We start from the raw sequence: 57,671 nt of genomic DNA, 5'->3' as shown, positions 1-57,671 counted from the left end.
CGAACTTCGATTGGACGGATAGCGAGTGGATGACGCAGCGTCACGGCCGACAGTCGACCAGCTCGCCAATGTCGATCTACGAAGTCCATATGGGATCGTGGCAGCGGTGCGGGCCATCGGTCAACTGGCGTGATTGCGGCCCGCGCCTGATCAGGCATGCCAGTAGCCTGGGGTTCACGCATATTGAGCTGTTGCCAGTCATGGAGCATCCCTTTGGCGGATCGTGGGGCTATCAGACCTTAGGCCTGTTTGCTCCATCGGCTCGCTGGGGAACTCCCGATGATTTCGCATGGTTTGTGAACGCGTGTCATGGTGCCGGTTTGGGTGTCATCCTGGACTGGGTGCCGGCCCATTTCCCTTCGGACCCTCATGGCCTGACGATGTTTGATGGCACGGCACTTTATGAACATGCGGACCCAAGACAAGGACGCCATCCCGACTGGGACACCCTGATCTACAACTACGGCCGCAACGAAGTGCGTAATTTTTTGATCGCCAGTGCTCTGGAGTGGCTGCGTCGCTATCACATTGATGGCTTACGTGTGGATGCGGTGGCTTCGATGCTTTACCTGGACTACAGTCGTGGCCCCGGTGAGTGGCTGCCCAACCATTTGGGCGGGCGCGAGAACCTGGAGGCGATTGAGTTTTTGCGAGTTCTCAACGACACCGTCAAGCGGTTGTTTCCCGATGCGGTCATGGTGGCCGAAGAGTCTACGGCATGGCCGGGTGTGACCAGGCCGACTGGCGAGAGTGGACTGGGGTTCCATTACAAATGGAATATGGGCTGGATGCACGACACGCTCAGCTATATGGGCCGTGAACCCGTCCACCGCAAGTACCATCACGATGACATGACCTTCAGCACCGTCTACGCGTGGTCTGAGCGATTCGTATTGCCGCTGTCTCATGATGAAGTGGTTCATGGAAAAGGCTCGCTGGTGGGAAAGATGCCGGGTGACCATTGGCAACGCTTGGCCAATTTGCGAGCCTACTATGCCTTTATGTGGGCACATCCCGGTCGCAAGCTGCTATTCATGGGCGGCGAGCTGGCCCAGCATGGTGAGTGGAATCACGATGACTTTCTGCAGTGGGATGTGCTGGACAATCCCTCGCATACGGGTGTGATGCATCTGGTGCGCGACCTCAACTCCGTGTATGCACGCACCCCAGCCCTGCATGCATCCGATGATGATCCCGAGGGGTTCGCCTGGGTGGTCGGAGACGACCGCAGCAACAGCGTTTTTGCATTCGAGCGGCGTGCCGGATCAGATCGCGTGCTTGTCGTTTGCAACATGACTCCCGTACCTCGGCACAACTATCACGTCGGGGCATCAAAGGCCGGCCCTTGGCGTGAAATTCTGAATACGGATGCGGCCATTTATGGCGGCAGCAATGTGGGAAATGCCGGAGAAGCGCGTACGAGTGATCAGCCTGCCCACGGGTATCCGCAGAGTCTTTCCCTGGTCCTGCCACCGTTAGGTGCAGTGTTTTTCGTGCCTGAGGAATCAAGCGATGAGTGAACTGAATATAGACAGGTTGCAGCCGGGACTGCCGTATCCGCTGGGCGCCACAAGTGACGGCCTTGGCGTGAATTTTGCCGTGTTCTCGGCCAATGCGACGCGAATGGATTTGTGTGTTTTCGACGAACGTGGACGCAAGGAAATCAAGCGCTTTCCATTGCCGGAATGCACAGACGAAGTCTGGCATGGCTATTTGCCGGATGCCCAGCCGGGCCTTGTCTACGGTTATCGTGCCCATGGTCCCTACGATCCGGCCCGTGGCCATAGGTTCAATCCTCAAAAGCTGCTGCTGGATCCTTATGCGAAGCAACTATCGGGAGCATTGCGCTGGTCTGACTCGCTGTTTGGTTACCGCGTCGGACATTCCCGCATGGATCTTAGCCAGGACCGTCGTGACAGCGCTGCCTGGGTGCCAAAGGCTGTCGTAACAGAGGACAATTTCAACTGGGGCGACGATGAGCCCCCGGCCATACCGTGGGAAGACTCCCTTATTTATGAGGCTCACATACGAGGGCTGTCGATGATGCGCGAAGACATTCGCGTCAATTGGCGAGGTACAGTCGACGCCCTGGCACATCCAGCGTTTATCGATCATTTGTTGAAGGTGGGAGTTACAAGCCTGGAGCTGCTGCCGGTACACGCGGCTCTGGACGATCATTTTCTTGTTGAGCGAGGGCTTCGGAACTATTGGGGCTACAACACGCTCGCCTATTTTGCTCCCGAGCCGCGTTATCTGACGGTGCGTGGGGCCAACGCGTTGCGCATGGCGATACGGAGGCTGCACTCTGCGGGCATAGAAGTGATTCTGGATGTTGTCTATAACCACACCGCTGAAGGCAACGAGCTGGGCCCGACCCTGTCGTGGAGAGGGCTGGACAACGCCAGCTACTATCGGTTGATACCGGGCGAAGAACGTTACTACATCAATGACACAGGCTGTGGCAACACGGTCAACTTGTCCCATCCACGGGTTCTGCAGATGGTCATGGACTCTCTGAGGCACTGGGCCCAAAGTTATCGGGTTGACGGCTTTCGCTTCGATCTGGGCGTTACTTTGGGCCGTGAAGGGACGGGTTTCGATCCGGGTTCGGGATTTTTCGATGCCATCCTTCAAGACCCGGTGCTGGCGCGCAAGAAGTTGATCTCCGAACCTTGGGATATAGGGCCTGACGGGTATCAGCTAGGCAATCACCCGCCCGGCTTTGCCGAATGGAATGACCGTTATCGCGACACCGTCAGGCGTTTCTGGCGCGGCGACGCAGAGCAGCGGGGTGAAATGGCCTCGGCGCTAAGCGGTACGCCGGCTCTGTTCGACAACCGGCACCGGCGGCGGTGGGCCTCCGTGAATTTCGTGGCGTCTCATGACGGTTTCACTGCAGCTGATGTCGTGAGCTACAACGACAAGCATAACGAAGCCAACGGCGACGAAAATGGCGACGGGCACGGAGAGAACTACAGTTCAAACTGGGGTGTCGAGGGCCCTACGCCGGACAAGGCCATCAATAAATTGCGAGAGACGGTCTTGAGATCCATGCTGGCAACAGTGCTGGTATCTGACGGTACGCCTATGCTGCTGGCCGGAGACGAGTTCGCGAACAGCCAGAAAGGCAATAACAACGCGTACTGTCAGGACAATGAGATCGCGTGGCTTGACTGGAAACAGGCGTCTGAAAAGCATGGTCAGGCGTTGATCAACTGGGTCGCCCGTGTGAGGGCATTGCGTCGCGCACATCCATCGTTGCGTCGTAGCCGGTTCGGCGACGACTCGATCGAACTGGTTCCCGGCATCAAGCGCGCCGCGTGGTACGACATCGACGGTAGTGAGATGAGCGATGAAGCTTGGGCGTTTTCCGAGGGCAGGGTGTTGGGATTTCAGCGCGCGGTAATGGCAGGCGAACAACTGGACGTGACGCTCTTGCTTTTTAATGGGGCGAATGAAGACATCAGCTTCGAGCTGCCTGCTTTGCCCTGTCGCTGGTTCCGCCGCCTCGATTCGGTTTTAGACGGTCGCATCAGCGGTGAAGTCGACACGGGGCAAGTCAAGGTGGGCGCCCACGGCATTGTGCTTCTTGCGAACTCCGAGGGGTTGCGATCATGAATCGGCTGGGCGCAGCCCGCGCTTCACAGAGCCCTTACAGCTTCGGGGCACAGCCTGACTCACACAGCGTTACGCGCTTTCGATTCTGGGCACCCAGTGTAGACGCAGTGAACCTCGTTCTCGAAGGTTCGACGCCGCAGCGCATGCAAAAGCTTGACGATGGCTTTCACGAACTGGTGTGCCCAGCGCCTGCAGGGACCCGCTACCGTTTTGCACTGCCCGATGGCATGTTGGTGCCCGACCCGGCTTCCCGACTGCAGGACGGCGATGTACACGATTCCAGCGTGGTATGCGACCTGCACCAATACGGCTGGAAACACGCACCCTGGAAGGGACGTCCGTGGTCAGAAACTGTCCTGTACGAATTGCATTGCGGCCTGTATGGCGGGTTCAAAGGCGTAGAACAGCGACTGCCTGATCTGCAAAAACTTGGAATCACGGCTATCGAGTTGATGCCGGTCGCTGATTTTCCAGGGCCCAGGAACTGGGGATACGACGGCGTGCTGCCGTATGCGCCGGATGCTGCCTACGGTACGCCAGACGAGTTGCGATCACTTATTGATACGGCGCACGGCCTGGGGCTAATGGTATTTTTGGACGTGGTGTACAACCATTTTGGGCCCGATGGAAATTACTTGCCCAGCTATGCTCCCGAGTTCTTTCGGAATGATCTTGACACCCCATGGGGACCGGCCATCGATTTTCGTCGCAACGCGGTGCGACGTTTCTTTGCCGAGAATGCACTGTTCTGGTTGCGAGAATACCGTTTTGACGGCTTGCGACTTGATGCCGTGCATGCAATCCACGACCAGACCTGGTTGCCGGAAATGGCAGGCTTTGTTCGTAGCCGGCTTGGGTCGGAACGGCATGTTCATCTTGTTTTGGAGAACGATGACAATGCGGCTGGATTATTACGCCAGGGGTTCGACGCCCAATGGAATGACGACGCTCATCATGTCGTTCACCATCTTTTGACGCGCGAAGACTCCGGCTACTACGCATCGTATGCAAACAATGCCACCCAGATGCTGGCTCGTGCGCTATCTGAAGGCTTTGTATTTCAGGGCCAGGAAGACCCCGTCAAGCCAGGGCGAATTCGTGGCGAACCCAGTGCCGACCTTCCCTCTGAACGATTCATCTTCTTTCTTCAGAATCATGATCAGATTGGCAATCGGGCAATGGGTGAGCGCTTGTCGAGTCTTGGTGTTGCTACCAATGCCCTGAAGACGGCGGTCGCACTTCAGCTGCTGACTCCACAGATTCCGCTTGTGTTCATGGGCGAGGAGGAGGGCGCGACGTCACCATTTCTGTATTTCACGAGTCATATGCAGCCAGAGCTTGCCAAGGCCGTGCGCGAGGGGCGTCGAAAGGAGTTTGCCGGATTCCCGGCTTTTGCCGACCCGGAAGCGCGGTCCCGCATTCCGGACCCGAACGAGGAAAGCACCTGGGAGCTGTCCCGAGTGCCCGAAAAGCGAAATCAAACTGCCAACGAGTGGCGACAGTGGTACCGGAAGTTGTTGGCGCTACGATACCAGTACATCGTTCCACGTCTTCAGGGTGCGCGCAGCATGGGCGCTCGTGTGCTGGGGGAAGGCGCTGTATCGGCAATCTGGCAAATGGGCGACGGAGCCCGGCTGTCCTTGTATTGCAATCTTGGCCCCGATCCCTGCCCGTTTACCTTGGCACCTCACATTGATCGGGACACCGTATTTTTTATGGGTCCCGCTGACGTGCCGGGAATGTCCATTGGCGCACTAACGACTTTGCCGGGCCATTGCGTGATCGCGACGCTGGAGTCGCATGGGGAGCATGAACATGCCTGACGCTTTCTGCGGGTCACCATTGCACCGGCTGGCAGACGCTGTCGGGCTGGCTGCAAGCTGGCAGGATGTGCATGGACGCACCAGAGAAGTGCCTGACGAAACGCTTCTGGCGTTGATTGATGCGATGGGTTTTGAATGCAGCAGTGCCGCTCAACTGGAATGCAGTTTGCGACGCCTGCGTGAAGAGAACTCGCATCTTGGTGGCAAGATGATTGTGGTAGATGCTGGTGAGCCCATCGTTTTTACAGGTGATGTCCAGACGCGTTATCACCTTGAGTTTGAATCGGGCCAGGGCGGACGTGACGGGCAAACGCAAGTGGTCGGGAAGGGCACTGTAAGCATTGCTCCAGTGGATGAAGTCGGATATCACCGGCTCAAGGTGGGCAGATCTGAAATTGTCCTGGCTGTCGCGCCGCCGCGATGCTATCGACTGCCATCGGGTGCCTACTGGGGAGTTGCTGCACAGGTTTACAGTTTGCGTCGAGGTCATCGTGCCGATTCTAATCCGGTTGTCGCTGCCGCCCAGGGGGCCGGTGACTATGGAGCGTTGGCGACGCTGGCGGCGGAGGCGGGCCGCCATGGCGCAGCAGCTCTGGCGATCAGTCCGGTGCATGCTTTATACGCTGCCGATCCGATGCGCTATAGCCCTTATGCGCCATCCAGCCGACTTTTTTTTAATGTTGCTTACGTAGACGTGCAGGCGCTTGGTGAAAATGCTCTTGTGTCTGCCCTGAAAACGTTGCCGGAAAACGAGCGCGATCATGCAATCCGTCAGTTGCACACCCAGGTACGTGGCTCCGATCTTGTCGACTGGCCCGGAGTGCAGACAGCGCGTTTGCGCATCGCCAAAGCGTTGTTCCAGCAATTCGATGTGCATGCGCCCGAGATAGCCAGGCGCTCCTTTGAGGCTTTTCGGGTGGCCGGCGGGGACGCCTTGCAAAGCCATTGTCTGTACGAAGCGCTACACGGACACTACGCAAGTTCGCTTGGTCCTGCCCATGGCTGGCAGGATTGGCCAGCACCCATGCAGGAGCCCGATTCTGCGGCGGCTGTTGCGTTTGCGCGTCAATCGGCCTCTGAGCTGCATTTTCATGCTTTTTTGCAATGGCTGGCCAACGAAGGCATGCGTAAGGCGCAAGAAGCCGCCCTTGGGGCGGGGATGACCGTAGGACTGATATCCGATATGGCCATTGGTACCGACCCGCGCGGCAGTCAGGCCTGGTCCGCTCCTCAAGATATATTGACCGGAGCCACCGTGGGGGCCGCCCCTGATCTGTATCATCCGGAGGGACAAGAGTGGGGTCTGACGGCCTTTTCTCCGCGGGCCTTGCAAGAAAAGGGTTTCCAGCCATTTCTGACACTGCTGCGTCGAGCGCTTCTGCATGCCGGAGGAGTGCGTATTGACCATGTTCTGGGTCTGGCGCGAATGTGGTTGGTGCCAAAGGGAGCGCCGGCATCGCAAGGTGCCTTTCTGCATTATCCGCTTGAGGTCATGCTCCGTCTCGTGGCGTTGGAATCGTATCGTCACCAGGCCATTGTGATGGGCGAGAACCTGGGCACCGTCCCGTCGGGGTTCAACGAGCTGCTCAGTGCCAAAGGCTTGCTCGGCACCAGCGTCCTGTGGTTTGAACGAGAGGCACAAAGACCAGGCCGGTTCATCCCTCCTTCTCGCTGGTCGGCAGAGTCGGTTGCGACGACAACCACTCACGATTTGCCTACCGTGGCGGGCTGGTGGACGGGCACCGATCTGCAGTGGAGACATAAGCTGGGCATGCTTGATGATCAGGCCTTGAAGGCTGCGTGGACAGATCGCGGTAACGACAAGCGGTTGCTGGTACAGGCCATGACGCAATCATCGGCATTGATTCCCGAGGAAGGCGCAGCTCCCGTGCAACAGGTAATGGAATGGGTGTCGAAGTCTCCGGCGCCCCTCTGCGTTTTTCCGCTTGAAGACTTGTTGACTTTGCCAGATCAACCCAATATGCCTGGCACGGACCTCGTGGATGGTCATCCAAATTGGTTGCGGCGCTTGCCACTGGATGTTTGCAGCGTTTTCGATGACGAGACCGTCACAAAATCCATCCGGGCGATTCGCCTCGGCAGGGGGCGCTCATGAAGGCGCGTGCGACAGTACGTTTGCAATTGCACTCCGGCTTTACACTGGAGCAGGCCAGGGAATGCATTCCGTACTTCTGTTCGCTGGGCATCACCCACCTCTATCTGTCTCCGATTTCATCTGCCGTACCGGGCTCAACGCACGGGTACGACGTCATTGATCCCGCCCGAGTCAATCCCGAGCTTGGAGGCGAAGCGGCGTTCGAAAGGCTGGCGGCCGCATTGCGAGACCGGCATATGGGAATACTGCTGGATATCGTGCCCAATCATATGGCAACCCATGCGCAGAACAAATGGTGGTGGGATGTCCTGACCCACGGGCTGAAAAGCCGCTACGCAAGATGGTTTGACATTGACTGGCTGCCGGCAGACGTCAGTCTGCATGGTAAGGTACTCGCCCCGTTCCTTGGCACCGATCTGGAAACCGCTTTGGGCAGTGCCAGGCTGTGCCTGAGTCCCGATGAGCCGGCCGGCCGCTTTCTTATCGAGGTCGGGGGTGCCGCATATCCGATTGCCCCGGGAACGCTCATGGACAAGCAGGCGGATCCGGCGGCCGTGGTGGCTCTGCATGATCCCCGGTCGCCTGAAGGCCGTCAACGCCTGAAAGAGTTGCTGCTCAAGCAAAATTATTGCTTGTGTCACTGGAACAACGCTGCAACCCGTATCAACTGGCGTCGCTTTTTTGAGATTTCGGGTTTGATTGGTGTACGTGTCGAAGATTCCGAAGTCTTTGATGCCGTGCACCAGTTGCCAATGCGTTTGTATCAAGAGGGTCTGGTTGACGGTTTGCGCATTGACCATGTAGACGGTTTGGCACAGCCATTGCAGTACTCCGAAAGATTGCGCGAAGCCATGCGATTGAGACGTCCGGATATTGACGAGCCCTGGATTGTCATCGAGAAGATCCTTGCCCCCAATGAAATACTGGACGAACGCTTCCGGGTGTCCGGCACCACGGGTTACGACTTCATGGATCAGCTTGCTGCGGTTCTGCATAGCGCAAAAGGGGGAAGGCAACTGACTGCCCTGTGGAAAGAGGTGTCGGAGTGTCCTGACGGGCCCGAAGCGTATGTACATGAAGCCAGGCTATTGATGTTGCGCCGACATTTCGTGGCGGAGCGCAAGGTGCTGGCGCGTCGCCTCTGCGAGGCCCTTCAGGCGAACGGGGCAGGCGACCAGAGTCTGGAGTCTGTGGACCGTGTATTGGAGGGGTTTCTTGCCGAGTTCCCGGTGTATCGCAGCTATCTGGAAGGGGGAGTCGCTACGCGCCGGGACGAGTCTGTCATTCGAGAGGCCCAGGCGCGTGCACGTTCGCATATCAAAGATTCGAAGAGTGATCAGGATCTGCTCGACCGGATTGCCGATTGGCTGCTTGCAGGAAACACGGAAAGTGGCCAACCCCCGGACAAACCAGCGCGCACACCAGAGCAAACCCTCGCCCGACGTCTCGCAGTCCGTCGATTTGAGCAACTGACGCCGCCCTTGGCTGCGAAATCGCTGGAAGATACTGTGTTCTATCGGTACGGAGCGCTGCTGTCGCGGAACGAAGTGGGATCCGAGCCGTCGTATTTTGCGCAGACGGCGGCGGAGTTTCATGAGCACAATGCACGACGCAACGAACGGTTTCGCGAAGGGCTGCTTGCCACGGCCAGTCACGACCATAAGCGAGGAGAGGACACTCGTGCGAGACTTGCGGTGTTGAGCGAACAAGTTGACAGGTGGCGACATGCTTGTGCCGAATGGGAGGAATGGACGAATGCAGAATTTGCCCATGCCTTGCCACGAACTGAGCGTTATATGGTGTGGCAGGCCTTGATCGGGGCGTGGCCACTTGATCTTGTCAGACAGGACGCCGTTGCGTTGGCAGAGTTCGGCACCAGGGTTGCACAGTGGCAACGCAAGGCCTTGCGGGAAGCCAAGCTCAGTTCCAGTTGGTTCGAGCCCAACATCCAGCATGAACTGCTTAGCGCACAGTACCTATTTCAGCTGTTGGGATGGCCCCGCAGCGCCGCCGGTATCCTGGCCGAAAAAACGGATAAGCCTGCGGACTCTACCGCTGTCGCGAAGCATGACCCTGATTCGGGTGCGGTGGCATCGCTTCAGGATTTCGTGCTGGGTGTGGCGCCGTCAGGAGCAGTAAACAGCCTGGTGCAGCTCGTTCTGCGTCTGACTGTTCCGGGCATTCCCGACCTGTATCAGGGGACAGAGTGGTGGGATTTCAGTCTGGTCGATCCGGATAACCGGCGAGCCGTCGATTATCCTGCGCGCGAACTGTCCCTGCGAGCGTTCGACACCCGATCAGATCTTGCTGCATTGCTACCCCATTGGCGCGACGGTCGCATCAAGCAGGCAGTTTTGCACCGCCTGCTCAAGCTCCGTGATGCGTACCCGGGAGTATTTGCAGAGGGCGCGTATGAACCCATGGAGTCTGTCGGCCACTTACGCGACCACCTCATCGCCTTTTGCAGGCAGCAGGCCGGACACCGTATCCTGGTTGTGGTTCCCAGGCTTTGCGCACAATGGGTATCGGCTTCCCATGAGGCCATACCGAACATTAATATGACTTGTTGGAAAGACACCGGTATTATGGTGTCTGCCGATTGTGGCGGTATGTACCGGGACGTATTCTCGGGCAGGCACCATCACCTGAAGGCGGGCACGACTCTAAAAGCAGAGCAGCTTTTAGCCGAAATGCCTTGTGCTGTGCTGACCGCAGCCTGAGTACGTTGTCAACCACCCGGAATGATAGGATACGTTTTCATGGCTCAATTTTTTGTCGTTCACCCGCAGAATCCCCAGTCCCGCCTGTTGAAACAAGCAGCTCAATTGCTTGCCGATGGCGGCCTCGTCGCAGTTCCGACCGATTCCAGCTATGCGGTCGTCGCCCGGCTCGACGATAAAAGTGCTGCCGATGCCTTGCGTCGTCTGCGTGGGCTGGACGAACGTCACCATCTCACTCTTTTGTGTCGTGATCTGGCCGAGATCGGTCATTTTGCCAAGGTCGATAACCGGCAATATCGCTTTCTGAAATTGGCCACTCCGGGCCCCTGGACCTTCATCCTCGAAGCCACGCGAGAGGTGCCCAGGCGTGTCTCGCATCCTTCGCGCAAAACCATCGGCATTCGCGTGCCAAACCACAAGGTCACTCTCGATCTGCTTGAAGCGGCGGCTTCTCCGCTTATATCCACGACGCTCATCCCCGAGGGAGAAGATGACCCGCTCAATGACGCTCAGCAGATTTTTGATCGTTATGGTCATCAGTTGGCAGCGGTCATCGATGGCGGTGCTTGCCCCCTTACCCCAACGACGGTCATTGATCTGAGCGGAACCGAACCCGAAGTTGTCCGGCGAGGCGGGGGCGACCCGGCCGAACTCGGGCTCGACTGACCCCCGCCGGGTCTCCGGTCGTACAATCACCTCTTCACTTCTTACATCCGTGCCGGGTAAAGTAGCCCGGCACTCTTCTGCTTATCCATGGATTCACTGATTCAAACCATTGCGGTCTACGCCTTGCCTGTCTTGTTCGGCATTACCTTGCACGAGGCCGCGCACGGCTATGTGGCCCGCATGTTCGGCGACCCTACCGCTTATGAGGCCGGGCGCATCAGCCTGAATCCGGTCAGGCACATTGACCCCGTCGGGACAATTGCCGTGCCCTTGTTCCTGCTGTTTAGCACGAAGTTGCTGGGCGGCGCCGGCTTGCTGTTCGGCTGGGCAAAGCCTGTGCCGGTCGATTGGGGGCGCCTGCGCCACCCCAAGAAAGACATGTTGTGGGTGGCTCTTGCCGGGCCTGCGTCCAACCTGGTCATGGCAATTTTGTGGGCAGTCTCGTTGCGCCTGCTAATTGTCAACGGCGCAGCGCCTGATGATTTTTGGGTTCTGATGGCCTTCGCCGGCATTCAGATCAACCTTGTACTGATGGCGCTAAACCTGTTTCCATTGCCGCCTCTGGATGGAGGCCGTATTGTGTTCAGCCTGCTCCCGTCACATCTGGCGTGGAAATACGCCAAGCTCGAGCCGTATGGTCTGATGATCCTGATTGTCCTGATGCTGACGGGAGTCTTGTGGATGCTGCTCAAACCCCTGTTGGCATTCGGGCAGGCTGTTGTCACTTGGTTCTTGTAAAAAACCGCATTGCGGGGCAATATGCCGGGGCGGATTATCCGGTAAACTTGCACGTTATAGTTTATTCAGACGGTTCGCTCCCCAGGTTGTCCCGGAGCTTTTTCTATCATGGCCAGCACAGATAACGCTACACCTACGTTTCAGGGCAGTATGGTCGCCCTGATCACTCCCATGCATCCGGACGGAAGTCTGGACTTCGACGCGTATCGAAAGTTGATTGACTGGCACGTCAAGGAAGGCACGGACGGCTTGGTTGTAGTGGGAACAACGGGCGAATCGCCCACAGTCAGCATGGAAGAGCATGCCGAACTGATTCGGGTGGCAGTCGAGCATTCAGCAGGGCGTATTCCCGTCATTGCAGGCATCGGGGGCAACTCCACCGACGAGGCCATCGAGCTTTCGCAATATGCCAAGAACGTTGGCGCGCAGGCCGGATTGTCGGTCGTGCCGTACTATAACAAGCCCACCCAAGAGGGCATGTATCAGCACTTCAAGGTGTCGGCCGAAGCCGTGGATCTGCCCGTCGTGCTGTACAACGTGCCCGGCCGAACGGTGGCCAACCTGTCCAACGAAACCATCCTGCGTTTGGCGCAGGTGCCAGGCATTATCGGGCTCAAGGATGCTACCGGTGACATCGGCCGTCTGGGCAGCCTGCTGCATCAGAAGCCGGCGTCGTTTCAGGTCTTCAGTGGCGATGATCCCACTGCCGCCGCCCTGATTCTGTTGGGTGGCAGCGGGAATATTTCGGTGACGGCCAACGTGGCGCCGCGCCTGATGCACGAACTATGCGCCGCCGCCCTCAACGGCGATGTGCACAAGGTGCGCGAACTGAATGGTCGCCTGTCCGAGCTCAACAAGACATTATTTGTTGAATCCAACCCGATTCCCGTCAAGTGGGCAGTTGCCGAAATGGGGCTGTCTTCGCTGGGTTATCGCTTACCCTTAACCCCCCTGGACGAGCAGTATCACGATCTGGTGCGTCGCTCGTTGAAAAACGTGGGCTTAATCTAAACATGTTGAATATGCATAGAAATAAATGCTATGCCGCCCTGGCCGCAGGCCTGGGTTTGGTGCTGCTGTCGGGTTGTTCTACCTGGAATCAACTCACCGGCAAAGAAGAATCAGTCGATTATCGCAGCACAGCCCCAAGTGCCGGCAACCCGCTGGCCATACCGCCCGACCTCACCCAGGCCGGAAGCAATGCCCATTATCGTGCGCCCGAAGGCACCACCACCTTCAGTCAGTATGCGCAGAACATGCAGCAGCAACAGGCAGCGGGTGCGTCGAGCAATGTCCTGCCCACCAGCGATCACGTTCGTGTGATGCGTGACGGCAACCTTCGGTGGCTTGTAGTTGATCAGCCGGCCGAAGATGTCTACCCGCGTGTTCTGGATTTCTGGGGCGAGCAGGGCTTTACCATCTACTCGCAAAACCCACGTGCCGGCCTGATCGAAACCGACTGGGCCGAGAATCGGGCCAAGGTGCCAGAGGGCTGGATCAAGAGCGCGCTGGGCAGTATTCTTGACTCCGTATTCGACAGCGGCGAGCGCGAACGCTTCCGCACGCGTCTTGAGCGTGTCAACGGCCGTACCGAAATCTACATCAGTCACGATCAGATGATCGAAACGCCCACGGCCGACAACACCGGCTTCAGGTGGATCGAGGGCAAGGAAGATCCTGGCCTGAACGCGGCCATGTTGGCGCGTCTGATGGTGTTCCTGGGTACCGATATCGAGCGTGCGCGTCAGATGGTGACCCAGGCCGAGGCCGATCCCAATCGGGTTCAGGTTCAGCGTCCTGCCGAAGATCAGGCGTCTCTGACCCTCAATGAATCGTTTGATCGCGCTTGGCGCCGTGTCGGCGTCGCCATCGATAGCGCCGGTTTCTCGGTCGATGATCGCGATCGGTCCGCCGGTGACTATTTCGTACGTTACCTTGATACCGACACGGGTCGCAAGATCGAACAGCCCAACTTCTTTGGACGCCTCTTTGGCAGCAAGGGTACGGCCGAAGCCCAGGTGTACAGGATTCACGTAGCCGAACAGGGTGGAAGCTCGGTGGTCAGCGTACTGGATCAGGCGGGGCAGCTTGACCAGTCCGACACTGCCAAGCGCATCATCAACGTGCTGGCCGAAAACATGTAGTTGGCACTTTGTGTATCAGAACCTGCTACGGGTCCTGGGCAATATGAAAACGGCGCTTCTGTATCGAGGCGCCGTTTTTTTTAAGCGCTGATTGCCCGTTTGTTCCAGGGCATCTTCAGCAGTACCCGGGCGAGGCCGCAGAAACCCGACACCCCGGCGAATACCAGGCCTAGTCCGACGAAACCGGACAGCAGCAGCCACCACGGAGAAATCAGCACTCCGAGTGCCGTACCCAGGACGATCATGAGGCCGGCAACGATTTGTACCTGACGTTGTAGTTCGAGCGGTTGCGATCGATCGGCGATCACGGGCAGGTCAGCCTTTTTCCAGGCGTCCAGGCCGCCCTCGAGCACGTAAGCGTCGCATTTGACACTGGCTTGAAGTGCCTGCGCCAGCATTCGTGTACGGTTGCCCGAACGGCAATGAAAAATCACCGCCCGGGCATTCCTGATTCCCGGGTGGTGAGGAAGCTGTTCAATCTGGATGTTGACCGCCTGCGCGATGTGTTCACGAGCGTACTCGTCGGAGGGCCGGATATCCACCATCACTGCGCCCGATTCCAGTTGCTGGCGGGCCGTTTCGGGGTTAAGGGTTTTCATGTTCATGGTCAAGGCTCCCATTCAGTTCAGGGACAATAGATCTCCTTGAGCGTAGCTACAAGCTTGGCAACATCCGGATTGTCGATCCGATAGTGCAGGGTCTGGGCTTCGCGCCGATATGTCACCAGTCCTTCTTCTCGCATCTTTGCCAGATGCTGAGATAGCGCGGATTGGCTTAGGCCCACATGCGCTTGCAACGCACTGACGGACAGCTCCTGGTGCTGGATCAACAGGCAAAGCAATAAGAGCCGGTTGGGATTGCCGACAGCTCGCAACATCGCAGCCGCCTTGGCGGCACCTTCTTGAAAGAAAAGGAGATCTTTGTCGTTCATAATGCTCAACCCATTATATTAGATATTACTAAATTAGTAAATGCTAATATAAAGTCTGTTGGTCCGGAACGGGTCGATGGGGAGACAGTTGGACAGAAATCAGGCCACGCCGGAAGCATGGTAGCTTTTGATCTGCCACTGACCAGTGGAGTTTTGAGCAGTGATGGAAAGACACACAGGCCGTTGCCGTCGATCAGCCTCGATGAAGGTAACCTGGGCATGGCCCGATACAATCTCGGGTGTCAGGGAAATGGCTTCAATGTTCGAGATGAGTACGGTGGTGCCCGGCGGAACGTTGCGGTAATAGTCAAGTACCGCATCGCGCCCGGATCGCAAGGGAGGGGTCAGCCCCTGAAACAGGACATCAGGGGCGAAAAGGGCGGCAATGGCCTCGGCGTCGTGGTTGTCGAATGCGGCTTGCCATAGGCCCAGCAACGCTCTCAATATGTCACTGCCCGGATCAGGCGTGGGCGATGTTCGCTGTTCGGTCTTGGGGGCGTCGGAACTGGTTGTCATGTTCGGAAGACTCAAGATGGTTGATATGCATACCATACCAGCTCAATTTGGTTCCGAGTGCGGCCACTTCTCCAATCACCAATAAAGATGGTGCGACAAAGCTGTGGTACGTGGCCAGACTTGCCAGCTCGGACAACCGGCCTGTCAGTACACGTTGCTGTGAGCGTGTTCCATTTTCAATTAATGCGAATGGCGTGTCAGGTGCTCGACCGCGTTTCAGCAACTGTGACTGCAGGTCTACAATCTGGCTCACCCCCATATAAAAGACCAGTGTCTGTCCTGGCTGGGCAAGCGATTTCCAATCCAGATCAGGGCGATTGGCACTATGGGCCGTAAGAAAGCGCACAGAGTGGGCGTGCTCGCGATGCGTCAGTGGTATGCCCGCATAGGCCGTGCATGCCAGACCGGCGGTCAGGCCCGGCACGACCTGGAAAGGAATGTCGTGCGCTGTCAGGTGTTCGAGTTCTTCACCCCCGCGACCAAATACGAAAGCGTCTCCGCCCTTGAGGCGCACGACACGTTGCCCTTTTCTGGCATGGCGCACCATCAGGTCATGAATGCGCATCTGGGTGGCGTGGTGATTCTCTCCGGGTGTTTTCCCCACGAAAATGCGCTCCGCGTCGCGTCGCGCCAATTCCAGAACTTCGTCACTGACCAGTCTGTCGTACAAGATCACGTCGGCTTCGTTGAGGGCACGCAATGCCTTCAGCGTCAGCAGGCCCGGATCGCCAGGGCCGGCGCCAACCAGCAGGACCTCACCTATGGGAGCCTTCTCGGGCCTGGACAGTTCCTGGAGTATTGCTCGCTCAGCATCAGCCGATCGATTGGCTCTCAACTTCGAGGCGACCGGGCCGTCCAACAGCCAATCGTAGAATTGACGTCGACGCTGCAAGCCGGGTCGCAGGCTGCGAATGGCGCTACGATGACGGGCTGCGAGCTGGGCCAGCGCTCCCCAGGAGTGGTCAAAAAGAGACTCGATACGTTCGCGCACCCGTCGTGCCAATACGGGTGCGGTACCGGAGGAGGAGATGGCTATGACCAACGGCGATCGGTCGACGATCGAAGGAACCTGGAATGAAGACAGTTCCGGGTCATCAACGACGTTGATGAAAAGACGCTTTTCTTCGGCCAACTGCGCGATGCTCCGGTTCAGTTCGCGACTATCGGTCGCTGCGACGACCAGCCACACCGAGTCCAGCCACTCTGGGTTGAATTCTTCTTGAAGAAGTTCGACGCGTGCTTCGGCGGCTAAAGACAAGAAGCCGCGACTGAACGCAGGTGCGCCCGCCAATACCTCGGCACCGGCTGCAAGGAGACTTCGGGCCTTGCGTTCGGCTACGGCACCTCCACCAACGACCAGAATCCGGCGTCCCTTCAAGCTCGTAAAAATGGGGAATAGATCCATGTCCCGTCCTAGGCCTGGGCCGCTTCGAGCACGATAGGAATCAAGCGCTGATCAGGTAGGGGGATCACCTGGCTACGTATCAGAAAATCGCCAAAATGCTCACCCGGCAGGCCTTCGGTCGCATACGCGGCAAATAGCGCGTCGAGGGCGGACAGGATCTCCGGTTCGGTAATATTCTCGCGGTACAGGGTGTTGAGTCGTTGGCCGGTGAAGTCAGCGCCCAGACGCAAATCGTAGCGGCCGGGTGCCCGGCCAACGAGGGCGATTTCGCCGAGGTAAGGGCGGGAGCATCCGTTCGGGCAACCGGAAAGCCTCAATAGGATGGGGGCGTCCCTGAGTCCGTGCTGTTCGAGCAGGGCCTCGAGTTTGGGCAGCAGTACGGGTGCATAACGCTCACTTTCTGCCATGGCCAGCCCGCAGGTTGGCAATGCCACGCAAGCAATGCTGTGTCGTCGTATGCCGCTCTGGTTGCGGTATCCGTCCAGTCCGTGCTTATTGACGAGCTGGTCGATCCGAGCCTTGTCCTTCTCGTTCACGTTGACAATGACCAGGTTCTGGTTGCAGGTAAGGTGGAATGTGCCCGTGTGAACCCGGGCAATTTCACGCATGCCCGTAAGCAGCTGCAACCCGTTTTCATCCCACAGACGTCCCGACTCGATGTACAGGCCAAGATGCCATTTGCCATCTTCGCCCTGAATCCATCCGTAATGGTCGCCATTGTTGTCAAAATGGTATGGGCGTGCAGGTTCCAGGTGGAATCCGATACGAGCTTCAAGTTCTGACCTGAACCAGTCCAGACCCAGATGATCGAGCGTGTATTTAAGGCGCGCATGCTGGCGCTCGATCCGGTTGCCGTGATCTCGCTGAAGCGTCACGACACCTTCGGCCGTGGCGATAAGCCTGTCGGGCGTCACGAATCCAATGACACTGCCCAGGCGCGGATAGGTACTTGCATCTCCGTGGGTTGCGCCCATGCCGCCGCCAATTGCAACGTTGAAACCCTGAAGCTCTCCGTTTTCCACGATGGCAATGAGCCCAAGATCCTGGGCGAAAACGTCGACGTCGTTCAGCGGGGGAATGGTGACGCCCATCTTGAACTTGCGCGGCAAATAGGTGGTTCCGTACAGAGGCTCTTCGTCTTGATCGGCGGTGATTTTTTCGCCGTCCAGCCAGATCTCATGGTATGCCCCGGTACGGGGAAGAAAATGGTCCGACAATTTTTGAGCCCACTCGTGAACAAGCCGATGCTGACTGGAAAGATGGGGATTGACCGCGCCGACTACCTGGCGATTCACGTCTCCGCAGGCAGCCAATGTTGTTGTCATCGCGGAATTTATCGCCTGCATGGTGGCCTTGAGATTCCGCTTGACGACTCCATGCCACTGGAAAGTCTGCCGCGTCGTTATGCGAAGCCCCCTGGTCGCCCATGTGGTTGCGATCCGGTCCAGCTGCAGCCATTGTTCGGGGGTCACGACGCCGCCAGGCAGGCGGGCGCGGATCATGAACGAATAAGCAGGCTCAAGTTTGCGCTTGCGCCGTTCGTCGCGAACGTCGCGGTCGTCCTGCTGATAGCTGCCGTGAAATTTCAAGAGTTTGTTGTCATCGTCGCTGATGGCGCCGGTAATCGGGTCGTCAAGGCCTTCCTCGATAGTGCCGCGAAGGTAGCGGCTATTTACCTTGATTTGTTCCAGATGCGAAAGCGGGGTGGTCATGCTGTTCCTGATTTTCAATACACGTCGCGGGCGTAGCGACCCTGGGTGGCAAGCTCGTCCAGCCAATGCTTGGACTGGGCGGGGTCAAGGCGTCCTTCCTGTTGCGCAATGCGCAGCAAGGTGGCGTGAACGTCTTTGGCCATTCGGTTCGCGTCGCCGCATACATACACGTAAGCGCCGGCCTGGATCCATTCGAACAGATCCGACGCGTGTTCGAGCATGCGATCCTGAACGTAAAGTTTTTGCTCCTGGTCGCGAGAAAACGCCAGGTCGAGCCGATCCAGCTGGCCATCGCGCAGGGCTGCCTGCCACTCGGTCTGGTACAGAAAGTCAGAGTCGAAATGCGGGTTGCCAAAGAAAAGCCAGTTACGTCCTTTACCGCCTTGGTTGGCGCGTTCCTGGACAAAGGCGCGAAACGGCGCGACTCCCGTACCGGGTCCGATCATGATTACGTCTCGACTGGTATCAACGGGCAGGCGGAAGCGGGAATTTTCTTCAACGAATATGCGCACGCGTTCGCCTTCAGCAGTGCGGCTCAGAAAGCCAGACGCTGCACCGCTACGACTATGTCCCTCGAATTCGTAGTCGATGTTGGCGACCGTAAGGTGCACTTCGTCTTCCACTACCGATTGGCTTGATGCGATGGAATAAAGCCTGGGGGCCAGCGGGCGCAAGCCCTGAATCAGTTCTTCCGCGCTCCAGGCTGCTGGGTACTTGCGCAATACGTCCGCAAGTTGATGCGTCGATACAAACTTTCGGAATGAGTCCGACTGGTCAGGTTGCAGCAATTGGGAAAGCTCTGCGCTTTTGGCGCGCTCGGCGTGAGCCTGCAAGAAGGGGCGCGTCAATTGCGTAAGCTCCCGATGCGATCCAAGCCACACCTTGAGGGGGTGTTCAATGTCGTTGACACTGACAGGCTTTTCGCCGTCAAGTGCAAGAAGTTCCAGCACTTCAGCGACTAGAGCGTCAGACTGAACAGGCCAGATCCCCAGCGCGTCGCCCGGTTGGTAGGTGAGCTGGCTGCCGTCAAGAGAAAGCTCGATATGGCGAATATCCTTGTCGCTGCCGGGTGCAGTGATAGGCTGATTCAGCAGTAGTTCTGCTTCGAAGGGAGCTTCGCGTGTGAAGCGTCCGGTCTTGGGATGCAAAGGGGTGATGCTTGCGCTGGGCTGCTGGGGATCGTTCTGTTGAAGTACCGCTCGTGCCTGCTCCAGAGCCTTCTGGCTCCAGGGTTTGGCAATGGTGTCAATATCCAGATCGGCTGTGCCAAGATCGTGAATGCGTGTGGCACCCAGTTCGGCCAGGCGCTCGTCAATCCGACGGGCAATTCCGCAAAAGTCCGGATAACTTGAATCGCCCAGACCCAGCACGGCATAGTTAAGCGACGGAAGTTTGGGAGCGCGGCGGCTATGCAGAAACTCGACAAGACCGATAGCGTCGTCAGGAGCTTCTCCGTCCCCTTGCGTGCTGATCACGACATAAAGCAGTTGTTCGTCCTTGAGCTCGCGCGTGGTGTAACGATCGGCGCGAACGATACGGGCCGCAAGTCCGGTAGAGCGGAGCTGTTCGTATAGCGCCTCGGCGACACGTTTGGCGTTTCCCGTCTGGCTACCGTACAGCACGGTCAGGGGGCGGGGCGCAGCTGCGACGGCCGGCGCAACGGACGCAATTTTCTGGGCGGTTTGCCCGGTGGGCGCGCGGCTTGCCAAACCGGCGAAATAGCCGGACAACCAGCTCAGGGATTGCGTATCTAGATCTTCGGTGAGCTGCTTCAGCAGCACCTGCTTGGATTCGGGAATTTGTGACAGAGCCAACATGACGGACTTCATGAATAAGTAAGCACCCATTCTATGAAGCCGTGCACGTTAAACGAACGACAAGATTCTTATTACCTTATGCGTTATTAGATTATGCGCTTTATGTCATTGAGACCTGTAGTGAAGCCAGCCTTCGGCATGCCAGTCGTTCAGCGTGTCAAGCTCTGCCTGGTTCAGTGTTCGGGCCAGCCTTCCGCGGCAATCCAGCCGGCGGTCATTTGCCAGCGCCCGCAGCGCGGCGCCAGGCCCTATGTCTGCCAATTCTCCATTGATGTAGAGTTCTTTGCCCCGATACATCATTCGTGTACACCGGTCCAGGATCAGGAAGCCCTGTTTCGGCAGCCCGGCATGAAAATCAGGCGCGTTTTCTTGCGGCTCGAACCACGCCGCGGGCGAAGGTTCGGTCAGCCATTGCCCCAGAAATCGCGCCGCCAGCCCTTCGGTCAAGGTTACTCGTTGTGCGGCGTCGAGGGCAGCGTTGATCAATGCGTCGGGGAGAAGGGAGGGGGTCTCTGTGGCGGGTGCACCACGATCCCGATATCGCGCGTCCAGTCTGGGACCCGGGCCGGGTCTTTCACCATATAGGCCTGGGTCTTCTCCGATTCGCGCCATGAGTTGGTCACCGGCAGCTTCGAGCACGCCACGAGCCAGGACGGCAAGAGTGGGAGCCCGAAAGCCAATAGAGATAGTCATGCAGTCGCCCATGGCGATGCCGTCATGCGCCACATGCGGAGGTAAATACAGCATGTCGCCGGGCTCCAGGATGTACTCTTCTTCGGCCTGAAAATTGCGCAGGATGCGAAGCGGCAGGTTGTCGTGCAGGGATAGATCCTTCTGTGTACTGATTCGCCAGTGTCGCTGCCCATGGGCTTGCAGCAGAAAGACGTCATAGCTGTCGAAGTGCGGCCCCACGCCGCCTTGGTCGGACGCTACGCTTATCATCGCGTCGTCCAGCCGAGCATCGGCAATGAAGCGGAAGCGATGAAGCAGTTCTGCCATGCCGTCGTGATGGGCATCCGTGTTTTGGGCCAAGACCGTCCAGTTCGGCTTCTTCATCGCCGGTAGGCGAGAAAACGGCCCGCGCTTCATATTCCACCCTGAACCGTCTTGCCAGATCAGTCGTGACTCGACCTCTTCGCGGCGCACCAGCTGGCGAACGTCCGATACGGAAAGTGGCGGACGAAATCCGGGAATGGCTTGTCGTACCAGAAGGGGCTTACGCTGCCAGTATTTCTTCATGAACGTCTGCGGCGTCAGCCCGCCAAGCAGAGTAAGGGGGGCATCGGTATTCATAAGTGCTCGTCCCGAAGGCGGTAGAGGGCGTCAAGGGCCTCACGAGGCGTCATTTGGTCCGGGTTCAGGGCTGCCAGCGCCTCCAGTAGCGACCGTGCCGCGTTAATGTCCTTGTCCATGGTTGAGGCATGGTTGCGATCAGTACTGTCCGGCGCAAGCTCGTCGGGGAAATCGTCCGTGCTTGCCGCTTCGGCGAACAGATCCAGTTGCGGGGTTGGTGCGCCAAGCGCTTCGAGCCGTGACAATTCGCGGCTGGCATGGCGGATGACCGCTGGAGGAATGCCGGCCCGTTGAGCGACCTGGATACCGTAGCTGCGGCTTGCCGGTCCTGGCCGCACTTCATGCAGAAAAACAATGCCTGACGCGGAATCGGCAGCTGCCAGATGTACATTGGCGGCATGCGAGGCCTCGGCAGGGAGCCGCGTCATTTCGAAATAATGTGTGGCGAATAATGTGAGCGCCCCGTTATGTTCCAGCAATCGATGAGCGATGGCCCAGGCCAGTGCCAGACCGTCGTAGGTCGAGGTGCCCCGTCCGATTTCATCCAGCAGTACCAGACTTTGAGCGGTGCTGGCTGCCAGTATGGCGGCAGCTTCAGTCATCTCGACCATGAAGGTGGAGCGTCCGCCAGCCAGATCATCTGCCGCGCCGATTCGGGTGAAGATCCGGTCGATCTGCCCGATGCGCGCGCTGCGCGCCGGTACGAAACTGCCCATACGCGCCAGGAGGGTGATCAAGGCTACCTGCCGCATGTATGTCGATTTCCCTCCCATATTGGGTCCGGTAATCAGTAGCATGCGGCGGGCGGGGTTGAGTTCGCAGTCGTTTGGAGTGAAGCGCTCGATGCTGTGCTCCACGACCGGGTGCCGGCCTGCTTCGATGACTACCTCGGTCCCGGTAGTCAGTTCAGGGGCAACCCAATCGTTGTCCCGGGCATGTTGAGCCAAAGCGGCCAGTGCGTCGATCTCGGCCAGGGCGGCGGCGCATGAAGAAAGAAGTGCAGAATGCGGTGCCAGCCGATCGAGCACCTGTTCAAACAACCATTTCTCGCGCGCCAGGCTGCGGTCCTTGGCCGAAAGGACTTTATCTTCCCAGGCCTTGAGCTCTGGCGTGATGAAGCGTTCGGCGTTCTTCAGGGTCTGGCGGCGCCGATAGTCAGCGGGCACCTTGTCGGCCTGTCCTCGCGTGACTTCGATGAAAAATCCATGGACGCGGTTGTATTCAACACGCAAGTTGGCTATGCCGGTACGTTCCCGCTCACGGCTTTCGAGTTCCACCAGGAATTCACCGCTGTCGCTCGCCAGCCGTCTCAGTTCGTCAAGTTGGGCGTCGTAACCGCTTGCTATCACTCCTCCGTCCCGGATCATCAGTGCGGGTTCGGCATCGATTGCCGCATGCAATAGTTCGAGCAGCTCGTCCGGCAGTTGCATTCGCTGCAGATAGTCGTTGAGCTCAGGGGTCGGGTTGAACGCCGTCGTGATGTGTTCGCGCAGTGCGGGCAATAAGGAAAGCGCGTCGCGAAGGCTCGCCAGTTCACGAGGGCGTACCGATCGCAGCGCAATGCGGGTTGAAATGCGTTCAATGTCGGGATAGCGCTGCAGAGTTTTCTGCAAGGTTTCCAGACCGAAGTTGCCGTCCAGTCCGTCCGTCCCGCGGCCTGCAAGAAAGACACTGATCACGCGCATGCGGGCCTGCGCCGGAGCGTTGTCGCGCAAGGGATGATGAATCCAGCGTCTTAGCAGACGGCTGCCCATGGGCGTGCAGCAGTGGTCCAGCGTCGAGAACAGCGTGGGCCCGTCATCACTGCCTAATGATTCGCTTAACTCAAGATTCCTGCGAGTGACAGGGTCAAGTACAACATAAGCACCGGGCCGTTCGACGCGGATAGACTGGATATGGCTCAGCGTCTGGGACTGGGTCTGGCTGACGTAATGCAGCAAGGCGCCGGCAGCGCATATCGCGGCAGGGACGTCATGCAGATCGAAACTTGCCAGCGAATCCACAGCAAAATGCGCTTGCAGTACGTGCCGCGCGTTATCGGTTTCGAAGTGCCAGTCGGGAATCGTGCTGACCGCCACGGAGCCGTCCAGCCGAAGACGCTTGCTCTCGGCGCAAAGTACTTCTGCGGGCGCGATACGGTGCAGCTCGGTGTCGATCATTTCCGGTGAGCATTCGGTCACGCAAAAATCGCCGTTTGCCAGATTCATCCAGGCCAGGCCGGTACGTTCCGCCCGATTGACACGAGTGGTCCAAAGTGCCGCGATCTGTCTGTCCGCCTTGGCGGGCAGCAGGGCATCATCAGTAAGGGTTCCGGGGGTGACGATCCGGACAATCTTGCGCTCGACGGGCCCCTTGCTGGCAGCCGGGTCGCCGATCTGCTCACAGATGGCGACTGATATACCCAGCGCAACCAGGCGCGCCAGATACCCTTCCATTGCATGAAAGGGTACCCCTGCCATGGGAATGGGTGCTCCGTTGGAGGTGCCACGCTTTGTGAGGGTGAGGTTAAGCAGGCGCGCCGCCCGCTCGGCGTCTTCGTAGAACATTTCGTAGAAGTCGCCCATGCGGTAAAACAGCAGGTGCTCGCCAGCTTCTTTTTTTAGCGCCAGGTATTGGCGCATCATCGGAGTGTGTTTGGAATCAGTCACTTACAACAACAAAAGGTACACGGGTGGGGCGGGTCTGAGTACGTAACCGGTCGCGACGGCGGCTGGCATTCAGCAATCGCCGCGCGACAACTGGAGTGCTGTAAGTCTAACCCGCCGGACTGAATATGGTACCTGTTGACGCACGCTTTTATCGTGCGCAGTAACTTTTACCAGGCCTTCGGATTTACCAGGCACTCGACGCCAGTCGGAACGGATTCCAGTTCAGGCGTCGGTTGCGAGCTTGGGGGCGAGGGGTGATGTCACGTTCGGCCTGGTTTTCAAATTGTGCACCGACGGCAACGCGAAACACCGACACAGCTTCCGCAAGCTCGGCTGCCTGATCTTGCAGCGATTGCGATGCGGCGGCCGCTTCCTGCACCAGTGCTGCATTTTGCTGTGTGACCTGATCCATCTGGTTGATCGCCTCGTGGACCTGTTCGATACCGCCGGTCTGTTCGATGCTGGCGGTGCTGATCTCGCTGATGATGGCTGTGACGCTTTCGATTCCCTCGACGATGTTCTTCATCGATTCACCAGCGACCTGCGCCTGTTTGCCTCCGGCCTGGATGATGCCGGCAGAGTTCTCGATGAGGTGCTTGATTTCTTTGGCGGCCGAGGCCGAGCGCTGGGCCAATGCGCGTACCTCGGAGGCGACAACCGCGAATCCACGCCCTTGATCGCCCGCTCGCGCCGCTTCCACGGCAGCGTTCAGCGCAAGGATATTGGTTTGAAAGGCAATGCCGTCAATGACGGCAATGATGTCCACGATCTTGTCGGACGATTGATGGATCGCCTGCATCGACTCGACAACCTGACCCACGACGTTGCCGCCTTCGGTCGCGATGGTGTTGGCATCAAGAGCCAGCGTGTGCACGCGTTGCGCGTTGTCGGCATTTTGCCTGACAGTGGATGTGAGCTGTTCCATCGAGGCTGCGGTTTCTGTCAGGGAAGAAGCCTGTTCCTCGGTGCGGGCAGACAGGTCTTCATTGCCGGCAGCGATCTGCCGGGACGCCAGCGCGATGGATTCTGCACCGGCTCGCACCCGGCCGACTATTCCAACCAGGCTGTCGTTCATGTTCTTGAGTGCTGCCAGTAATTCTCCGGTTTCGTCGGTGCTGCGAACCTGGATCCTGCTGGTCAGGTCGCCTGCGGCAACGGTACGGGCAACGGCCACCGCTTGACGGACCGGCCCTGTAATTGAGCGTGTAATCAGATACGCCAGCAATGCGCCCAGGATCAAGGCGGCAAGGCTCAGGCAGGCAACCATCAGGCCGGAGCGCTTGATGAAGCTTGCCAGGGAATCGCTCGATTCTTTTGCGGCGCGTGTCTGCAGGTATTCGATTTCCTCGATGTTATGGAGCATCATGCCCAGCGCCGGCAGCGTGACGTCTCGAAGTGTGCGTCGAGCCTGACTTTCGCGATGGCCGGCGATGTGTTCCTGAATGTCGTCGAATGAATTGAAATAGCCGGTTTTGCTGCGGTTGAACTGACCGATCAGCGCCTTGCCTTCGTTGGCAGTGACAATAAGGGTGTCGAGCAGTTCTATCGAGTCATTGATGATGTTCTTGTTGGCCTGGATTTGGGCCAGCAGGTTGGGCCGTTCGTCTTCGTCGGCGAAGAACAGCGCCATGTTGTTGACGGCACTCGCGCGTAAAGCCGTGTTGATCTTGTTGGTGGTTTGTACCTTGACCCAGCTGTCGTTGATGATGCCGTCGCTGATCTTGCCAAGATGTGCGAGGCTGTACATGGCAACTGCGGCGATGGCGATCATCAATACCAGTATCAGGGAAAATGCAGCGCCCAGACGGAAGCCGATACGCATGTTTCTAATTTTCATTGTTATACCTGTGTGAATGCAGCGCCTGGAACGACGCGTTGTTGCAGTTGGTGGTGTAAAAAACAGGTGGGTATTCAGGAGTTGAAGCTGCGAATCTGATCGATAAGCCTTCTGTCGCGTTTGGTCGGCCGACCATGCGCCAACTGGCGTGCTGGCTCGGGGGCAAGCCGGCGCATCTCGTCGGCTTTCTCACGTGCGGCGATACTTTCAGGCGTTTCAGTGTAAAGCTGCTGCGCGACAGGGGCGGGGCCGCGCACGTGACTCAGCGCCTTCACGACCACTGTAACCGGGGTGTCTCGGCGCTTTATCCAGAGGGTGTCTCCGGGTTTGATATCGCGTGCCGGCTTGACCATTTGCTGATTGACCTGCACGCGGCCTTTGGTGATTTCTTGCGACGCCAGGCTGCGGGTCTTAAAGAACCTCGCGGCCCAAAGCCACTTATCCAGACGCATCGAATCAGACATATAGCCTCGGAAATTCTGTGTCGGCCCAACCGAAAGAACCTTGTTGATACAGCCTGAATGTACACGATGAAATCGCCCGCCAATCATGGGGTTTGCACCAATTGGAACGTCTACTAGGGTTAACCCCGTTTTGTCTGAAATCGACAAGTGCGAGACGGTTTTCGGTATTCCGTTTTCTGTGATCGACTGATTAAATGGCAGCGTAGCAGTCTTCATCATCCATCAAATCAGGAGAAGAAGTTATGCGCAACGGGAGGAGAAAATTCTTGGGCCAGAGTCTGGGCGGAATGGCCGGACTCGCAATGGGCGGCATGGCATTGCCCAGTGTCAGCCTGGCAGCCGATGTCATCAAGGTGGGCGTGCTTCTTGATTTGTCCGGGCCCCTGCAATTGTTTGGCACAGTCAAGGCGCAATGCTTGCGCTTGGCCGCCGAAGAAATCAACGCCAATGGAGGGCTGCTGGGACGCCAGATCGAGCTCGTCACTTACGACACACAATCCAATAACCAGCTATATGGTCAGTACGCCCAGCAGCTGGCCTTGCGCGACAGGGTGGCGGTGGTCCACGGGGCAGTTACAAGTGCCGCCCGCGAAGTGGCCCGGCCTGTATTGTCGCGAGCCAAAACCCTTTACATGATGAACATGATCAACGAAGGTACAGAAGGCGCATGCGATCGCAATATGTTCATTACCGGCCCAACACCGCGTCAGTTGCTCGACAATCTGATTCCCTACATGATGCAGAAGCACGGCAAGAAGATGTATATCCTGGCCGCTGACTATATTTTCGGGCAATTGTCGGGCAAAGATGCCGAGCGTATCTGTAAAGAGCACGGCGGTGAAACCGTCGGGTTCGACCTGTTCCCGCTCGATGTAGACAAATTCGGTCCGACCATCAGCAAGATTCAATCCGCGAAACCCGATTTTGTCTTCAACGTTTTTGTCGGACCCGCACACGGCGCATTCTACGGCCAATGGGCTTCGGCCGGCATGAACAAGTCGATTCCCATGGCATCGCATACCATCGGCGACGCCGGCGAGCAGATGCGCATGCCTCCTGAGGTCAGCGAGGGTCTGGTCACCGCCAAGAATTATTTCGACGAGCTCGATACCCCGGCCAGCCGTGAATTCATTGAGCGCTTCAAGAAGCGCTTCCCTGATTACAGTTATGTAGGGTCGCTGGGCATGGCCGACTATCAGGGCATGTACCTGTGGGCAGAGGCCGTGCGCAAGGCCAATTCCACCGATCGCAAAAAAGTCATCGAAGCGTTCGAGTCAGGCATTTCCATCGAAGGCCCCAGCGGAAAGGTCGCCTCGCATCCCCAGACACACTACTGCACGATGGACATGTACCTGGCCGAGGTTCGCAACAGCCGCTTCGAGGTGCTTGACAGCTGGAAGCAGGTGGAACCGGTCAGCCAGGGCGACAACAGCTGTAATGTCCTGAGCATGAATCTTTGAGTTCCGGAATCCGGCCGGTTTACGGCCCAGGGGAGGGGAAGTAGGGCTTCCCCTCCCGCCGGACTCGCCTTACTGCCCATCCAGTTAAAGCGATCAAGGGAATCAGCATGGATCTTGCGTTGCTCACCGGCGTAGAAGTCGTGTACGCCATTGCCAGCTTATTTCTCATCAGCGTGGGGCTGGCAATTGTCTTTGGCATGATGGGGGTGATCAATTTTGCTCATGGCGAGTTTCTCATGCTGGGAGGGTTCGCATTTATCCTTGCCGTGCGGGCAGGGGTAAATTTTTGGGTGGCAATGTTTGTAGTGGCCCCCTTGTGCGTTGCCATCATAGGCATGATCATCGAGCGCCTGATCATCCGGCACCTGTACGGCAGAATCGTTGAAACCATTCTTGCGACCTGGGGACTCAGCCTCTTGCTCATAGGCCTGGCATCCGCTGTGTTTGGTTATTACCAGATGGGTGTTCGGCCACCGTTCGGAGTGGTGCACATCGGTGCGTATCAAACCGGTGTCTACACCTTCTTTGTGATCGGCGTGGCGGTGGTGCTTGGTCTGGCCCTTTACTTCCTGCTGCGTCATACGCCCTTTGGCCTGATCGCCCGGGGAACCATGCAAAGCGCGCCCATGGCCGCGGCTCTTGGCGTCAACGTCAAACACGTTTATTCCATTACCTTCGGTATTGGCGCCGCAGTTTCAGGTCTGGCCGGCGCGGTCTTCGCTCCGCTGACCGGGGTTTTGCCCATCAGTGGTCTCACCTATATCGCCAAGGCGTTTATCACCGTCATCCTTGGGGGCACACTGCCCCTCACAGGCTCCGCCCTGTCCTCGGCCTTGCTCGGTACGGTCAGTCAGATCACCACTTTCCTCAGCACTTCGGTATTTGGAGAAGTGATGCTGCTTGTCACAGCGATCATTTTGTTGCGTGTGTTGCCGTCGGGAATTACCGGCCGGTTCTTCAAGCGGGGTATCTGATGATCGAATTGGCACGCCCTGGTTTCTGGGTCACGGCTGTCGTGTCCGCGGTCCTTGTCCTGGCCATTCCGCTGGTTACCGAAGTCTATACCTTGTACAACCTGACGGTTTTTGCGGTGTTGGCCATGCTTGCGCTCAGTCTTGGCCTGGTGTGGGGCATAGGCGGAATTCTGGCCTTGGGGCAGTCGGCATTCTTCGGCATCGGAGCCTATGTGTACGCCCTGATCTCGGTCAACCTGGCCGACAGTACACTCGCGGTTCCTGCAGCGATGCTGGCACCACTGGCGATGGCCCTGCTGGTGGGTTATTTCACTTTTTTTGGCCGCATCAGTGACGTTTATTTCGCGGTCATTTCGCTGACAATTCCGCTCATACTGCTTAGCCTTATCAATAGTGCGTCCGGCCCCGCGTATCAATTTGGCAAGGCCCATTTGGGTGGGTACAACGGCATTCCGGGCGTTCCACCGCTCAACATTCCGTTTGACCCTTCGGCGGTACTCTCGTTCGAAGGCATGTACTACGTATCCGCCCTGTTGCTGCTTGTCGTCTACCTGATATTGCGGGTGCTCGTGGCCAGTCGCTTTGGCCGGGTGGTCGAGGCAGTGCGCGAGAACGAGTTGCGTGCCGAGCTGCTGGGTTATGACGCTCGCTACTACAAGCTGGGTGTCTTTTGCATAGGCGCTGCAATCGCGGGGCTGGCGGGGGCGCTCTATGCAGCATGGGGCGCTTCGGTTGGGCCGACGGTGTTCTCCTTGTCGTTTACCGCGCAGGCGGTGGTGTGGGTGTTGTTTGGTGGCCTAGGCACTTTGTTCGGCCCCATAGTGGGGTGTTTCCTGGTGCAGGGGCTTTCTACCTGGCTGGGAAGCGTTTCGCGCATCAGCCCTGAAATTGCTCTGGGTCTGCTGTTCATCATTGCCGTCCTGCTTGTCCCCAACGGCATAGTGCCTTCGATACGCGACCGTGTGTCATCCAGGTTGGTCCGCGCCGGAGGTCGGCGATGAGCGTCATTCTGCAAACTTCTGAGCTGTGGCGCACCTTTGGCGGGGTGGCGGCCGTGGCGGGCATCAATTTCGAGCTGCGCGAAGGGGAGCTGCGTTGCCTCATTGGGGCCAATGGTGCCGGGAAAAGCACTTTTTTCAAGATGCTCACGGGGCAGCTCAAGCCAACTTCCGGCCGTATCACCTTGTACGGCAAGGACATCACCAATTTGCCCTCTTTTGCAATTGCCCGAATGGGCGTCGGTATCAAGACCCAGGTTCCGAATCTGTTCAATGGCCTGAGCGTGCGCGAGAACCTGCTGATCGCAGCGCGATTTCGCATGAATGCCGCGCATGCGGCCGAAGCGGCAGATGCCATGCTCGAGCGCATTCACATGACCGAACATAAGGACACGCTCGCGGGCAGTCTTGCGCATGGTCACCGTCAATGGGTTGAGCTGGGCATGATACTAATCAACGACCCCAAGCTGGTCCTTCTTGATGAGCCGGCTGCGGGCATGACCGCCGGCGAAGTCGAGCGTACGATTTCCCTCTTGGAAAGCATGCGTGGCAAGCGAAGCTTCATCATCGTTGAACATGACATGCACTTCATACGGCGTATTGCCGAACGCGTCACCGTGTTTCATCGGGGGCGCGTACTGGTAGAAGACACCATGGAGGAAATCGTGCGCAATATCGAAGTGCGGGACGCCTACTTGGGCCAGCACGGCAGGGAGGCACGATGACCACCCAAGAAGCACTGCTTGACGTGAATGATCTGTCGGCGGGTTACGGAACCATACCCGTTCTTCGAGAACTCAGGTTTCAGATTCAGGCCGGGGAGATTGTCGGGGTCCTGGGTCATAACGGAATGGGCAAGACGACGCTTATGAAAGCATTGGTTGGACACGTTCCCAGTACCTCCGGCCGCGTTACTTTCCGTGGTCAGGACATTACTCATTTGCCCACGCACAAGCGCGCCCGGCTGGGCATGGGCTATGTATCGCAGGGTCGAGACATCTTCCCCTCGCTGACAGTTCGGGAGAATCTTGCGCTGGGCGCGGCGGCTGTAGGCCGAAACCGCGTTGAAGCGGTCGAGCGTGCAACCGACGAGTTCCCCATTCTGGCCGGTCTGCTTGACCGCAAGGGCGGCGCGCTGAGCGGAGGGGAACAACAGATCCTGGCCCTGGCGCGCGCACTGTGTGGCGAGCCGTGTCTCTTATTGCTCGATGAGCCGACAGAAGGAATCCAGCCATCCATCGTCGACGAGATCGAAGACTACTTGGTTCGGCGTGCGCAATCGACGTCGCTTGCCGTCGTGGTGGTAGAGCAGGATGTGGGGTTTATCGCCGCCATGGCGCAGCGTGTGCTCTGGTTGCAGAAAGGTGCCATCGTCAGGGAAATAGATCCCGCCTTGCTGTCCGACCCCGACACCATCGGCGAGTTTGCCGGGCTTGAGGGAAAGGTCGATTGATATTAGCCTTTGTGCATAAACGTCCGTCTGCGGCCCGCTGGACTGCGCGGACACTACAACAGGAGACGCAATGAAAGACGATCTTTGGCGCTTGACCGCCACACGTATGCGCGAACTCGTTGCACGGCGTGAAGTCAGTCGCGAAGAATTGGTGCGTGCGCACTTTGCTCGCATCGAGAAGGTGAACTCCAAGTTGAATGCCTTCGTCGAGCTTCGCGAAGAGCAGGCGCTGGCAGAGGCCCGCGAGGCGGACGCGCATCACTCTGATAGAACCGACCTGCCGCTGGATGGTATTCCCATCAGTATCAAAGATCACTACGACGTGCAGGGCACGAAGCATACCGAGGGGCTACCGGCTTGGGCAGATCGTCGCTCCGAGTCCGACGAGGTGGCGATAAGCCGGCTGCGGCAGGCCGGCGCCATCATTCTGGGCAAGGCCAATCAGCCCGATCTGCAAATTCGCTGGAACACCGTCAGTCACCTGTACGGCGCCACGCTCAATCCGCGCAACCCAAGCTTGAGTCCCGGCGGGTCTTCGGGGGCCGATGCCGCCGCCGTAGCGTCTGGCATGGCGCCGCTTGGACTGGGCCTGGACTATGGCGGTTCTATCCGGGTGCCCTCGACCTTTTGCGAAATTTACGGGCTGCGTCCTTCGGCTGGCCGTACTCCTGCCTCCAAGACGCTGCCTCCCCTTGATGGGCCTCCAACTGTCGACCTCATGTCCTGCATCGGGCCGATGGCACGATGTGTAGAAGACCTGTGGATGGCCTATACGGTGTTGGCGGGTCAGCATTGGTCCGATCCCGCAACGGTGCCAGTTCCGGTGTCCCGCTCCGGTTCGAACGGAAAGCGGCCGCGAGTCGCCCGCATGCTCGACCAGACTGGGGCTCTGGTTTCATCAGCTGTCGCCGCAAAGCTCGATGAAACCGCCCGTATTCTCAGTGACGCCGGTTACGAAGTCGTCGATGCCGCGATTCCCAACGCGAAGCGGGCACCCGAACTCTGGGCCGAAATCATTGGAACCGAGCTCATGCAAACGGGCATGCCCGAGTTCGGCCATCTATTGGGCGAAAGCAATCGCCAACATATCGAAGCCATGTTCGGTATCTATAACCTGGGATCCGAAGTGCGCAATTACATCAAAGCCTTCATCGAAAGACGGAAGGTTCAGCGCGAGGTGGCCGGGTGGATGGAGGAACATCCCCTGGTTCTTTGCCCGGTTGCCGGAATGGAGACCCCACCACTCGACTTCGACCACATGCTCGATCGCGAGCAGACCCAGCGTCTCTTTGACCAGATGCGAAATATTCCCTGGGTCAATCTGCTGGGTCTGCCAGGTGTGGCCTTGCCCAATGGAATGCAACTGGTTGCGCGACGCTTTCATGAAGCGCAAGCCCTTGAGGCGGCAGCGGCAGTACAGCAGGTTATCGGGACGGCAACGCTAGCCGAACCATGAGCGAACCAGCTGTGGCGGTCTACGGTTCGTGTCCGCCTGGCGTTCAGGCACGCCGGGACGCATAGCGTCATGGAAGGGCCGCCGTTCATACATTACGAAGGGCGTATCCCGGGCGGCGACTTTCGCTTTGTTCATGTCGAAAAGATTTCGACGCGTATTCGCAAATACAACTGGGAGCTCTTCCCACACCGGCACCGCGATCTTTTTCAGATGGCACTGATAGAAAGCGGCGCCGGTGAGGTCGCTTTCGACCTTGGGCAGGAGGCTTTCACTGCACCGTCCCTGGTGCTGATCCCGTCTTTGGTGGTGCATAGTTTTCGCTATGCACCACGATCTTCTGGCAGGCTTCTGACTATTTCAGACGCCTACCTGCGCGAGCTTATCCAGTTTGCCAATGAGCCCGCTCTGGAGGCAGCCATGTCCCGACCTGGAGTCATGTCTTTTACTGCCGACTCCTTCGCTTTCGATGACATTGCCTCCGCGATGGGGACTATCGCCGAGCGTCTGGTGACTGCACCTCAATCGTTGGGTGTCATGTTGTCTGCCAACATACTTCGCATACTTGGTCACCTTACGCACCAGCCGCAAGAATCCGCAGCCCTTGCACTTGATACCCAGCGCAGGCGCCTGCTGTACGAACAGTTCCGGGGCCTGCTCGAGAAGCATTTTCGCGAACAGTTGTCGGTTGCAAGCTATGCCACCATGCTGGCCGTGAACGAACGTACGCTGCACCGCGCGTGTCGGGAAGTCGCCGGAGAGCCGCCGCTCAAGATTGCGCATCGTCGACTCGTCCTGGAAGGCCAGCGCCTGCTGCTATATTCGGCGATGTCGGTCAGCGATATCTCTTATCACCTGGGCTTCAAGGATCCCTCGAATTTCAGCCGCTTTTTCATGGAGCATGTCGGGGAGTCGCCCCTGATGTTTCGCCGTGCGCGCCTGGGCTGACCCCAACTCGCAATTGCTGCCTCGGGTTGCCGATTCTTCTTTACGACTTGCCATGCGTGGCATAGGCCACGACGAAGAGCGCGTTTCAGCGACGGCAGACAATGGACGAGGTGTTCGATCTTTTCCGTCGGCTGGCCGAACGATGCGGGCAAGCGGCCGGCAGCACGAGTGGGGGAGAGCAGCAAATGGCGGCCGAAGGGTCTGGCAGCGAGCTTCTGAACGGACAGGGGGTGCGTCATTCTTATTTGGGTATGTAAAGCCTGGTCATTGCCGCGCTTTATCGTTGCTAGAATAAACGTACTCATTAACGTACAAGATTCTGGCAAGAAAGAGGCTTTCAATGACCAAAGAGGCTGCAAACCCGGCCCTGACCGATCTGTATACCCAGCCCGGTCACCTGATGCGGCGCGCCCAGCAGATTTCCGCTTCTATCTTTTATGATGAACTCGGTTCAAAGATAACCCCAATCCAGTATGCCGTCCTGCGCATACTTGTCGAACATCCGGGCATCGATCAGGTGTCGTTGGCGGGGCTTGTGGCTATCGACACCTCGACCGCTGCCAGCGTGGCAATAAGGCTCGAAGAAAAAAAATTGCTGGTGCGGTATCTTGACCCGAATAATCGGCGGCAAAGAGCGCTGTATCTGACCGACGCCGGACGCGCGCTCCTGCAAAGTACCATTCCGGGTATCCAGCGCCTGCATCAACGTATTTTTGAAGGTTTTAGCGCCGAAGAAGAAGCCCAATTCATGGCGTTGCTGACCAAGCTCGTGCATATCAACAATTCAAAAAGCCGGGCACCGCTGTCGCAACGGCGCCCCGCTCCGACTGAAATATCTTCCACAGAAGAAACGGGAAATAAGGGTTAACCCTGCTTGAATGAGTGCGTCTCAGCAGTAAAATTGATCCATATATTCAGTACACTGAACGTAAGTTCAAAGCGAGGCGATCATGTTCCCGAAAAATACCTGGTACGTAGCGTGTACCCCCGACGAAATCGAATCCAAGCCCTTGGGGCGCACCATTTGCAATGAGCGCATCGCGTTTTATCGTGGTCACGAAGGCAAGGTGTGTGCAGTCGAGGATTTCTGTCCACACCGCGGCGCGGCCATGTCTTTGGGTTATGTAGAGAACGGCAACCTTGTATGTGGCTATCACGGTCTGGTCATGGGCTGCGACGGCAAGGTCGTTTCAATGCCCATGCAGCGCGTAGGAGGCTTCCCTTGTGTCAAGAGCTACCCTGTCGTAGAGCGCTATGGCTTTGTCTGGGTCTGGCCAGGCGATGCCGAAAAGGCCGATGAAGCCCTCATTCCGCATCTGGCGTGGGCAGAAGACCCCGAGTGGGCATACGGTGGCGGCCTGTATCACATCAACTGCGATTATCGCCTGATGATCGACAACCTCATGGATCTTACCCACGAGGCCTATGTTCATACGACAAGTATCGGTCAGGACGAAATCGACGAAACGCCTGTCAATACCAAGGTCGAAGGTGATACGGTCATTACCAGCCGCTACATGGAAAACATCTTCGCTCCCCCATTTTGGGCTGCGGCACTTCGGTACAACGACCTTCCGGATAACGTCCCGGTAGATCGCTGGCAGATCTCCCGGTTTACGCCGCCAAGTCACATTCTGATTGACGTGGGCGTGGCGTTGGCAGGCAAGGGCGGCTTCGAGGCCGACCCGGCGCACAAGGCAGCGGCCATTGTTGTCGACTTCATCACTCCCGAAACCGAGACGTCTCATTGGTACTTCTGGGGTATGGCGCGCAACTTCAAGGCCGACGATCCCGAGCTGACAAAAGTAATCCGCGACGGACAGGGTAAAATATTCGCTGAGGATCTTGCCGTCCTGGAGGCTCAGCAGCGAAATCTCCAGGCGAATCCTGACCGTAAGTTGCTCATGCTTAATATCGATACGGGGGGCGTCCAAGCTCGTCGCATCCTCGATCGAATTGTCAAGGACGAGCAGCAGCAAGCCACCGCCGAACCCGCCTGATCTTGCATCATTAAAGTAAGCGGGCCGGTACCCTGGCCCGCAGTAATGCGGGTAAAACCGCTAAAGTAGAATATTTCAATGAGTCAACTCACCGTTAAAGTCGTCAACAAGGTGCAGGAAGCCGAGGAGATAGTCAGTCTGGAGCTGGCTAGTATTGATGGCAAACCCCTACCTTCCTTTAGTGCCGGCGCGCACATCGATGTCTATATTCGCGATGGCCTGATCCGCCAGTATTCGCTGCTTAACGATTCCGGCGAACAGCACCGCTACGTTATCGGTGTATTGCGCGACCCCGAGTCCCGTGGCGGCTCGATCGCGGTGCACGACGACATCAAGCAGGGCGACATCATTCAGATCAGCTCGCCCAAGAACCACTTCGAACTGGTACAGGCCAAGCGCACGCTTCTTTTCGCGGGCGGTATCGGTGTCACGCCCATTCTCTGCATGGCCCGTCGCCTAAGCCACATCGGCGCTGACTTCGAAATGCATTACAACGCCCGTTCGCCCGAGCGCATGGCATTCCGCGAAGACATCAGCAAGTCGGCCTTCGCCGACAGGGTGCATTTTCACTTTGACAACGGCGACGACAGCCAGAAGCTCAACCTCAAGCCCCTTCTCGAAAATCCGCAGCCGGATACTCACCTTTACGTTTGCGGGCCCACGGGATACATCGACTATGTCGTCAATACGGCCAAAGAGGCTGGTTGGAAATCCGAGTGTATTCACCTTGAATATTTCGGGGCGGCCGAAGTCGATACCAGTGGCGACACCTCATTCGAAGTCAAGATCGCCAGTACAGGCCAGGTGTTTACCATTCCGGCCGACAAGCCTATTACCCAGGTTCTCGACGACGCTGGCGTATTCATTCCGGTTTCGTGCGAAGAGGGGGTATGTGGTACTTGTCTGACCCGCGTTCTTGAGGGTACGCCCGATCATCGCGACTTGTATCTTACCGATGCCGAGCACGCCGCCAATGATCAGTTCACGCCTTGTTGCTCACGTTCCAAGAGCCCCATGCTGGTCCTGGATATCTGATCAAGCGATCAATTCTATATTGTAAAAAGAGGCGCAATCGCACTTCAATTGAGATACACTATCGGCGGCCTCGAAACGGCCTGTCCTGGATATTTGTTCGCGTATACATGCATTGCGAACTCATGCGGCTTTCGTTTTTGGCGCATACTCGCATTTCCAGGCAGGCCCTCGGCCCAGACATAAATGGAATGGCGAACTCGATACAATCTCACAGTTCAATATCCTGACGCATTGCCGCAGGTTCAAGGTCTGGCAACATCAACGAAGCACCTTAATTAGCAGGTAATTTCGCTCCGGGAGATCGGCCCCAAAGCCGCATGGCCCGGAGTCTGTTCGTTATTTGTTACAGCAATTCCAAGTTTGATAATTTTCGTAAATCTCGCATATTGGGAGTGAATTCACTATGCCGCATACGTTTGCAGAAAGCGCGCTAGTTTGCCGCTGGAGCACAGGGTGGCCGCCATGCTAGGAAACTTGTTTGGCGTACTATTCGACGGGGTTGCCTACGGCGCCTTGCTCTTTCTGATCAGCGTCGGCCTGTCTGTCACGATGGGCCTAATGAACTTCATCAACTTGGCACACGGCGCGTTTGCCATGGTCGGCGGCTTTGTGGCGGTCGAGCTCATGCGTCAATTGAACGTGCCGTTCTTACTGACCTTGCCCGCAGCATTCATTGCCGCGGCCATAGTCGGATTTGTCCTTGAGCGAACCTTGTATCGGCGACTGTATCGCGCCGACCCGCTCGACCAGGTGCTGTTCTCGATTGGTTTGACCTTCATGGTCGTGGCCGCCGGCATCTATGTGTGGGGTCCGTCGCAGCAGCCGGTTCACTTGCCCGAGTGGCTGCGCGGACAGGTCTCTGTCTTCGGGGTCGGTCTGGGTATTTACAGACTATTCCTGATCGCCGTCGTTGTGCTTGTCACGGGTGCTCTCTTCTTCCTGATCGAGCGTACGCGCCTTGGTGCACAGATTCGCGCCTCGGTCGACAATCAGGAGGCCTCGGCTGGTCTGGGCATCAACGTCAGCCGTGTATTTAGCGTGACGTTTGCGTTGGGCTCGGGTCTGGGCGGTTTGGGCGGTGCCCTGGGCATCGATGTGCTTGGCCTGGATCCCACTTTCCCCTTCAAGTACATGGTGTACTTCCTGATCGTCGTGGCAGTTGGCGGCGCCGGAACCATCAGTGGTCCGTTGTTGGCGGCTATCGTGCTGGGAGTCTTTGACGTGGCGGGCAAATACTACGTGCCCTCGGTCGGAGCCTTCGTCATTTATGCGCTGATGGTTGTGCTGCTCATCCTCTTCCCCTCCGGACTCATCTCGAGGCGTTCATGACGAAATCGAATCTTCTCTCTTCCTTGTCCATTTCGGACAAGTTGCCTGCGCCTCGCGTGCCAAACGCGAAGTGGAGCAAATACGAAATCATTTTCTGGCTGCTGCCCTTCATCGCCTTCTTCCTTTTCAAGGGATACCTGGTGCTGGCCAGCCAGATGATGATCCTGGGCTTGTTTGCCTTGTCGCTTGACCTCATCCTGGGTTATGCGGGCATAGTGTCGCTCGGCCATGCCGCCTTCTTCGGTCTTGGCGCCTATACTGCCGGCCTGCTCTCGGTGCATGGATGGGGCGAGCCTATCAGCGGCATGCTTCTGGGTGCCATTGTCGCGGCCTTGTTCGGGTTCCTTACCAGTTTCCTGGTGGTCCGTGGACATGATCTCACCCGACTCATGGTCACGCTCGGCATTTGCCTGATGCTTTATGAAATCGCCAACAAGGCCGCCTTCATCACTGGTGGCGTGGATGGTCTGTGGGGCATCCAGATGTGGAAGCTTCTTGGCATTTTTGAATTCGACCTGCAAGGCAAGACGGGCTTCTTCTATAGCTTCGCCGTGCTTTTCCTGGTCTTTGTTCTGGTTCGGCGCATTGCGCGTTCTACGTTCGGCCTGAGCCTGATCGGTATCCGTGAAGGCGGCAAGCGCATGCCCGCTATCGGTGCCGACATCAATCGCCGCCTGATTGCGGTGTACACGCTTGGTGCCGGTATCGCTGGTATCGCCGGTGCCTTGCTGGCGCAGACCACCCAGTTTGTGGGTCTGGATTCCTTGGGCTTCCTGCGTTCCGCCGACTTGCTGATCATCCTGGTGCTGGGGGGTACGGGTCGCCTGTACGGTGCGTTGATCGGCGCCCTCGTCTTCATGTTCGCACAGGATCAAATTGCAAACATCAACCCCGTGTACTGGCAGTTCTGGATCGGGCTCTTCCTGGTCATCGTCGTCATGGTGGGTAGCGGCGGCATTCTGGGTGCAGTGGACGCCTGGCGTGAGCGTCGCCGCGCCCGTGCAGCTCATTCAGGAGGCCAAGCATGAATACCACGCTACGTACTGAAAACCTCTCCAAGCAGTGGGGTGCCTTCAAGGCCAACAGCGATATTTCGCTGACATTCGAGCCGGGTAGCCGTCATGCCATCATTGGTCCCAATGGCGCGGGCAAGACAACCTTCATCAACCTGTTGACGGGTGCGCTGGCGCCCACCTCGGGCAAGGTGTTCTTTGGTGATCAGGACATCACATCACGCTTGCAGCACGAGCGTGTAAAGATGGGCATGACCCGCACATTCCAGATCAATACCCTGTTCCTGGGGCTGACGGTCCTTGAGTCTGTCGTACTCGCCATCAGCGAGCGCGAAGGGCTATACCGTAACTGGTTCCGTACGGTCGCCGAACAGAAGGACGCGATCGAGGAAGCCCTGGTGCTGCTCAGAACGCTGCGTCTTGATCAGGACATCAACACTGTCACGCGCAATCTTCCTTATGGCAAGCAACGTCTTGTCGAGATTGCCCTGGCCCTTGCCACCAAGCCCAAGGTCCTGTTGCTTGACGAACCGGCGGCGGGCATTCCGTCCACAGACAGTGCCGAGCTGTTCGAGGTAATTTCTGACTTGCCGCGCGATGTCACGGTGGTGTTTATTGAACACGATATGGGTCTGGTGTTTCGTTTTGCCGAGCGCATCACGGTACTGGTAGGGGGCAAGGTACTTACCGAAGGAACCCCGGCCGAAATTGCGGCCGACCAGCGTGTGAAGGAAGTCTACTTGGGCGAGGCAACGCATGACTAATAAAGGTAGCGATCTGCTCGCGTTCGAAAACGTCGTCGCGGGCTATGGCGAGGCTGTTGTCCTCGAAAATGTTTCGTTTACGATCAAAGAAGGCGAGAGTGTTGCATTGCTTGGCCGTAACGGCATGGGCAAGACGACTCTCTTGCTGACGGCGATGGGTATAACTCAACAGCACAAGGGCAAGATCTATTGGCGTGGCCAGGACATCACGTCCATGACCACGTACAAGCGCGCCCACTCGGGTCTGGGCTGGGTGCCTCAAGAGCGCCACATGTATCCGTCGTTGTCGGTTGAAGAGCACCTGACCGTAGTCGCCCGACCCGGCGAATGGACAGTGCCCAAAATCTACCAGTTGTTCCCTCGCCTCGAAGAGCGCCGAAACAACATGGGCAACCAGTTGTCGGGCGGCGAGCAGCAGATGCTGGCGATTGCCCGCGCACTTATGGTCAACCCACGTCTGCTACTGCTTGACGAACCGATGGAAGGGCTTGCTCCCATCATCGTGCAGGAGCTGTTGAGCGTGGTGGGCAGGCTGGTCAAGGAAAGCGGCATGTCGGTCATTATTGTTGAACAGCATGCACGAATGGCGCTGGAACTTACCGAGCGGGCCATTGTGCTGGACCGTGGTCGGATTGTTCACGATTCCGACAGCCAGGAACTGCTGGACGACGACGCAAAACTGCAACGGCTGGTGGCGGTAGCGTAACCCTGCTCAACTTTCCAGGTCGTATCAAGCCGCCCACGCCTGTAAAGGCCGGGCGGCTTTTTTGAGTGCTTTCCTGTTCAGGCAGTGTAGTGAGTGTGTTGCCTTGCAGGGTAGCGGTGGCAGCATCACTGCCCGCTGTGATCAGCAGCGGTTCTGTTCCAGCCAGGCATCGGTTTCTTCGGCAGGAATAGGCTTGGCAATGAGATAGCCCTGAGCGTAATCGCACCCAAGTTGCAAGAGTCTCATGAGGCTGCGCTGGTCTTCGACGCCTTCTGCAGTAACGCTGACCTTGAGGTTGTGCGCCAGGCCGATAATGGAATCGACAATGGTCTGGCTTTCCTTGTCGTTTTCCATCTCGCGAATAAAAGACTGGTCGATCTTTATATTGTCGACCGGCAGCTTGTGCAGGTATGACAGCGACGAGTGGCCCGTGCCGAAGTCATCAATGGCGATTCGCACGCCAATGGCACGGATGCGTTGCAATACGCTTAGTGAACGTGCAGCGTCCATCATGATGGCGCTTTCAGTAATTTCGACTTCAAGATAGTGCGCCGGCATATTGTGCTTGGTAAGCATCTTCTGGATCTGACCGGGGAAGTCCTGGCTCAACAGGTTGCGTGCGGAAATGTTTACGCTGATGGTGGCGTGGTGTTGCTGATTGTGCCAGCGCCGGCACTGTGCCAGCGAATTATCCAGCACCCACAGTGTCAGGGGGTGTATAAGGTCGCTGAACTCGGCGACGGGCATGAACTGTCCGGGGCCCAGTAAGCCCTTCTCTGGATGCTGCCAGCGTATTAATGCTTCGAATCCTACAGTGCGCCGGCGCCGCAGGCTGATTTGGGGCTGAAAATGAAGTCGCAGCTCGCCTGCGTCCAACGCATGACGCAGATCGGAAAGCAAGAGCAAGCGGTTGGGCGACCGTTCGTTACGAGACGCATCGAAGAAGGCGAAGCCGGTTCCTTCGCGCTCGGCACGGTGCATGGCACTGTCCGCGTGGCGCATCAGCACGCCCGCCTCGGTGCCGGCTACAGGATATTCGGCAATTCCGATACTGGCGCTGATCTGCATTTCAGTGCCATCCAGATCGAGCGGATGCCGAACTTCATTGAGAATTGCCTGGGCCATGTCGCGCACAGGCGTGCCCAGCGTGTCGCTTCGGAACAAAAGTGCGAATTCGTCACCGCTGGATCGGCTGACATCCCCACGGGAACCTACCAGGGTACGCAGACGATCGGCTACGATGCGCAGCAGATTGTCTCCGACGCCATGCCCAAAAGTGCTGTTGATCTCTTTGAAGCCATGAAGCGTCAGGTTGAAGACATATAACCTTAGATGGTAAGTGGTAGCGGCATCTTCGATGGCAGCCTTCAGGCGCGATACAAATACTTCGCGTTTAAATAGCCCCGTCAGTACGTCGTGGCGCGACTGGAAACGGAGCGCCTCATGGTGGTTGCTATGCTCAATGGCCATCGAGGCAATTTCGACGGCCATCTTGCTGGCACGAAGATTTTCGATGCCTGGCGAGCCGGGTTGGCGAAAATGGACGATGAACGCGCCAATGACCTTGCCACCCGCACGCAAGATGGGATGAGCCCAGCAGGCTCGCAGGTCGTAGGTCTCTGCCAGATCGTGCAGGGATTCCCATGAGGGGTCGTGTGATACATCGGGTGTGACCGACAGGCGCGACTTTGCCATGGCCAACGCCCAGGTGCCGGTCTGGCCATCGTTGCGAAGCTGCAGCATCTGCTGCACGTAGCTGTCGGGCAGGGAAGGCGCGATACAAAGTTGAATTTGCTTGCCGTCGGGGGCCAGTGTAAGGATCGAGACCACGCCGCCATCTATCTGGCCTTCGTTTATCTGTGCCAATGCCCGAAGCGTAGCCTCTAGGGGATGGTTTTGCGCGATCATCTGCAAGACCTTGTTGTGCCCTTTCTGGCGCTGCAGCGATTTTTTCCACTGAACCTCTTGCCTTCCCAACGCCTCTGCCATGGTGTCCAGTTGCGTGGCAATTTCCTTGAATTCCTGCCCGGACATCATCTGAGCCACCCGAGTGCCGTACTTGCCCTGGCCAAGCCGCTTTGCCGCTGCGGTGAGGTAACGCACGTTTCGTCCTACGATGGCCTGGATCCCCATCCAGCTGAGTATCAGAGTCAATGAAGCCAGCAATAACGCCAGCGCGCCGCTGATCCAGAGTGTTCGATAGATACCCGCAAGGGCCGCTTCGGTGGGGTGCTGATAAACGACAGTCAGTGCCTCGGGATCTTGCGTGGTGCCGGTGCGGGCATGGCTTACCAGCCACTTGCTGCCATCGCTACGTTCGAGAATGCCGGTACCCCTGGGTTCCTGAGCCAGCATTTTCAATACTTCAGTGTCTTTCAAGGGTTGTCCGATAGGCATGTCATCGCGCTGCGGCCAGCTGTTGAGTACGACGCCGTGGCGATCCAGGACCGTGATGACCGAACCGTCGAAGAACTGGTGGTTTTGCTGCGAGCGAACCATCGATGAAAGATCGAGTGAGGCGTACAACACTGCCCACGGTACGCTGTTGGAATCTCGCAACGCCTGAGCCACTATGATTGCCGGTTTGCCCGAAATTCGACCCACATAGTATTCACTGATGACGATGCCGGGCACTTCAAGCGCCCTTCGAAAATAGGATCGATCGGAGACGTTCAGATCATTAACCGTTTCGGTGCTCAAGCCAGAACATAGCGCCGATCCGGACACCGACATCAGACCGATGTTGTGAAAGTTTGTTTGCTCCTTGAGCAGCTCGCGCATGTATTCGTGGCATAGCGGCCAGTTCTGGCCAACCACGAGGGGCATCTTTGAAATGGCTGCAAAAAGGCTGTGCGTGTGATTGAAAAGCCAGCTCTCGTCGCGGGCGGCCAGTTGTACGAATCGTTCGGCGTTTTGGATGCTGTAATCGGTGAGATAATCGCGCTGTTGATAGATGTAAAAGCAGAGTCCGGCGATGGAAGGTATGATCGCCACGCATATTGCCAGGAACATGCGTACGTAGATGCTTTTGAAACTGTTTTTGCCCGTGGCCATTTAACCGGACTCTCCTCAATACCGAGTCCTTGCCCGGCTCATCCTGACGCTATTGTAATTATGTTTACGGTTTGTTTGCTGTTGTATTGAGACGTAGTTTACGAGCTTTTTATCCCACTTTACGTTCTTGGGCATAAACATGGAAGAAACCCTCAATGCCTGGGCCGTCTGGCTCCCCTATATTGAGACAATCGTCATCCGTCTGACCGTCGCCGGCCTCATTTTGGTCATTGGCTGGATGGCCTCGCTGTTCGCAGGCCGGGCAGTGCGAAAGCTGGCAGCAAGCTCGACCCGCGTCGATCCCACCATAGTGCCAATGGCTTATGCCGTGACGGTCTGGGGAATTCGGATTCTCGTCTTAATTGCAGTGCTTGCCAAGCTTGGTGTGCAAACGGCCAGTATCATTGCCGTCCTGGGCGCGGCAGGTCTGGCTGTGGGTCTGGCTCTACAGGGAACTTTGCAGAACATTGCCGCCGGCATCATGCTGCTGGCATTGCGGCCGCTTAGGGCAGGCGAATCCGTGTCGGTGGTGGGCAAAGCCGACGGAACCGTTGAAGAGGTCGGGCTTTTCTTGAGCCGGTTCCGGCAGGCGGATGGCACCCAAATTACACTTCCAAACAGCCTGGTGTGGGGTAACCCCATCATTAATTTCAGCAGAAACGGCAGACGACGCGTAGAAGTCCAGACTGGAATCTCGTATGGGCAGGACATCGCCCGTGCGCTTGAAACGGTTCGTACGCTGGTCAACAACCATCCGCTCGCCCTCAGCACGCCAGAACCGGCGGTGTTCGCGGGAGAAAGCCGCTTGAATACGGTGATGATCGTCGTGCAGGCCTGGGCCTTGGCGGCCGATTACGGCGCCTTGCTCAACGATCTCAGGCGTGAAGTACCCAGCCGGTTGCAGGAAGCCGGCTTCAAGATGCCAGCCTAGCTCGGGCGGGGCGTCCGGTTCGAACCATCCGGCGCCTGACCGCGAATTATTTTGTTCCTTTCTGCCGTGAGTTGCGGATCATGGCGGTGCAGACGCCACGCAACATGTCGACTTCATCATTGGTAAGGCCGCTACGCATGAATAAGTGGCGAGTACGAGGCATCAGTTTTTTGGGATGGGCCGGATTCAAGAACTCAACCGCGATCATGGCTTCTTCCCAATGAGTCAGAAGTGCCTGTATTTTTTCGTTTGAAGCAGGTTCGGAGCCGGCAGCGACGGCGCTTTTATCCGTACTTGGCAGTAGCGTCAGGCCCTGACTGCTTGCCAGCGCATAACGCATTTCCCAGGCGGCCAGTTGCAGGGCTTGCGCCACATTCAATGAGCTGTAGTGCGGGTTGGCCGGAATGTGGCAAATTCGCTGGCACAGGGCGATGTCCTGGTTTGTCAGGCCAGAACGTTCGGTACCCACCACAATCGCTATCCGGGCATGAATGTGAGACTGCAAATGCTCCAGGCTGGCATCCGCTGCCTGACGGATGTCGCATACACTGGGGCCCAGGTCTCGCGGTCGGGCGGTAAGGGCAAACGCCAGCGTCGACGTGCCCAGGGCATCAGACAGCGTGCCGTGGATTTGCGCGTTCTCCAGGACATCGACCGCACCGCTGGCCAAAGCGATGGCCTCTGAGTGCCGTGTGACGTCTGTAAAGCGCGGAGCGACCAGATGAAGCCTCTCGAAGCCCATGGTCTTGATAGCTCGCGCGGCTGCACCGACGTTTCCGGGGTGGCTCGGCTGTACCATGACGAAGTCGACGCGTGCAAAGGTCTGTGCTGCGTCCTGGATGGAAAAAGCGCTCATTTAGAACAATCTGCCTGTGTCATTTAAAATAGGCGGTTTAAAGGTACTACGGATACATATGCACCCGATGCTAAACACCGCCGTCAAGGCGGCACGCCGCGCCGGCGCGATCATAAATCGTGCCAGCCTAGATCTTGAACGTTTGCAGGTGGCGCGCAAAGGGCCCAAGGATTATGTCACGGAAGTTGATCGGGCCGTCGAAGACGCCATCATCGACGTTCTGCGTACAGCTTATCCTGATCACGCGTTCCTGGGAGAAGAAACGGGTGCTCATCCCGGCGCTCAAGATGCTGCCGGCGCCATCCCCGAGTACGAGTGGATAATCGATCCGCTCGACGGAACGACCAACTTCATTCATGGGTTCCCCGTTTATGCAGTGTCGATCGCATTGGCGCATCGGGGTCAGGTGGTACAGGCAGTAATTTTCGACCCCAATCGCAATGAGCTGTTCACTGCCAGCCGGGGGGGCGGAGCGTTCCTCAACGACCGACGTATCCGTGTATCCGGTCAGACGCGCTATCGCGACGCACTCATTGGTGCGCATGTACCACGATCCGCCAGCGACCTGACCGTGGCAGAACGTTTTTCCACGCTATTGACAGGCTGCGCCAGCGCTCGTCGCATGGGCGCAACCGTACTCGATCTTGCCTACGTGGCAAGTGGCCGTATCGACGGGTTCTGCGGCGCAAATCTCAAGCGCTGGGACATGGCGGCAGGAAGCTTGCTGGTGCTTGAAGCCGGCGGCCTGATCGCTGACTTTGAGGGTGAGCAGGGCTGGATGCAGTCAGGTAGCGTCCTTGCTGCAAGCCCCAAGATCTTCACGCAGATGCTCGGCCATCTACAAGGCTGATGCCTGTCCTGACGCGCCGTGCGCGCCTGGCACCCAAGAAGCAATGACGCCCGACTCACGTAAAGGAGCTTGTTGATGGAGTGGATGCTTGACCCTTCGGCGTGGGCCGGCCTGCTTGCGCTGGTGATACTCGAGATTGTCCTGGGCATCGACAACCTCATCTTTATCGCCATACTGGTCGACAAGCTCCCTCCAAAACAAAGGGATCGCGCACGCATACTGGGTCTGTCGCTTGCGTTGCTCATGCGACTGGGCCTGCTGACGGTGATGTCCTGGCTGATCAGGCTGACGGAGCCGTTCGTTGCATTGGGTCCGTTCGAGTTTTCAGGGCGGGACCTCATTCTGATTGTTGGCGGCTTCTTCCTGCTGTTCAAGGGCACGGTAGAGCTGCACGAACGTATCGAGGGTCGGTCAAATCACGGTACCGGAGAACGCTTGCACGCAGGTTTCGGCGTCATCGTTACCCAGATCGTGGTTCTGGACGCTGTGTTCTCGCTCGACGCCGTCATTACCGCTGTCGGCATGGTGGATCACTTGTCCGTAATGATGATCGCCGTGGTCATCGCCATCGGCATCATGCTGTTCGCCTCCAAACCTCTGACCACCTTCGTCAATGCGCATCCGACGGTCGTCGTCCTGTGTCTGGGTTTTTTGCTTACGATCGGTTTTTCCTTGGTGGCCGAGGGCTTCGGCTTTGCCATACCGAAGGGCTATCTCTATGCGGCCATTGGTTTCTCGGTGTTGATCGAGGCCTTGAACCAGCTTGCGCGTCGTAATATCCGAAAGCACGAATCTCGGCGCCCCCTGCGTGAGCGAACCGCCGAAGGGATCATGCTGATGCTTGGCAAGCGACCGTTGGCCGGCCCCGAGCAGCCGGATTATCACGACGAGCCGCCGGAACAGCAGGTGTTTGGTGATACCGAGCGGAACATGGTCAGTGGCGTTCTGACACTCGCAGATCGCAGTATCCATTCGATAATGACCCCGCGTAACGATATTTCCTGGCTTAACCTTGATGACGATGCCGAGACTCTACGACGTCAGATCAATGGTTCGCCACACAGTTTCTTCCCGGTGTGCCGGGGGGATCTTGATGAGGTGATTGGAATCGGGCGGGCCAAGGAACTGATTGCCGATCTGATCACGCACGGTGCGATCCGGCTGTCGCGACTTCGCGACCCGATCATCGTTCCGGAATCAATTGGCATCCTTAAAGTGATGGAGACGCTCAAGCGCGCCAAAGGTCAGTTGGTACTGGTGGCCGACGAATTCGGCGCGATTGACGGCGTGGTGACTCCGATAGATGTGTTTGAAGCGATTGCCGGCGAGTTTCCGGACGAAGACGAAGTGCCGGATATCGTCCAGGTTGACGAAAATCGCTGGAGGGTTGACGGCGCCGCCGACCTTCACCATCTTGAACAGGTGCTGAATACGGATGGACTGGTGGACGATGACGAGGTCTACTCGACCCTCGCAGGCTACCTGCTCGAGCGTTTTGGCCATTTGCCCTCGGCGGGCGATACTTGCGAACTCGAGCAGCTGCACGCGACTTTCCGTTTCACGGTAGAGCGGGTAGATGGGCGTCGCATTGCCTCGGTGGCCATCTCGCGCGAGCTCAAGGGCCGCGCGGAGGACGAAGACGATTCCGGCGGTCAGTAGTAACAGGAAGGCCAAGTAGTTGTGTTGGCGCTGTGGGCGTTGCGACAGGCCTGGCGGTGAAGGCGGCAGGCTGTATTTTTGCGAGAGGTTATGACGGAAAGCACGTGGTTTTATCTGAAGGCATTGTTTTTGGGAGTTGTCGAGGGGTTTACCGAGTTCATCCCCGTGTCCAGTACGGCACACCTCTTGATTCTGGGCGACTGGATAAACTTCTCGTCAGGCGATAACAAGGTTTACGAAGTCGTGATCCAGTTCGGCTCGATACTGGCCGTAATGTGGATTTTTCGTGAGCGAATCTGGCAGCTTCTGCGCGGTATCCTGTCGCAAGATCGCAGCGAATTAATGTTTGCACGCAACCTGATCATTGCATTTCTGCCCGCAGCGGTAATCGGCGCATTGGCTATCGGCTTCATCAAAACCCTATTTCATAACCCTGCAGTGTTCGTTTTCACACTGATTGCAGGTGGGTTGATCATGCTCTGGGTAGAGCGCAAGCCACATTACGCCAAGAATGCAGTTGACACAGTTGCATCCGAACGTGCAACCGCCCATACGCTTGAACAAATTTCCTGGAAGCAGGCGCTGGTGGTTGGTTTTGCACAGTGTGTGGCCATGGTGCCCGGCACGTCGCGATCAGGCGCCACCATAATTGGCGGCATGCTGGCTGGAATTCAGCGTAAGACTGCCACTGAGTTTTCGTTTTTCCTGGCTATGCCCACCATGCTGGCCGCAACAGTCTACGACTTCTACAAACATGGCGGAGCGCTGGCGGATCACGAGTTGTGGGGCATTATCATCGGCTTCGTCGCGGCTTTTGTCAGTGCCCTGGTCGTGGTGCGGGCCGTATTGAACTTTGTGTCTCGCCATACCTATCGGCCGTTCGCCTGGTATCGGATCGCGCTGGGTCTGGTGGTACTGGCGTGGCTGTACTTTCGTTAGCCTTCGATTTGTCTGGCAACAGCCATAGAAGTTTGGAGGCACCACTCGAATCAGGCGATGCCTGGTTCAGCATGTGGCGTCTTGCAGCCTGATGCCACTGTTGTCAATGATGGCCCAGCCTCCGCGCGCGCTTCCGTGATCAAAATCCCAATCCGGCAAGACAACACGTAGACGTTCTGCCCCGTTCAATTGCAAGCTGTGCACGGCGGGGCGATGGGTGTGGCCGTGGACGATAGCCCTGGCGCCACACTTGCGCAGCGCCTCGTGTATGGCGTCGGGGGTTACATCCATGATTGCTGCTGATTTGGAGTGGTAAGACGCCTTGCTGCGTCGCCGGGCCCAGTCTGCGATCGCGCGCCGTTGCTTGAGGCTTAAACCAAGATAGGCGCGTTGCACCCAAGGGTTGCTCACTACTCGTTTAAAACGCTGGTAGCCGACGTCGGCGGTGCAGTATTCGTCGCCGTGGCTGACAAGCACGCGTCCCTGGCTGGTTTCCAGACAAACAGGAGCCGAAAGCAGAGTCGCCCCGACAGCGTCAGTCAGATCTTTGCCAATCAGAAAATCGCGGTTTCCCCGGCCCAGCCAAACGGGTATGCAAGAAGCGGCGTTTTGCAGGGCCTGCAAGATCTCTTGCAGCCATGGCGGCGGATCGTGCGTTGCCAGGTCGTCGCCGATCCAGGCGTCGAAAATGTCACCACATAAAAACAAGGCATCCGCCTGGGCGCATGCCTGATCCAGAAATTGCAGAAACACTTTACGGGTGCGAGGCGTGGCCTGGCTCAGATGCATGTCTGCCGCCAGCCACACTCGGCCCGGTAAGGTTATGCTATTCAACGACGATTGCTTTCTCGATGACGACGTCTTCCGTCGGGACGTCCTGGTGGAAGCCCTTGCTGCCGGTTTTAACGGCCTTGATCTGTTCGACGACGTCGGTGCCTTCGACCACCTTGCCAAATACTGCGTAGCCCCAGCCGTTAGGTGTCGGAGCAGTGAAGTTCAGGAAATCGTTGTCAGTCACGTTGATGAAGAATTGTGCCGTAGCCGAATGCGGATCACTGGTGCGAGCCATTGCAATGGTGTAGCGGTCGTTCTTGAGCCCGTTATTGGCTTCGTTTTCGACAGCCTCATGAGTGGATTTCTGCTTCATGCCAGGTTCGAATCCGCCGCCCTGGATCATGAAATTTTCAATGACCCGATGGAAGATGGTGCCGTCATAGAAGCCTTCTTTTACGTAAGTCAAAAAGTTTTCGACGGTTTTTGGGGCTTTCTCGGCATCGAGCTGGATGACCATGTCGCCCATGCTGGTCTGTAGTTTTACGCGGGGAGTGTTGCTCATGGTTTGACCTTCAGTGGAAGTGGTGGAGGCGGCCTGCGAAGCGCCGACCGGGCCAATGGCCAGGGCAGCGATGACGACAAGGCTGGAAATGCGTGCCGATGGAATCAGGACGCGTTGAATTACAGATTGAATGAACATATGCGTCTGCCGGGTAAGTGCGGTTAAGGACGAAGAATGTCGGAGGTCTGTTGCGCGGCGCGGCTGGCGCCCGGGACGTTCCGGGCGTCGTCAAATGATTTCTTCGCTTGCATGAGCTGCACCCAGCCCAGATTGGCGCGCGCCGTTGCATACTGTGGATTGGCTGTCAGGGCCATTTCCAAGGCGTCTTGCGCCATGTCGAGCTTTCCTTGCTTGACATATTCGACCGCCAGATTGTTCCAGGGTTCGGGCAGTTCTGGGAACAGGGTGGTCATGTTAAGGTAATGCTCGATCGCTTCATTGTGCTTTTCGAGACCGGCCAGGGCCCGGCCCCGCAGAAACATAAGTTGTACGTCGGTTCCGACGGCGTTCTCCGCCTCGCGTTGTGCCATTCTTCGGTCAATTACATCCAGCGCTTCGGCATATCGCCCGCTGTCCATCATGGCCGAAATTCGGTCAGTAACTTGGGAGGGCGTCAGAGGGATGGATGTATCGACACCGGGGCTGATGGCCTCCAGCAACCTGGCCAGGCCTTTCCAGCCGCCGTCGCGAGGAGGGGGGTCGTCGAACAGTTTTTCGCCCGGACGCGGGGCCGGCGACAATATGACCTGCGGCCCCGTTGCCGTGGTTTGAGACGCCTCTTGTGGCCATCCGGTAGGCAGAAGCGTCGACTCCAGGTTTATAGTTGGAGTCAGGCCATCCGCAGCTCGTTGCGCCTGTGTTGCAAAGGCCGTTGTCATGCCGGCCAGCAGCAGCGTCGTCGCAATGAGTCTACGGGAAATTGGATGCACGGGCCGTTACCTATGGGTTGGGGTTGATCTGGCTAGAGCGGTGGGCGAATGGCTACCCAGCTATACGACGCCCACTTGCTATACTTGTCGACCGCCATTTTAGCCTTGCTTGGGATAGGAACAAAATTTGTTCCATCTTGCACTTTTCGCGTTCGCGAAGCGCCACTTGAATGCGCCAAAGGCACGGATTGATATTTAAGGATTATTGTTCTCTGCGCATGCTGCACATTTATAACACTCTTTCTCGCGCCAAACAGCCGTTCGAACCGGTGGAGCCGGGGCGCGTCCGTATGTACGTCTGCGGCATGACCGTCTATGATTTCTGTCACCTGGGCCATGCCCGGATGCTGGTGAGCTTTGACGTGATCCAGCGCTGGCTGCGTACATCCGGCTATAAGGTCGAGTACGTGCGCAACATTACCGACATCGATGACAAGATCATCCGCAAGGCTGTGCAGACCGGTCAGCGCATGCACGAGGTCACGAACTTCTACATCGACGCCATGCATGCAGATGAGCTCGCTCTTGGTGTGGCTCCCCCCGACGCAGAGCCCCGGGCGACCCAGCATGTCGGCCAAATGCTCGACATTATCTCCAAGCTTGAAGACAAGGGACTTGCCTACCAGTCCGATGATGGCGATGTGAACTATGCCGTTCGACAGTTTCCGGGCTATGGGAAGCTGTCCGGCAAATCGCTCGATGACCTCAGGGCTGGAGAACGGGTTGCCGTCGCTTCCGCCAAGCGTGATCCGCTGGACTTTGTCCTCTGGAAATCCGCAAAGCCCGAAGAGCCGGAAGAATCCAAATGGGAGTCTCCGTATGGATTGGGCCGGCCCGGGTGGCACATTGAGTGCTCCGCCATGAGCAAAGAGCTGCTGGGATTGCCGCTGGACATTCATGGCGGGGGCCCGGACCTCAAGTTTCCCCATCATGAAAATGAAATTGCCCAGACTGAAGGAGCATTCGGGGGGACCTTGGCCAACGTATGGATGCATTGCGGCCCCTTGATGGTCGATGCCGATAAAATGTCCAAGTCCCTGGGCAACTTCCGCACCATACGCGAAACCGTGGCTGTGCCCGGGTCATTGTCCGAAGACAGCGCGTCTTACGAAGCCAATCCCCGCGAAGCCGAAATGTTGCGGTTCTTTATTGTGCGCAACCACTACCGGAGCGTACAGAACTACACGCCCGATAATCTTCGCGACGCTCAACACGCCCTCGACCGTCTGTATCAAACTTTGCATAACGTACCGGCGCAAAGCGGTGTAGAGACCGACTGGAACCAGCCGGAAGCGCAGGCCTTTCGCAGTGCGATGGACGATGATTTCAATACATCTGGCGCGGTAGCCGTATTGTTTGAGCTGGCGTCGAAGGCAAACCGCGAGCGTTCGCGCGAGGCGTCCACCTTGTTGCGCACGCTTGGCGGGGTACTGGGTTTGCTGCAGACCGACCCGGCCCGTTATCTGCAGTCGCCGAGTCGCTACCTGGGCGCCGACGCGTCGCAGGTTCAGTTGACGTCCGAAGAGATCGAGGCACTGATCCAGCAGCGTACCGAGGCCAAGGCACAACGCGATTTTGCCAAGGCGGACCGCATTCGTGACCAACTGCGTGACGCGGGAATTGAGCTCGAAGACAAGGCCGGTGGCCTAACCCAGTGGCGTCGTATTTAGGGCAGGGCGATGGGTGACTCGATTACGACCTCTGATAAGCCGGGGTTCTGGGATGAAGCATCGGCGCATCTCATGCGGCGCGACCGCATCCTCAAGAAAATCATTCCGCAGCATCGCTCTGAATGGCTTATTACGTCTTCTACCCCTTTCATGACCCTGGCTCGTGCGATTGTGGGTCAGCAGGTTTCGACCAAGTCGGCTGACGCCACCTGGACCCGTTTTATTACGCGTTGTGGACGGCGTCCCGCGCCCGCCAAGGTCGCGGCCATACCTCTGGAAGAGCTTCGCGAAGTCGGACTTTCGCGCCGCAAGTGCGAATACATTATTGACCTGGCAACGCATTTTGCCGAAAAGAAGGTTCAGCCGGCCAATTGGGCCAGTATGGACGATGAAGCGATAATTGCGGACCTGTGTGCGATTCGTGGTGTCGGGCGCTGGACGGCCGAGATGTTCCTGATTTTCAGCCTGCAGCGTCCAGATGTTCTTCCTTTGGACGATGCAGGCTTGCTGAAGGCAATTTCGTTACACTATTTCAGCGGCGAACCTGTTTCTCGCTTCGAGGCACGCGAAGTTGCCCAGGCCTGGGCGCCCTGGCGCAGCGTGGCGACCTGGTATCTGTGGCGTAGCCTGAACACTGCGGCAAGCTGACCGCTCCGCAGTCAATTTGTCGCCAATGGAATCTCAGCGATCGTAAACTGGTGTTGCTTATTTAACCGGACAACTAGCTCTTATGCGTAATACGTTTCTAGAATTTGAACAGCCTCTGGCCGAGCTCGAAAACAAGATCGAGCAGCTACGCTTTGTGCAGGCAGATTCAGCCGTCGATATTTCGGATGAGGTAGCACGCCTGCAGCAAAAAAGCCAGACGCTCGCCAAGAATATTTACGCCAAGCTCACTCCGTGGCAAACCGCCCTGGTTGCCCGCCATCCGCAGCGTCCTTACACGCTCGATTATGTGCGCGAAATTTTCACCGATTTCCACGAGCTGCATGGTGATCGCATGTACGCTGATGACCAGTCCATTGTCGGCGGGCTGGCCCGGTTTCAGGGAACGCCCTGCATGATCATCGGCCACCAAAAGGGACGCGACACCAAAGAGCGCGCCCGCCGTAATTTCGGTATGCCGCGCCCCGAGGGGTATCGCAAGGCCCTGCGTCTGATGCGTCTGGCCGAGAAGTTCAATCTGCCTGTATTCACCTTCGTCGACACGCCGGGTGCTTATCCCGGCATCGGTGCCGAAGAGCGAGGGCAGTCCGAGGCCATCGGCCACAACCTGTATGCCATGGCCGAACTCAAGGTGCCCATCATCGCGACCATTATTGGCGAAGGCGGTTCCGGGGGTGCATTGGCTATCGCTGTGGGCGATGTGGTCATGATGTTGCAATACGCCACTTACGCTGTCATCTCGCCGGAAGGCTGTGCTTCGATTCTATGGCGTAGTGCCGACAAGGCTTCAGTAGCCGCCGAAGCCCTGGCCATCACTGCACCACGTCTAAAGGAACTCGGGCTTATCGATCGCATCGTCAACGAACCGGTCGGAGGAGCGCACCGCGACCCCGTCGTAATGGCGCGGCAATTGGGTCGGGCTTTGTCCGATTCCTTGCGCCAGGTCTCGGGCCTTACCCCGCAACAGTTGGTGGATCAGCGGCTGGAGCGTCTTATGACTTATGGCCGCTACCAAGAGGCCCGTGCCTGAACCTGATTTCCTGGGCAGCTTTGGTTCGGTGCAATTGCTGGCACCCGTGGACGAGGTTTTAGCTACGATCGCACCGTTTCGCCTTCCGGTGGGAGTAGCAGTCAGCGGAGGCGCAGACTCGGCCATGTTGCTGGTACATGCCGCGCGTATTGCGTTACAGCGGGACGTCGAGCTCCATGCGTTTCACGTTCATCATGGGCTGCAGCAGGTAGCCGACACCTGGCGGGAACAGGTGCATGAGCTCGCTCAGAAGTTGCGATTGCCTTGCCATAGCCAGAGAGTGGCGGTGGATACATCACGTGGGGATGGCATCGAATCCGCAGCACGCGCAGCACGTTATCAGGCACTGGCGGCAATGGCGCAAAAAGCTGGTGTCAAGCACCTGTTGCTGGCTCACCACCGTGACGACCAGGCCGAAACCGTACTTCTTCGATTGCTGCGTGGTGCGGGCCCCCATGGAATGGGTGCCATGGCACCACGGATGGAACGGGACGGCCTGATCTTCTTGCGGCCGTGGCTTGAAGTAAGCAGGGTAGATATTGATGATGCCGCTCGCGCGTTTTATCAGGCCACGGGATGGAAGTCGGTGGTTGACCCCACCAACTCAGAAGACCGGTATACGCGTTCGGCTGTACGGGAACGTCTGGCTCCCCAGTTGAATGATCGCTGGCCCGGTTGGCAGGCCGTGCTGGCGCGGCATGCGCGACAAAGCCGCGAGGCCGTGGAAATACTTGATGAGGTCGCGGCAGAAGATTTCGCGTCGCTTGAGCCGGCAGAAGATCGCTTGAGCTTTTCGCTGGCGCAATGGCGAAAGCTTTCACATGCGCGGCAGGCTTTGGTGCTTCGGTACTGGTTGGGCATGCATGGCGTGCGCATGCCTACCGAGGCCCGTCTGAACGACCTGATGCGGCAGATGCGCCAATTGCACGCCCTGGGTCATGATCGTGCCATGAATGTAAAGCATGGCGATGTAACCATACGCTGCACGCGGGGGCGCGTGCTGTTAAAATAAATGGTTTTCCTTTCGCGGCGGTTCAAGCCGCTTCTTACTGATTTACCAGGGTAAAAGGCAGGACAGAAGATTATGTCCCTTATCGTTCATAAATACGGCGGCACCTCGATGGGATCGATCGAGCGCATTCAAAACGTCGCTCGTCGCGTTGCCAAATGGCACGCTGCTGGTCATCAGGTAGTAGTTGTCCCGTCGGCGATGTCGGGCGAAACAAACCGTCTTCTGGGCCTGGCAAAAGAAATCAGTCCCACTCCCGACGGCCGTGAACTGGACATGCTCGCGGCTACTGGCGAGCAGGCCAGCAGTGCCCTTTTGGCGATAGCCTTGCAGGCTCAGGGTGTTGGCGCCCGAAGCTACGCAGGATGGCAGGTTCCGGTTCGTACCGACTCGGCTTACACCAAGGCACGCATCCGTTCCATCGACGACGCTCGCATCCGGGCCGACCTTGATGCAGGCCGTGTCGTCATCGTCACCGGTTTTCAGGGTATTGATGAAGACGGCCACATCACGACTCTCGGGCGTGGCGGGTCCGACACTTCGGCCGTAGCGGTTGCGGCCGCACTCAAGGCCTCCGAGTGTCTGATCTTCACTGATGTAGACGGCGTGTACACCACCGATCCACGTGTCGTTCCCGAAGCTCGCCGCATGCGCGTCGTATCCTTCGAAGAAATGCTCGAGATGGCATCACTTGGATCGAAAGTGCTGCAGATTCGCGCCGTTGAATTCGCTGGAAAATATCATGTGCCGGTACGGGTATTGTCCTCCCTGACCGACCCCCTCATTCCGCTTGACGAAGAAATGTCGTCGGGCACCCTAATTACTTTCGAGGAAGACCAAAAAATGGAATCCGCTGTAGTTTCGGGCATTGCTTTCAGCCGCGACGAAGCCAAGATGACATTGCTGGCTGTTCCCGACACCCCGGGGGTGGCTTATTCCATCCTGGGGCCGGTGGCTGCAGCCAACATTGACGTTGACATGATTGTTCAGAATCAGTCGGTGCGTGGCACGACCGACTTTTCCTTTACTGTCAATCGCAACGACTACCATCGCACGCTGGATCTTCTCAAGAACCAGGTTGCTCCTTCGGTTGGTGCCCAGGAAGTTGTTGCCGACAACGAGGTCTGCAAGGTGTCGATCGTTGGTATCGGCATGCGAAGCCACGTAGGTGTTGCCAGCCTGATGTTCCGCACGCTCAGCGAAGAAGGCATCAATATCCAGATGATCAGCACCAGCGAGATCAAGACTTCCGTGGTCATCAATGACAAGTACATGGAACTTGCCGTGCGCGCGTTGCACAAGGCTTTCGGGCTGGATCAGGAAGCTTCATCAGTCAACGAAAGCGCTTAGTAACCTCGGCCTTTCACTTCGAGTCTTGTGCTAGAATAGCGGACTTGAGTTAGGAGACGTGGCCGAGAGGTTGAAGGTACTCCCCTGCTAAGGGAGCATGCGGCTTATACCCGCATCGAGGGTTCGAATCCCTCCGTCTCCGCCAAATGCAAATCGCCGGAAAGTCATTTAACTTTCCGGCGATTTTTTTGCGCCCAGCATGGTGGCTCTGTTGCGAAATTGAATTGCACTTCAAGGTGTGACAGCCTTCGAACTTTCGAGGTCAATGCTGGTAACTGGGGCGCGGCATTCAACAGAGCAGTTCACTCAGCTCGCACGAGCCACCTTCGTCGCAGCAGGCTCCCCGACCATTCCCGGAATATAGCCGTCTGCCATGCAGGCGCGGCAACGCTCCATGAAGGTTTCGACGACACGCCGCGGATGCTGGTCCTTGATCCACGCCATGCCCAGTCGCATGGGTCGATGCCGACCTTTCAGCGCGACGTTGACGATCCGCTTGCCGTCCAGGGAGTGTGGCGCACGGGGACGCACATTGGCCAGCGAGTAGCCTACGCCGTTGGCGACCAGAGACCGTAAAACATCAGGACTGCTGGAGCGTGCCGCCACGGTGGGTCGTACACCCGCCTCCTGGAATAGGGAAAGGAAGTACTCCCGGCTTAATGGCAAGTCGAGCAATATCAGGGGACGCTTTGCGAGTTCTTTGAGCGTGACGGAATTCTTCTTGGCCAGTGGCTCTTCTTCGCCAACGATGACAAAAGGCGGCAAGGAAGCGAGTGCTTCAAAAGATACGCCGGTTTCTGCCGGACTCAGG

Annotated in this window: 48 protein-coding genes and 1 tRNA gene (1 of these 49 running past the window's edge); 33 read left to right on the top strand and 16 right to left on the bottom strand. The window is 57.6% G+C overall.

Going from position 1 to position 57,671, the window contains the following annotated elements:
* From glgB to bamC, 9 genes are all read left to right on the top strand, one after another.
* Window positions 1–1,520, top strand: partial view of a 1,4-alpha-glucan branching protein GlgB gene (gene glgB, locus Q1J88_RS03250; RefSeq protein WP_301116023.1) — the 3' portion only. 400 nt of this gene lie to the left of the window's left edge; the window shows 1,520 of its 1,920 coding nt (coding positions 401–1,920); its start codon lies beyond the left edge, outside the window; the stop codon is at window positions 1,518–1,520.
* Window positions 1,513–3,618 carry a glycogen debranching protein GlgX gene (gene glgX / locus Q1J88_RS03245; RefSeq protein ID WP_301116022.1) on the top strand — a complete coding sequence of 702 codons (2,106 nt, stop codon included), beginning with the start codon at window positions 1,513–1,515 and terminating at the stop codon, window positions 3,616–3,618. The genes glgB and glgX overlap by 8 nt, the downstream gene beginning before the upstream one ends.
* Complete coding sequence (gene treZ, locus Q1J88_RS03240; RefSeq protein ID WP_301116021.1) at window positions 3,615–5,441, top strand: malto-oligosyltrehalose trehalohydrolase; 1,827 nt, start codon at window positions 3,615–3,617, stop codon at window positions 5,439–5,441. Before glgX ends, treZ begins: the two co-directional genes overlap by 4 nt.
* Complete coding sequence (malQ, locus tag Q1J88_RS03235) at window positions 5,434–7,557, top strand: 4-alpha-glucanotransferase (RefSeq protein WP_301116019.1); 2,124 nt, start codon at window positions 5,434–5,436, stop codon at window positions 7,555–7,557. Before treZ ends, malQ begins: the two co-directional genes overlap by 8 nt.
* A complete protein-coding gene (gene treY / locus Q1J88_RS03230; protein ID WP_301116017.1) occupies window positions 7,554–10,277 on the top strand; it encodes a malto-oligosyltrehalose synthase in 2,724 nt (907 codons plus the stop codon). The genes malQ and treY overlap by 4 nt, the downstream gene beginning before the upstream one ends.
* A gap of 39 nt (window positions 10,278–10,316) precedes the next feature.
* On the top strand, window positions 10,317–10,943 hold the full coding sequence (locus tag Q1J88_RS03225) for an L-threonylcarbamoyladenylate synthase (protein ID WP_301116016.1): 627 nt from the start codon (window positions 10,317–10,319) through the stop codon (window positions 10,941–10,943).
* 87 nt (window positions 10,944–11,030) lie between these two features.
* Entirely contained in the window at window positions 11,031–11,681 is a 651-nt protein-coding gene (locus Q1J88_RS03220; RefSeq protein ID WP_301116014.1) for a site-2 protease family protein, read from the top strand.
* 108 nt (window positions 11,682–11,789) lie between these two features.
* On the top strand, window positions 11,790–12,692 hold the full coding sequence (gene dapA / locus Q1J88_RS03215; protein WP_301116013.1) for a 4-hydroxy-tetrahydrodipicolinate synthase: 903 nt from the start codon (window positions 11,790–11,792) through the stop codon (window positions 12,690–12,692).
* A gap of 11 nt (window positions 12,693–12,703) precedes the next feature.
* Window positions 12,704–13,825, top strand: coding sequence for an outer membrane protein assembly factor BamC (bamC, locus tag Q1J88_RS03210; protein WP_301116011.1), 1,122 nt, complete (start codon window positions 12,704–12,706; stop codon window positions 13,823–13,825).
* Between the two features lie 80 nt (window positions 13,826–13,905).
* Here the strand turns inward: bamC and Q1J88_RS03205 are convergent, their stop codons facing one another.
* The 10 genes from Q1J88_RS03205 to Q1J88_RS03160 all read right to left on the bottom strand — a co-directional run bounded on the left by Q1J88_RS03205 (window position 13,906) and on the right by Q1J88_RS03160 (window position 26,448).
* A complete protein-coding gene (locus Q1J88_RS03205) occupies window positions 13,906–14,430 on the bottom strand; it encodes a rhodanese family protein (protein WP_301116010.1) in 525 nt (174 codons plus the stop codon).
* 20 nt (window positions 14,431–14,450) lie between these two features.
* A complete protein-coding gene (locus Q1J88_RS03200; protein ID WP_301116009.1) occupies window positions 14,451–14,756 on the bottom strand; it encodes a metalloregulator ArsR/SmtB family transcription factor in 306 nt (101 codons plus the stop codon).
* Between the two features lie 99 nt (window positions 14,757–14,855).
* Window positions 14,856–15,272: an SgcJ/EcaC family oxidoreductase gene (locus Q1J88_RS03195; protein ID WP_301116007.1), complete on the bottom strand. Its 417-nt coding sequence runs from the start codon at window positions 15,270–15,272 to the stop codon at window positions 14,856–14,858.
* Window positions 15,217–16,677 (bottom strand): siroheme synthase CysG, encoded by a 1,461-nt coding sequence (cysG, locus tag Q1J88_RS03190; protein WP_301116006.1) that lies wholly within the window; start codon window positions 16,675–16,677, stop codon window positions 15,217–15,219. The genes Q1J88_RS03195 and cysG overlap by 56 nt, the downstream gene beginning before the upstream one ends.
* 8 nt (window positions 16,678–16,685) lie before the next feature.
* Window positions 16,686–18,389, bottom strand: coding sequence for an assimilatory sulfite reductase (NADPH) hemoprotein subunit (gene cysI, locus Q1J88_RS03185; protein ID WP_301116005.1), 1,704 nt, complete (start codon window positions 18,387–18,389; stop codon window positions 16,686–16,688).
* 14 nt (window positions 18,390–18,403) lie between these two features.
* Window positions 18,404–20,206, bottom strand: a complete 1,803-nt coding sequence (locus Q1J88_RS03180; protein WP_301116003.1) for an assimilatory sulfite reductase (NADPH) flavoprotein subunit — start codon at window positions 20,204–20,206, stop codon at window positions 18,404–18,406.
* A gap of 105 nt (window positions 20,207–20,311) precedes the next feature.
* Window positions 20,312–21,499, bottom strand: coding sequence for a cupin domain-containing protein (locus Q1J88_RS03175; RefSeq protein ID WP_301116001.1), 1,188 nt, complete (start codon window positions 21,497–21,499; stop codon window positions 20,312–20,314).
* Complete coding sequence (gene mutS / locus Q1J88_RS03170) at window positions 21,496–24,123, bottom strand: DNA mismatch repair protein MutS (RefSeq protein ID WP_301116099.1); 2,628 nt, start codon at window positions 24,121–24,123, stop codon at window positions 21,496–21,498. The genes Q1J88_RS03175 and mutS overlap by 4 nt, the downstream gene beginning before the upstream one ends.
* A 208-nt stretch (window positions 24,124–24,331) precedes the next feature.
* Window positions 24,332–25,984 carry a methyl-accepting chemotaxis protein gene (locus tag Q1J88_RS03165; protein ID WP_301115999.1) on the bottom strand — a complete coding sequence of 551 codons (1,653 nt, stop codon included), beginning with the start codon at window positions 25,982–25,984 and terminating at the stop codon, window positions 24,332–24,334.
* A gap of 74 nt (window positions 25,985–26,058) precedes the next feature.
* Window positions 26,059–26,448 carry an RNA-binding S4 domain-containing protein gene (locus tag Q1J88_RS03160; RefSeq protein ID WP_301115998.1) on the bottom strand — a complete coding sequence of 130 codons (390 nt, stop codon included), beginning with the start codon at window positions 26,446–26,448 and terminating at the stop codon, window positions 26,059–26,061.
* 242 nt (window positions 26,449–26,690) lie between these two features.
* Here Q1J88_RS03160 and Q1J88_RS03155 point away from each other — a divergent pair, with 242 nt between their 5' ends.
* The 14 genes from Q1J88_RS03155 (at window position 26,691) to Q1J88_RS03085 (ending at window position 40,581) form a co-directional block, all read left to right on the top strand.
* Window positions 26,691–27,908: an ABC transporter substrate-binding protein gene (locus tag Q1J88_RS03155; protein WP_301115997.1), complete on the top strand. Its 1,218-nt coding sequence runs from the start codon at window positions 26,691–26,693 to the stop codon at window positions 27,906–27,908.
* Window positions 27,909–28,015: 107 nt separating this feature from the next.
* A complete protein-coding gene (locus Q1J88_RS03150) occupies window positions 28,016–28,882 on the top strand; it encodes a branched-chain amino acid ABC transporter permease (protein WP_301115995.1) in 867 nt (288 codons plus the stop codon).
* On the top strand, window positions 28,882–29,883 hold the full coding sequence (locus tag Q1J88_RS03145) for a branched-chain amino acid ABC transporter permease (protein WP_301115994.1): 1,002 nt from the start codon (window positions 28,882–28,884) through the stop codon (window positions 29,881–29,883). Before Q1J88_RS03150 ends, Q1J88_RS03145 begins: the two co-directional genes overlap by 1 nt.
* Entirely contained in the window at window positions 29,880–30,605 is a 726-nt protein-coding gene (locus tag Q1J88_RS03140) for an ATP-binding cassette domain-containing protein (protein WP_301115992.1), read from the top strand. The genes Q1J88_RS03145 and Q1J88_RS03140 overlap by 4 nt, the downstream gene beginning before the upstream one ends.
* On the top strand, window positions 30,602–31,333 hold the full coding sequence (locus Q1J88_RS03135; protein ID WP_301115991.1) for an ABC transporter ATP-binding protein: 732 nt from the start codon (window positions 30,602–30,604) through the stop codon (window positions 31,331–31,333). The genes Q1J88_RS03140 and Q1J88_RS03135 overlap by 4 nt, the downstream gene beginning before the upstream one ends.
* A gap of 70 nt (window positions 31,334–31,403) precedes the next feature.
* Entirely contained in the window at window positions 31,404–32,789 is a 1,386-nt protein-coding gene (locus Q1J88_RS03130) for an amidase family protein (RefSeq protein WP_301115990.1), read from the top strand.
* A 69-nt stretch (window positions 32,790–32,858) separates the two neighbouring features.
* The gene (locus tag Q1J88_RS03125) at window positions 32,859–33,734 is read left to right on the top strand and encodes a helix-turn-helix domain-containing protein (protein ID WP_301115988.1); all 876 of its coding nucleotides are present in this window, start codon (window positions 32,859–32,861) and stop codon (window positions 33,732–33,734) included.
* A 340-nt stretch (window positions 33,735–34,074) separates the two neighbouring features.
* Window positions 34,075–34,602: a MarR family transcriptional regulator gene (locus Q1J88_RS03115; protein WP_301115986.1), complete on the top strand. Its 528-nt coding sequence runs from the start codon at window positions 34,075–34,077 to the stop codon at window positions 34,600–34,602.
* Window positions 34,603–34,684: 82 nt separating this feature from the next.
* Entirely contained in the window at window positions 34,685–35,734 is a 1,050-nt protein-coding gene (locus tag Q1J88_RS03110) for an aromatic ring-hydroxylating dioxygenase subunit alpha (RefSeq protein WP_301115984.1), read from the top strand.
* 78 nt (window positions 35,735–35,812) lie between these two features.
* Entirely contained in the window at window positions 35,813–36,769 is a 957-nt protein-coding gene (locus tag Q1J88_RS03105) for a PDR/VanB family oxidoreductase (RefSeq protein ID WP_301115982.1), read from the top strand.
* Between the two features lie 462 nt (window positions 36,770–37,231).
* The gene (locus tag Q1J88_RS03100; protein ID WP_301115980.1) at window positions 37,232–38,098 is read left to right on the top strand and encodes a branched-chain amino acid ABC transporter permease; all 867 of its coding nucleotides are present in this window, start codon (window positions 37,232–37,234) and stop codon (window positions 38,096–38,098) included.
* Window positions 38,095–39,126 (top strand): branched-chain amino acid ABC transporter permease, encoded by a 1,032-nt coding sequence (locus Q1J88_RS03095; protein WP_301115978.1) that lies wholly within the window; start codon window positions 38,095–38,097, stop codon window positions 39,124–39,126. Before Q1J88_RS03100 ends, Q1J88_RS03095 begins: the two co-directional genes overlap by 4 nt.
* Entirely contained in the window at window positions 39,123–39,875 is a 753-nt protein-coding gene (locus Q1J88_RS03090; RefSeq protein WP_301115977.1) for an ABC transporter ATP-binding protein, read from the top strand. Before Q1J88_RS03095 ends, Q1J88_RS03090 begins: the two co-directional genes overlap by 4 nt.
* Window positions 39,868–40,581 (top strand): ABC transporter ATP-binding protein, encoded by a 714-nt coding sequence (locus Q1J88_RS03085; RefSeq protein ID WP_301115976.1) that lies wholly within the window; start codon window positions 39,868–39,870, stop codon window positions 40,579–40,581. Before Q1J88_RS03090 ends, Q1J88_RS03085 begins: the two co-directional genes overlap by 8 nt.
* Before the next feature lie 141 nt (window positions 40,582–40,722).
* On the opposite strand, the gene Q1J88_RS03080 is transcribed toward Q1J88_RS03085, so the two are convergent.
* A complete protein-coding gene (locus Q1J88_RS03080) occupies window positions 40,723–43,635 on the bottom strand; it encodes an EAL domain-containing protein (protein WP_301115975.1) in 2,913 nt (970 codons plus the stop codon).
* Window positions 43,636–43,774: 139 nt separating this feature from the next.
* Here Q1J88_RS03080 and Q1J88_RS03075 point away from each other — a divergent pair, with 139 nt between their 5' ends.
* Window positions 43,775–44,566, top strand: coding sequence for a mechanosensitive ion channel family protein (locus Q1J88_RS03075; protein WP_301115974.1), 792 nt, complete (start codon window positions 43,775–43,777; stop codon window positions 44,564–44,566).
* Window positions 44,567–44,612: 46 nt separating this feature from the next.
* On the opposite strand, the gene Q1J88_RS03070 is transcribed toward Q1J88_RS03075, so the two are convergent.
* The gene (locus tag Q1J88_RS03070) at window positions 44,613–45,422 is read right to left on the bottom strand and encodes an RNA methyltransferase (protein WP_301115973.1); all 810 of its coding nucleotides are present in this window, start codon (window positions 45,420–45,422) and stop codon (window positions 44,613–44,615) included.
* 58 nt (window positions 45,423–45,480) lie between these two features.
* On the opposite strand from Q1J88_RS03070, the gene Q1J88_RS03065 reads away from it, so the two are divergent.
* The 3 genes from Q1J88_RS03065 to Q1J88_RS03055 all read left to right on the top strand — a co-directional run bounded on the left by Q1J88_RS03065 (window position 45,481) and on the right by Q1J88_RS03055 (window position 48,870).
* Window positions 45,481–46,272 (top strand): inositol monophosphatase family protein, encoded by a 792-nt coding sequence (locus tag Q1J88_RS03065; RefSeq protein ID WP_301115971.1) that lies wholly within the window; start codon window positions 45,481–45,483, stop codon window positions 46,270–46,272.
* Between the two features lie 75 nt (window positions 46,273–46,347).
* Window positions 46,348–47,931, top strand: coding sequence for a TerC family protein (locus Q1J88_RS03060; protein WP_301115969.1), 1,584 nt, complete (start codon window positions 46,348–46,350; stop codon window positions 47,929–47,931).
* A 90-nt stretch (window positions 47,932–48,021) separates the two neighbouring features.
* Entirely contained in the window at window positions 48,022–48,870 is an 849-nt protein-coding gene (locus tag Q1J88_RS03055; RefSeq protein ID WP_301115967.1) for an undecaprenyl-diphosphate phosphatase, read from the top strand.
* A gap of 66 nt (window positions 48,871–48,936) precedes the next feature.
* Here the strand turns inward: Q1J88_RS03055 and Q1J88_RS03050 are convergent, their stop codons facing one another.
* From Q1J88_RS03050 to Q1J88_RS03040, 3 genes are all read right to left on the bottom strand, one after another.
* Entirely contained in the window at window positions 48,937–49,704 is a 768-nt protein-coding gene (locus Q1J88_RS03050; RefSeq protein ID WP_301115966.1) for a UDP-2,3-diacylglucosamine diphosphatase, read from the bottom strand.
* Window positions 49,697–50,206, bottom strand: a complete 510-nt coding sequence (locus Q1J88_RS03045; protein WP_324215970.1) for a peptidylprolyl isomerase — start codon at window positions 50,204–50,206, stop codon at window positions 49,697–49,699. The genes Q1J88_RS03050 and Q1J88_RS03045 overlap by 8 nt, the downstream gene beginning before the upstream one ends.
* A gap of 161 nt (window positions 50,207–50,367) precedes the next feature.
* Window positions 50,368–51,135 carry a tetratricopeptide repeat protein gene (locus Q1J88_RS03040; RefSeq protein WP_301115964.1) on the bottom strand — a complete coding sequence of 256 codons (768 nt, stop codon included), beginning with the start codon at window positions 51,133–51,135 and terminating at the stop codon, window positions 50,368–50,370.
* Between the two features lie 218 nt (window positions 51,136–51,353).
* Between Q1J88_RS03040 and cysS the strand changes: the two genes are divergently transcribed.
* From cysS to Q1J88_RS03010, 6 genes are all read left to right on the top strand, one after another.
* Window positions 51,354–52,805, top strand: coding sequence for a cysteine--tRNA ligase (cysS, locus tag Q1J88_RS03035; RefSeq protein ID WP_301115962.1), 1,452 nt, complete (start codon window positions 51,354–51,356; stop codon window positions 52,803–52,805).
* Between the two features lie 9 nt (window positions 52,806–52,814).
* Complete coding sequence (locus Q1J88_RS03030; protein WP_301115960.1) at window positions 52,815–53,453, top strand: DNA-3-methyladenine glycosylase 2 family protein; 639 nt, start codon at window positions 52,815–52,817, stop codon at window positions 53,451–53,453.
* 82 nt (window positions 53,454–53,535) lie between these two features.
* Complete coding sequence (locus Q1J88_RS03025; RefSeq protein ID WP_301115958.1) at window positions 53,536–54,501, top strand: acetyl-CoA carboxylase carboxyltransferase subunit alpha; 966 nt, start codon at window positions 53,536–53,538, stop codon at window positions 54,499–54,501.
* Entirely contained in the window at window positions 54,494–55,513 is a 1,020-nt protein-coding gene (tilS, locus tag Q1J88_RS03020) for a tRNA lysidine(34) synthetase TilS (RefSeq protein WP_301115947.1), read from the top strand. The genes Q1J88_RS03025 and tilS overlap by 8 nt, the downstream gene beginning before the upstream one ends.
* 72 nt (window positions 55,514–55,585) lie before the next feature.
* Window positions 55,586–56,860: an aspartate kinase gene (locus Q1J88_RS03015; RefSeq protein ID WP_301115946.1), complete on the top strand. Its 1,275-nt coding sequence runs from the start codon at window positions 55,586–55,588 to the stop codon at window positions 56,858–56,860.
* A gap of 52 nt (window positions 56,861–56,912) precedes the next feature.
* A tRNA-Ser gene (locus tag Q1J88_RS03010) sits at window positions 56,913–57,005 on the top strand.
* 161 nt (window positions 57,006–57,166) lie between these two features.
* Here Q1J88_RS03010 and Q1J88_RS03005 read toward each other — a convergent pair.
* Window positions 57,167–57,671 (bottom strand): LysR substrate-binding domain-containing protein (locus Q1J88_RS03005; protein ID WP_301115945.1); only part of this gene is annotated, 505 nt, incomplete at its 5' end.

This window comes from Pusillimonas sp., assembly GCF_029263785.1.
GTDB lineage: Bacteria > Pseudomonadota > Gammaproteobacteria > Burkholderiales > Burkholderiaceae_B > Pusillimonas.
The sequence above is the reverse complement of the archived record's forward strand: the minus strand, read 5'-3'. Positions and strand labels throughout refer to the sequence as shown.

What these genes read in the sequence shown, in the direction of transcription:
- Q1J88_RS03025 (WP_301115958.1), top strand. Translation starts at nt 53,536, where the DNA reads ATGCGTAATACGTTTCTAGAATTTGAACAGCCTCTGGCCGAGCTCGAA.
- Q1J88_RS03100 (WP_301115980.1), top strand. Translation starts at nt 37,232, where the DNA reads ATGCTAGGAAACTTGTTTGGCGTACTATTCGACGGGGTTGCCTACGGC.
- Q1J88_RS03095 (WP_301115978.1), top strand. Translation starts at nt 38,095, where the DNA reads ATGACGAAATCGAATCTTCTCTCTTCCTTGTCCATTTCGGACAAGTTG.
- Q1J88_RS03140 (WP_301115992.1), top strand. Translation starts at nt 29,880, where the DNA reads ATGAGCGTCATTCTGCAAACTTCTGAGCTGTGGCGCACCTTTGGCGGG.
- malQ (WP_301116019.1), top strand. Translation starts at nt 5,434, where the DNA reads ATGCCTGACGCTTTCTGCGGGTCACCATTGCACCGGCTGGCAGACGCT.
- Q1J88_RS03085 (WP_301115976.1), top strand. Translation starts at nt 39,868, where the DNA reads ATGACTAATAAAGGTAGCGATCTGCTCGCGTTCGAAAACGTCGTCGCG.
- Q1J88_RS03175 (WP_301116001.1), bottom strand. Translation starts at nt 21,499, where the DNA reads ATGAATACCGATGCCCCCCTTACTCTGCTTGGCGGGCTGACGCCGCAG.
- Q1J88_RS03150 (WP_301115995.1), top strand. Translation starts at nt 28,016, where the DNA reads ATGGATCTTGCGTTGCTCACCGGCGTAGAAGTCGTGTACGCCATTGCC.
- Q1J88_RS03070 (WP_301115973.1), bottom strand. Translation starts at nt 45,422, where the DNA reads ATGAGCGCTTTTTCCATCCAGGACGCAGCACAGACCTTTGCACGCGTC.
- Q1J88_RS03030 (WP_301115960.1), top strand. Translation starts at nt 52,815, where the DNA reads ATGGGTGACTCGATTACGACCTCTGATAAGCCGGGGTTCTGGGATGAA.
- cysS (WP_301115962.1), top strand. Translation starts at nt 51,354, where the DNA reads ATGCTGCACATTTATAACACTCTTTCTCGCGCCAAACAGCCGTTCGAA.
- Q1J88_RS03135 (WP_301115991.1), top strand. Translation starts at nt 30,602, where the DNA reads ATGACCACCCAAGAAGCACTGCTTGACGTGAATGATCTGTCGGCGGGT.
- Q1J88_RS03205 (WP_301116010.1), bottom strand. Translation starts at nt 14,430, where the DNA reads ATGAACATGAAAACCCTTAACCCCGAAACGGCCCGCCAGCAACTGGAA.
- mutS (WP_301116099.1), bottom strand. Translation starts at nt 24,123, where the DNA reads ATGATGCGCCAATACCTGGCGCTAAAAAAAGAAGCTGGCGAGCACCTG.
- Q1J88_RS03225 (WP_301116016.1), top strand. Translation starts at nt 10,317, where the DNA reads ATGGCTCAATTTTTTGTCGTTCACCCGCAGAATCCCCAGTCCCGCCTG.
- Q1J88_RS03105 (WP_301115982.1), top strand. Translation starts at nt 35,813, where the DNA reads ATGAGTCAACTCACCGTTAAAGTCGTCAACAAGGTGCAGGAAGCCGAG.
- Q1J88_RS03200 (WP_301116009.1), bottom strand. Translation starts at nt 14,756, where the DNA reads ATGAACGACAAAGATCTCCTTTTCTTTCAAGAAGGTGCCGCCAAGGCG.
- Q1J88_RS03180 (WP_301116003.1), bottom strand. Translation starts at nt 20,206, where the DNA reads ATGTTGGCTCTGTCACAAATTCCCGAATCCAAGCAGGTGCTGCTGAAG.
- Q1J88_RS03220 (WP_301116014.1), top strand. Translation starts at nt 11,031, where the DNA reads ATGGATTCACTGATTCAAACCATTGCGGTCTACGCCTTGCCTGTCTTG.
- Q1J88_RS03160 (WP_301115998.1), bottom strand. Translation starts at nt 26,448, where the DNA reads ATGTCTGATTCGATGCGTCTGGATAAGTGGCTTTGGGCCGCGAGGTTC.
- dapA (WP_301116013.1), top strand. Translation starts at nt 11,790, where the DNA reads ATGGCCAGCACAGATAACGCTACACCTACGTTTCAGGGCAGTATGGTC.
- cysI (WP_301116005.1), bottom strand. Translation starts at nt 18,389, where the DNA reads ATGACCACCCCGCTTTCGCATCTGGAACAAATCAAGGTAAATAGCCGC.
- Q1J88_RS03015 (WP_301115946.1), top strand. Translation starts at nt 55,586, where the DNA reads ATGTCCCTTATCGTTCATAAATACGGCGGCACCTCGATGGGATCGATC.
- Q1J88_RS03125 (WP_301115988.1), top strand. Translation starts at nt 32,859, where the DNA reads ATGGAAGGGCCGCCGTTCATACATTACGAAGGGCGTATCCCGGGCGGC.
- Q1J88_RS03155 (WP_301115997.1), top strand. Translation starts at nt 26,691, where the DNA reads ATGCGCAACGGGAGGAGAAAATTCTTGGGCCAGAGTCTGGGCGGAATG.
- Q1J88_RS03055 (WP_301115967.1), top strand. Translation starts at nt 48,022, where the DNA reads ATGACGGAAAGCACGTGGTTTTATCTGAAGGCATTGTTTTTGGGAGTT.
- treY (WP_301116017.1), top strand. Translation starts at nt 7,554, where the DNA reads ATGAAGGCGCGTGCGACAGTACGTTTGCAATTGCACTCCGGCTTTACA.
- Q1J88_RS03075 (WP_301115974.1), top strand. Translation starts at nt 43,775, where the DNA reads ATGGAAGAAACCCTCAATGCCTGGGCCGTCTGGCTCCCCTATATTGAG.
- bamC (WP_301116011.1), top strand. Translation starts at nt 12,704, where the DNA reads ATGCATAGAAATAAATGCTATGCCGCCCTGGCCGCAGGCCTGGGTTTG.
- Q1J88_RS03060 (WP_301115969.1), top strand. Translation starts at nt 46,348, where the DNA reads ATGGAGTGGATGCTTGACCCTTCGGCGTGGGCCGGCCTGCTTGCGCTG.
- Q1J88_RS03090 (WP_301115977.1), top strand. Translation starts at nt 39,123, where the DNA reads ATGAATACCACGCTACGTACTGAAAACCTCTCCAAGCAGTGGGGTGCC.
- Q1J88_RS03080 (WP_301115975.1), bottom strand. Translation starts at nt 43,635, where the DNA reads ATGGCCACGGGCAAAAACAGTTTCAAAAGCATCTACGTACGCATGTTC.
- Q1J88_RS03065 (WP_301115971.1), top strand. Translation starts at nt 45,481, where the DNA reads ATGCACCCGATGCTAAACACCGCCGTCAAGGCGGCACGCCGCGCCGGC.
- Q1J88_RS03195 (WP_301116007.1), bottom strand. Translation starts at nt 15,272, where the DNA reads ATGACAACCAGTTCCGACGCCCCCAAGACCGAACAGCGAACATCGCCC.
- Q1J88_RS03130 (WP_301115990.1), top strand. Translation starts at nt 31,404, where the DNA reads ATGAAAGACGATCTTTGGCGCTTGACCGCCACACGTATGCGCGAACTC.
- glgX (WP_301116022.1), top strand. Translation starts at nt 1,513, where the DNA reads ATGAGTGAACTGAATATAGACAGGTTGCAGCCGGGACTGCCGTATCCG.
- Q1J88_RS03145 (WP_301115994.1), top strand. Translation starts at nt 28,882, where the DNA reads ATGATCGAATTGGCACGCCCTGGTTTCTGGGTCACGGCTGTCGTGTCC.
- Q1J88_RS03115 (WP_301115986.1), top strand. Translation starts at nt 34,075, where the DNA reads ATGACCAAAGAGGCTGCAAACCCGGCCCTGACCGATCTGTATACCCAG.
- Q1J88_RS03045 (WP_324215970.1), bottom strand. Translation starts at nt 50,206, where the DNA reads ATGAGCAACACTCCCCGCGTAAAACTACAGACCAGCATGGGCGACATG.
- treZ (WP_301116021.1), top strand. Translation starts at nt 3,615, where the DNA reads ATGAATCGGCTGGGCGCAGCCCGCGCTTCACAGAGCCCTTACAGCTTC.
- Q1J88_RS03165 (WP_301115999.1), bottom strand. Translation starts at nt 25,984, where the DNA reads ATGAAAATTAGAAACATGCGTATCGGCTTCCGTCTGGGCGCTGCATTT.
- cysG (WP_301116006.1), bottom strand. Translation starts at nt 16,677, where the DNA reads ATGGATCTATTCCCCATTTTTACGAGCTTGAAGGGACGCCGGATTCTG.
- Q1J88_RS03110 (WP_301115984.1), top strand. Translation starts at nt 34,685, where the DNA reads ATGTTCCCGAAAAATACCTGGTACGTAGCGTGTACCCCCGACGAAATC.